Here is a 55,987-nt window from a genome sequence, read left to right on the forward strand (position 1 = left end):
CGTTGTTGTAGGCGACGGTGAGGTTGCCGATCGCGACCGGCGCGGTGCGCAGCGCCTGGTCGAGGCTCTCGCGCTCGGAGCCGATGGTCTTCGCCACCCGGGTCAGTCGCTCCACGCTGCGCACCAGCGCCGTGCGGTTGCCCTTGACGAACTGCTCGACCGTGCCGACGGCACGCGAGACCGACGCCAGTGCCTTCTGCAGCTCCACCCGCTCCGAGACCAGCGACGCGGAGACGCCGGCCAGGTCCTTGATGAACGCCCGCACCAGCTCGTCGTTCTCGGCCAGCACGCTGGTGAACGTCGCGAGCTCGGTCACGGTGTCGAAGAGCGGGCCGCTGCCCTCGCCGAAGGTCTCGGCCGCCTCGGACAGCCGGGTGATCATCTCGTGGCCGCGCTCGCCCTGGCCGCCGAGGCCCTCGGCGCCGGCGCGCAGCAGGTTGTCGAGGGTGCCGTCGGCGTTGACGCCGTTGGGCCCCAGCGCCTCGGAGAGGTCGCGCAGGCTGGCGTAGATGCGGTCGAGCTCGACCGGCACGCCGGTGTCGGGCAGGGCGATGTCGGCGCCGTCGGCCAGCTTCGGCCCGCCGGAGTACGCCGGGGTGAGCTGCACGAAGCGGTCTGCCACCAGCGTCGGGGTGACGATCGCGGCCTTGGCGTCGGCCGGCACGGGGTGCTCGGCGTCGTACTCCATCTCGACGCGCACCGAGTTGCCCTCGGGCACCACCGCGGTCACCCGGCCGACGTTGACGCCGAGGATCCGCACGTCGGTGCCGACGTAGACGCTGACCGCCCGCGGGAAGTGGGCGGTCACCGTGCGGGTCTCGGCCGGCTCGCGGACCACGAAGAACAGCCCGACCAGCAGCGCGACGGCGACCGCGACGACCACGACGCGGGCAGGGACGGTCCGCAGCGCGGTGACGACGGAGGAGGCGGCCACGGCTCAGTCCTCCAGCACGCCGGGCACGAACTCGCCCGTCGGGATCGCGGCCAGGTTGGAGGCGTAGGCGTCGAACCACGGCCCGGTGCCGATGATGTTGCCGAGGATCGATGCGTAGGGACCCATCGCGGCCAGGGTGTCCTTGAGCTCGCGGTCCTTGTCGTTGAGCAGGGTCAGCAGCTCCTCCACCTCGGCCAGCGCCGGGGCCATCTGGGCCTGGTTGTCCTCGGCCACCCCGCGCAGCTCGCGGGCCAGCACCCGCGCGTTGACCAGCAACCGGTGGATCGCCCGCTTGCGCTTGCGGACCTCCTTGAAGACCAGGTCGCTGTTGGCCATCAGCTCGACGATGTCCTTGCTGCGGTCGGCGAGCAGCGTGCTGACCCCGCGCGAGCTGCGCAGCAGGGCCTGGATCTGCTCGTCGCGCGCGGCCACGGTCTGGGAGAGCCGCGCGATCCCCTCGAACCCGGCCTGGATCTCCGGCGCGGCGGCGTCGACGGTCTCGGCCACGGTGCTCAGCGCCTTCTTGAGCCGGTCGGTGTCGATCCGCTCGGTGGTGGTGGTGAGGTCGCCGAAGACCCCGACGATGTCGTACGCCGCGCGGGTGCGCTCCACGGGGATGACGTCGTCGGTGCCCAGCCGGCCCTCGCCGACCGGGGTGAGCTCGAGGTACTTCTCCCCCAGCAGGTTGAGCACCTCGACGGAGGCCTCGCTCTCCTCGCCCAGCTCGACGCCGTGGTCGACCTCGAAGGTGACCCGCACCAGGTCGCCGTCGAGCGCGATGTCCTGCACGCGACCGACCCGGATGCCGCCGACCTGCACCATGTTGCCCTTGCGCAGCCCGCCGGCGTCGGCGAACTCGGCCCGGTAGCTCTCGCCGCCGAAGCCCGGGAACCGCGAGAGGTTGAAGGCCGCGGCCATCACCAACAGCAGCACCACGATCGAGATCGCGCCCAGCCGCAGCACCTGCGCGTCGGTGTAGCGGTTCACCGGGTCTCCTCCGCCCCGTTGCAGCGCGGCGCGGTCGACCGGAACTCCAGCTTGTTGAGCGCCGCGAGCAGCTGCTTGATGCCGGGCACGTTGCTGATCTCCGGCAGCGTGATGCGGCCGGAGAACCCGCAGACGTAGTAGCTGTACCAAGCGCCGTAGGTGCCGGTGCGGGTCTGGTCGGTCATCGACTCCGGCAGCCGGTCGAGGAGCTCGACCACGAGCTTCTTGTTCTCCTTCTCGTTCAGGAGGCCGGCCAGGCGGCGCAGCTCGGCGATGTCGGACTTCAGCAGCGGTCGGCTCTGCCGCAGCAGGTCGGCCACCACGACCGTGAGGTCGGAGATGCTGCTCAGCGAGCCGCCGATGGTGCTGCGGTCGCGGGCCAGGTCGCGCATCCAGTCGCGCAGCTCGACGACCAGGGTGTCGAGCTGGCGGTGCCGGTCGTCGACGGTCTCGAGGGTGCGGCCCAGGTTGGTGACGACCTCCCCTATGAGCTGGTCGCGGTCGGCGAGGGTGTTGGTGAGCGAGGCGGTGTGGGACAGCAGGTCGCGGACGGTGCCGCCCTCGCCCTGGAGCACCTGCACCAGGTTGAGGCTGAGCTCGTTGACCTGCCGGGGGCTGAGCGCCTGGAAGAGCGGCTGGAAGCCGTTGAACAGCGTGGTGAGGTCGAGGGAGGGGCTGGTCTGCGCGATCGGCAGCACGCCGTCGGCGTCCAGCCGCTCGCCCTCGCCCGAGCCCTCCTCGAGCGCCAGGTAGCGGTCGCCGACCAGGTTGAGGAAGCGGATCTCGGCCCGCGACGTCGTGGTCAGCGGCACGTCGGCCTTCACCCGGAAGGTCACCAGCGCCTGGCTGCGCTCGTGGTGCTCGACCTTCTTGACCTCGCCGACGCTGACGCCGGCGACCCGCACGTCGTCGCCCTTCTCGAGCATCGAGGCGCTGCTGAAGACCGCACGGTAGGTCGTGCCGGCCCCGAACCCGATGTTGCCCATGATCGCCGCGAGCAGGCCGGTGACGAGCACCGAGATCACGGTGAAGACCAGGAGCTTGACGCCCGCGGCGATGGTGACGGCGTTGCGGCTGCGGCTCACGACCCGCCACCTCCCCGGACCACGGGGCCGTAGAGCAGCGAGCCCCAGGTGCCGTAGGTGTCGGCCGCCCGGCCGGTGCGGTCGGCCAGCAGCGCGGCGATGATCCGCCGGTCGCCCTCCGTGCCGGCGAACCCGCTGGTGGGGTCGGCGGCCTGCTTGCGGGTGCCGGGCGGGTCGAACAGGCCGAAGTTCGGCAGCGGGCTGGTCGGCGGGTTGTCGTCGAGGTCGGTGCCGTCGTCGAACGACACGGGAGGCACCGGCACCGGCGGGTCTGGCAGACCCAGGCACCAGGGACCGTGGCCCACCTCGCCGTACTCGGGCAGGTCGCGCTCGTCGTAGGCGCGGTACTGCGGGGTGCCGAACTCGATGTACTGCTTGATCCGGTTGCCCTCGAAGGTGCGGGCCAGCCGCGGCGCGTAGCGGGCCGCGCCCTTGATCAGGCACGGCAGCTGCGGCGAGTAGGTCGCGAGCAGCCGGAGCACCGGCTCGGTGACCTCACCGACCCGGATCAGGTTCTGCTCGTTGTCGGTCAGCACCCGGGTCGTCGTGGTGGCGAGGCCGGCGACGTCGGAGAAGAACACGTCGAGCTCGCGCTGCTTGGCGAGGATCGTCTTGCCGGTCACCGTCAGGTTGTCCAGCACGCCCACGAGGTCGGGGGCCGCGAGGTCGTAGGTGTCGGCCACCTCGGCCAGGGCCACGAGGTCCTTGCGCAGGGTGGGGAGGTGGTCGTCGATCTCGTCGAGGTAGCCGTCGAGCCGCTCCAGGGTCTCCCCGAGCTGCTCGCCCCGACCGCCGAGCGCGGTGGCGAGGGCGTTGAGGGTGAGGTTGAGGTCGGCCGGCTGGACGGCGCGCAGCAGCGGGAACAGGTCGGCGAGGATCCGGCTGAGCTCGACGTTGGTCTCCACCCGGTCGGCCGGGATGACGTCGCCGTCGTCGAGTCCGTCACCGGAGCGGGCGCCGTCGTCGGTCACGAACGAGACGAACTTCTGGCCGAACAGGGTGGTCGGCAGGATCTCGACCTCGGTGTCGGCCGGGATCTCGCGGGCGGCGTCGGGCCGGAGCGCCACCCGGATGCTCGCCTGGTCGCCGTCCTGCTCGACGGCGCGCACCTGGCCGACCAGCGCGCCGTGCAGGCGCACGTCCCCGAACTCGGCCAGCTGGAGCCCGGCCCGGTCGGCCTTGATGGTGACCATCGTGACCGACTCGAACTTCTTCTGGTAGATCGCGATCGAGAGGTAGACCAGCAGCGCGATCACCGTCAGGAACGCGACGCCGGCGACCAGCAGCCGGCGGTGCTCCGCCGGGCTGTCGTGGTGGACGTTGACGAGCATCAGCCGGTGATCCTGACCGTGGTCGTCGAGCCCCAGATCGCGAAGCTGAGGAAGAAGTCGGCCACCACGATGGTGACGATGCTGGTGCGGATCGCCCGGCCCACGGCGACGCCCACGCCGGCCGGGCCGCCGGAGGCGGTGTAGCCGTAGTAGCAGTGGATGAGGATCACCGCGGTGGCGAGGAACAGCAGCTTGACGAACGACCACAGCACGTCGATCGGCGGGAGGAACTGCATGAAGTAGTGGTCGTAGGTGCCCGGCGACTGGCCGTAGACCAGGGTCGTGATCAGCCGCGGCGAGAGGTACGACGCGTACAGCGCCACGACGTAGAGCGGGATCACGGCGACGAACGCCGCGACCATCCGGGTGGTGACCAGGAACGGCAGCGACGGGATGCCCATCACCTCGAGCGCGTCGATCTCCTCCGAGATCCGCATCGCCCCGAGGCGTGCGGTGTAGCCGCAGCCGACCGTCGCGGCGAGCGCGATCGAGGAGATCAGCGGCGCCACCTCGCGGGTGTTGAAGTAGGCCGAGATGAAGGCGCTGAACTTCGCCACGCCGATCTGGCTGAGCGAGGCGTAGCCCTGGATGCCGACCTCGGTGCCGGCGAAGAAGGACAGGAAGGCGATGACGCCGACGGTGCCGAGGATCATGCTCAGGCCGCCGGAGCCGAAGGTGACCTCGGCCAGGGTGTTGGTGATCTCGCGCGGGTAGCGCCGGATCGCCCGCGGAGCCCAGGCCAGGGCCTTGATGTAGAAGAGCAGCTGGTCGCCGTAGCCCTCCAGGGACCGGCGCGGTCCCTGGAGCACCGCGCTGCCGATCGCTCCGATGCTCGCCATCACAACCCCGGGGGCGGGACGACCTGGAAGTAGATGGCCGTGATGATCGCGTTGATGAAGAAGAGGAGCATGAACGCGACGATCACCGACTCGTTGACCGCCCGCCCGACGCCGCTGGGGCCGCCGCCGGCATTCAGGCCCTTGTAGGCGCCCACGACCGCCGCCATTCCGCCGAAGACGATCGCCTTGACGACCGCGATGTAGAGGTCGGGCAGGCTGGCCAGGGCCGTGAACGACGCCAGGAACGCGCCGGCGGAGCCGCCCTGCACGATCACCGTGAAGAAGTAGCCGCCGCCGATGCCGGCACCGATCACGATGCCGATGATCATCATCGCCACGAACATCGTCGCCAGGACCCGGGGCGCCACGAGGCGCTCGATCGGGTCGACGCCGAGCACCTCCATCGCGTCGATCTCCTCGCGGATCTTGCGGGCGCCGAGGTCGGAGCAGATCGCCGAGCCGGCGGCCCCGGCGATGATCAGCGCCGCGGCGATCGGCGCCGCCTCGCGCACGACGGCGAGGACCGCCGTGGCACCGGCGAACGACTGTGCACCGAGCTGGCCGGTGAGGTTGCCGACCTGGAGCGAGATCACCGCCCCGAACGGGATCGAGACCAGGATCGTGGGCATCAGCGTCACGCTGGTGATGAACCAGGCCTGCTCGACGAACTCGCGGACCTGGGGCGGCCGGGTGAGGATCCGCTTCGCGACCTCGAGGGTCATCGCCGCGATCTCGCCCGGTCCACGGATGGCCGAGACGACGCTGACGGCCATCAGGACACCTCCCCGCTCCGAGCGACAGCGGGCTCAGAATAGAACGTGTTCTCGTTTGCCACAAACGCCCCCCGGTCGTGGTCGCGGCCCTCTTCCTCGCAACGACCCCGCCGCCGCCGGGTCACGCACGGGTCACGCCACGGGTCACGCCACCGGTCCCCGGCCGACCCCAGGGCCTAGGATCGCGACGTGCCCGACCACCTGCGAGGCCCGTCCGGGCGAGGACCGAACGTGCGACGCTGGTGGGTCGCGGTCCGCGACCACCCGTCGGCGGTGCTGCTCGTCGGCCAGCTGCTGGTCGTGGTGGCGCACCCGTTCCTCGAGCCGTCGGCGGCCGGCCGCGCCGTCCTCGGCGTGGGGCAGATGGCGCTGGTGCTCACCGCGGTCTACGTCGTCCGCCGCACCCCGGCCCTGTCGTGGGTCGCGATCACCCTGGGCCTGCCGTCGATGGTCTTCGCGGTGCTGGAGGCGGTGCGTCCCCACACCGACTGGGTCGTGCTGGTCTCGGCCGCGGTGCACGTGCCGTTCTACTTCTTCGTCTCCTACGCGATGATCCGCTACCTCTTCCACGACGACCGGGTCACCCGGGACGAGCTGTACGCCACCGGCGCCGCGTTCACCGTGGTGGCGTGGGCGTTCGCCTACCTCTACGCGGCCGTGCAGGTCCTCTGGCCGGGCTCGTTCGTGGGTGCCGGGCCGCCCGGTGACCGGCCGTGGTTCGACCTCCTCTTCCTGTCGTTCACCACCCTCACCAGCGTCGGGCTCTCCGACGTGCTGCCGGTCGAGCCGCACGCCCGGTCGTTCGTGATGGTGGAGCAGGTCGCGGGCGTGCTCTACGTGGCCCTCGTGATCGCACGGCTGGTCGGGCTCAACGCACGTCGCCGCGCTGGCTGAACGATGCCCTCCGGGGCATCGCGCCCGGTGTCCACCTCTAGGGGTGGAGCTCCGCGGCCGGGGCTCACCCCTGAGTAGGTATTTGCAGGTCAGCACGTATGTGGCGGGTCGATCGGGGCCATCTCTGTGGCATGGACACGACAGCAGCAGCCCCCTCTCGGGAGGCCGAGCGCGCTGCCCGGGAGCACGAGACCGCGCGACTGTTCGCGGCCGCGAGCCAGTGCCAGGGGTCGGAGCGTGAAGCCCTCCTCCGCCGGATCGTCGAGATCAACACCTGCGTGGCCCACGCCGTGGCCCACCGCTACCGCAACCGGGACGTCGCGATGGAGGACCTCGAGCAGGTCGCCTGCGTCGCCCTGGTTGCGGCTGCCCGCAGGTTCGACCCGGACCGGTCGGAGAACTTCCTGACCTACGCCGTCCCCACGATCGCGGGCGAGGTGCGCCGCTACTTCCGCGACCACGGCTGGGTGGTGCGGCCCCCGCGCTCGCTCCAGGAGGCCCGGGCCCGGGTCAGCGCCGTGCGCGACACCCTCCCGCCGGGGGACGACGGCCGACCCGCCTCGCACGTCGACATCGCCCAGGTCACCGACCTCAGCGAGGCTCAGGTCGCCGAGGCGCTGCGCCTCGACTCGTGCTTCAGCCCGCTCTCGCTCGACCTCCACGGCCAGGACGGCGACGGTGTCGCTCTCGGCTCGATGATCGCCTCCGACGACGACGGCGTCTCCCGCGCGGAGGCGCGGGTGTTGCTCCAGCCGGCCATGGCCACGCTCACCGAGCGGCAGCGCCAGGTCCTCCAGCTCCGGTTCGGCCAGGGCCTGCACCAGCGCGAGATCGGCGAGATCATCGGCGTCAGCCAGGTGCAGGTCTCGCGCCTGCTCAGCCAGGCGCTCGGCACGCTGCGCACTGCGCTCGGGGCGGAGTCCTACGCCGAGGTCGCGTGACCTCGGGCGCTCACGAGCCACCAGCCGTGTCCCACCCGCCGTCGCGCCCCGGACTCACGCAGACCGGCCCCGCGACGGCCCCGCGCGCCCCCGCCCGGCACCGGGCGGGGGCGCTCGCACCTGGTCGCGCGACGGACGGGTGAGCATCCGCAGGACCGGACACCGTGGAGCCATGACTGATCTCACCCTGCAGCTGCTCCGGCACGGCTACGACGCCGTGGCCGTCGATCGCGCGTCCCGGGGCGGCGGCGACCCCTACGTGTCGCGGCTGCTCGGGAGACGAGCCGTCGTGGTGCGCGACCCCGAGGGGGTGCGCACGTTCTACGACGAGGGGGTGGTGCGCCGCAGGGGCGCGGTGCCGCCCCCGCTGGCCTGGCTGCTGTTCGGCCGCGGCGCGGTGCACGGTCTCGACGACGAGGCCCACCGCGACCGCAAGCTGATGTTCCTCGAGGCCCTCTCCCCCGCAGCCATCACACCCCTGGTCGAGCTCGCCGAGACCGAGCTTCGCCGCGCGGTCGCGAGCTGGCCGGACCGCGCCGAGGTGGAGGTGCACGACGAGCTGGTCCGCGCCTACGGTCGAGCGGTCCTGACCTGGGCCGGCCTCGACCTCACCGAGGCCGAGGGCGACCGGGTGGCTCGCTCGCTGTCCGGCATCGTCGACGGCTTCGGCTTCGCCGGCCCGGCGTACCTGAGGGGTTGGCGGGAGCGGGTGCGTCGGGAGCGCTGGGCCACTCGCCTGGTCGCCGACGTGCGCGCCGGAGGAGTCGCGCGCCCCGGCTCGGTGCTGGCCGAGGTCGCGGCCTCCGACCTGCCGACGCGCACGGCCGGCGTGGAGCTGCTCAACGTGCTCCGGCCGACCGTCGCGGTGTCCTGGCTCGGAACGTTCGCCGTCCTGCGCCTGGCCGAGCACCCCGACTGGGCCGATCGCGTCGCCGACGACGCGGCCGGGATGGTGCGCTACGCGTTCGCGCAGGAGGTACGCCGGACCTCGCCGTTCGTCCCCGTGCTCGCCGGACGGGTCCGCCAGGAGGCTCGCTGCGGCGAGGTGCGGCTCGGGCGGGGCGACCTCGTCGTCCTCGACGTCGTGGGGATCCACCGAGATGCCGGGCGCTGGCCCGATCCGGGCGCCTTCCGGCCGGAGCGGTTCGCCGCGGGTGCGGTGCCGGGGGCCTACGACCTGGTGCCGCAGGGGGGTGGGCACCCCTCCGGGCACCGCTGCCCCGGCGAGTCGCTGGCGCTGCGCCTGCTCGAGGTCACCCTGCGTGTCGTGGCGCCGCTGGGGTTGCGTCCCGAGCACGTCGCCGGGGCGGCCGTGGACCGGTCGCGCATGCCCACGCTGCCCCGCCGCGGCCTGCGGCTGGCTACGACCGGTCTCCGGGCGGGCCGGGCGCCCGCCGGCAGGACTGGGGAGCGGTCGGCGTGAGCGGCGGACCGTTCGTCCCGACCTGCCCGGGGTGCGGCCAGACCATGCACCCGGTGCTCGACCAGCGCCCGGCGACCGGGGGCGGACCGCTGCCCGCCGAGGTGCCCATCCACTTCGAGTGCCCCACCTGCGGACCACTTCCCGAGCCGGCGGCGGAGGTGCCCGGGGACTGACAGCCCTGACGTCTCGCGTCCGGACGGTTGGCTGGTCGGGAGCCGGATACCTCACGACTGTGACCAGCCTGACCCACGACCGCGCGCGCGTCGGAGGTTCCGCGGAGCGGGCCGTCGTCGTCGCCTCCGTTCCCTCCAGCCACGTCTACGTCCGCCACCTCGCACCGGAGGACGGCGGCGGTCCGCTGCGGCTCCCGGACCCCCGGCCCGACGACCCCGCCAGGTCGGCGGTGGAGCGGTGGTGGCCGCCCGTCATGCTCGACGCTGGCTGGGCCGCGACCGCCGACTTCGACCTGATGCACCTCCACTTCGGGTTCGACTCGCGCTCCCCCGCGGAGCTCGAGGCGCTGGTCGCGACGCTGCGTCGCCGCGGCAAGCCGCTCGTCTTCACCGTGCACGACCTGCGCAACCCCCACCACGAGTCCTCGGAGCTGCACGACGCCCAGCTCGACGTGCTGGTCCCGGCCGCCGACCAGCTCATCACGCTCACCCCCGGTGCCGCTCGCGAGATCGCGGGACGTTGGGGCCGCGAGGCCGTCGTCCTGCCACACCCGCACGTCGTCGGGCTCGACGACGCCGCCGCCCGGCGCCGCGCGCGGACCGCGCGCGAGCCGAGGTCCGGCAGCACGCCGTCGCCGTTCCGGGTGGGCGTCCACCTCAAGAGCCTGCGCCCGAGCATGGCGCCCCACCAGGTGCTGCCCACGCTCGTCGAGGCCGTCGCCGACCTGCCTGGCGCCGTGCTGCAGGTCAACGCCCACCACGACGTGGTCGACCCCGGTGGTGCGCACCACGACGACCGGCTCGCCGGCTGGCTGCGCGAGCGGGACCGGGACGGCGACCTGGAGCTGGTGGTCCACGACTATTGGGCCGACGCCCGCCACCTCTGGGACTACCTGGCGTCCCTCGACGTCTCGGTGCTGCCCTACCGGTTCGGCACCCACTCGGGCTGGCTCGAGGCCTGCCGCGACCTGGGAACGACGGTGGTGGCGCCCAGCTGCGGCTACTACGCCGAGCAGGGCCCGGTGCTGGGCTACGTGCTGGACGAGCAGGCGTTCGACCCGTCGACGCTGGCTGCGGCGGTGGCCCGGGCCCACCGCGAGCGACCGCGGTGGGGTGCGACGACCGAGGAGCGGCGCGCGCAGCGCCGCGAGGTCGCACGTCGCCACGACCTGCTCTACCGCTCCGTGCTCCGGGCCGGGTGAGCGGTGCGGATCTGCCTCGTCGCCTCCTCGCGCCACCCGATCCGCCAGCCGTTCGCCGGGGGCCTGGAGTCGCTGACCCACCAGCTGTGCCATGAGCTGACCGCCCGCGGTCACGACGTGACCCTGTTCGCCGGGCCGGGCTCGGACCCCGCGCTACCGGTGGAGGTCCTCGACGTGCCGGCGTTCGAGCCGAGCGCCGCGGCGATGGCGGACGTCAACGCGCCCTCGCGCACCTGGCTGGCCGAGCACCACGCCTACCTGGGCCTGATGCTCGCCCTGGGCTCGCGCTGGGCCGATCGCTTCGACGTGGTCCACAACAACAGCCTCCACCACCTCCCGGTCGCGATGGCGGGTTCGGTGCCGATGCAGGTGGTCACGACGCTGCACACCCCTCCGCTGCCGTGGCTGGAGTCGGCCGTGGCCCTGGCACCGGGGTCGAGCACGTTCGCTGCCGTCAGCCGCAGCACCGCCCGCGGCTGGGCGCACGTGGTGCGCAGCGAGGTCGTGCCCAACGGCGTCGACACCGACGTCTTCCGCGCGGGCCCCGGTGGCGGCCCGGCGGTGTGGAGCGGCCGCCTGGTGCCGGAGAAGGCGCCGCACCTGGCCATCGAAGCCTGCCGCCGGGCCGGCGTCCCGCTGGTGCTCGCCGGGCCGGTGAGCGACCCGGCGTACGTCGAGCGGGAGGTGCTGCCTCGGTTGGGACCCGACGTCGAGCTGGCCGGCCACCTCGGCCGCGACGAGCTGGTGGCCCTGCTGGGCCGGGCGTCGGTCGCGGTGGTGACGCCGGCCTGGGAGGAGCCCTACGGCCTGGTGTGCGCCGAGGCCCTCGCCTGCGGGACACCAGTCGCGGCGTTCGACCGCGGGGCGATGCGCGAGATCCTCTCGCCGCGCACCGGGCGCCTGGCCCGCTCGGGTGACGTCGACGCCCTGGCCCGAGCGGTCGCCCGGGCGGCGACCCTCGACCGTGACGAGTGCCGCGTCCACGCCGTGGCCCACTGCTCGGTGGCCCGCATGGTCGACGGCTACGAGCGCCTCTACGAGCGGGCGGGACGGCAGGACCGAGCGGCGTGATCGGCTACTACGTCCACCACCACGGTCTGGGCCACCTGCACCGGGCCCTGCAGGTGGCGGACGCGCTGGGCGAGCCGGTGACGGCGCTGTCGTCGCTGCCGCGCCCCGCGGATTGGACCGGGCCGTGGATCGAGCTCGACCGCGACGACGAGGACCCCACGCAGCTGCGGCCCTCGGCCGGTGACCGGCTGCACTGGGCCCCGCTGGGCAGTCACGGGTTGCGCTCCCGGATGGCCGAGATCGCCTCGTGGATCCGGCACCTCTCCCCTCGCGTGGTCGTCGTGGACGTGTCGGTGGAGGTGCTCCTGCTCGTCCGGCTGCACGGGATCCCGGTGGTCACGGTGGTGCAGCCCGGCGACCGCGGCGACCCCGCCCACCTGCTCGGCTACGACGTCGCCGACGCCCTGGTGGGCTGCTGGCCGGCAAGCGCCCGCGGCCTGCTTCGTGGCGTGCCCGGGCACGTGCTCGACCGGGTCGACTGCGTCGGAGCGATGTCACGGGCCGCGGTGAGCGAGTCGTCCGCCCCGGTCGCTGCCGGGCCGCGTCGCGCCACGCTCCTCTCCGGCATCGGCGGCAGCGCGCTCGACCGGGAGCTCCTCGACCGGATGGTGGCCGGGACCCCCGGGTGGGAGTGGACGGTACTCGACCGGCGGCTCGGCACCTGGGTCGACGACCCCGCCCCCGTGCTGGCGGCCTCGGACGTCGTGGTCACCCACGCCGGGCAGAACGCGCTGGCCGAGGTCGCCGCCGCCCGGTGCCCGGCCGTCGTGGTGCCCCAGGAGCGTCCGCACGGCGAGCAGCGGTGCACCGCGGCGGTGCTGGCCGGCGGTCCGTGGCCGGTCGTGGTGCGCGACTCCTTCGCCGGCGGCGACTGGGCGGCCACCCTCGAGCAGGCGGGCCGCCTCGACGGTCGCGACTGGGCCTCGTGGTGCGACGGCGGGGCCGCGGCCCGGTTCGCCGAGGTGGTGCGGGCCACGGCGCTGAGGTGCGCGTCGTGACCTCCGCCCTGCCCGGCGTGGCCGTGGTGACGATCGCCCACGGCCGGCACGACCACCTCGCGCTCCAGCACCGGTCGCTGGCCGCCGCGACCGCCCGTCCGGCCGACTACGTCGTGGTCGCGATGCACGACCCTGGGCTGGGTCCGGCCACCGTCGACGGGCTCGGCCGCCGGGTGCGGCACCTGCCCCGCCATCCCGAGGGGCTGCCACTGGCCGCCGCCCGCAACCTGGGCGTCACGACCGCGCTCGAGGCCGGCGCGGAGGTGGTCGTGGTGCTCGACGTCGACTGCGCCGCCGGACCCGGCCTGGTCGCGTCGTACGCCGAGGTGGTGCGCGAGCGGCCGGGGCACCTGTGGTGCGGGCCGGTCACCTACCTGCCCCCGCCGCCCTCCGGCGGCTACCGGCTCGACGACCTCGACGACCTCGACGACCCCCACCCCGCGCGACCTGCCCCCGCCCCCGGCGAGGTCGTGCTCGGCGGCGACCCGGACCTGTTCTGGTCGCTGTCCTTCGCCGTGCACCGCGACACCTGGCGACGGGTGGGCGGCTTCCACGAGGGCTACGTCGGCTACGGCGCCGAGGACACCGATCTCGGCCACACCGCCGCGGCGGCCGGCGTCGACCTGGCCTGGGCGGGGGCGGCGCGCGCCTACCACCAGCACCACCCGGTGAGCCGGCCGCCGGTCGAGCACCTCGACGACATCCTGCGCAACGGACGGCGGTTCCGCGACCGCTGGGGGCGGTGGGCGATGACCGGCTGGCTGGAGGAGATGGCGGAGCTGGGCCTGGTCGCCCGGCAGGGCGACGACTGGGTGCGGAGCGGGTCCGGCCCGCACGGATACGCACGCCCGCTCCCGGCAACCGTGCGGCCATGACCGACCACGACGGCTCCCCCGACCACCCGACCGACGGCCGGACCGCCCTGCTGGTGATCGACCTGCAGAAGGACTACGTGCAGGACCCCGAGCTGCGGCGCTGCAGCGACGACGTCGTCAAGCACACCAACGAGCTCATCGAGAAGGCCGAGGCGGCCGGCTGCCCGGTGGTGGAGGTCAGCACCGAACACGACCCCGACGGCAGCACCTGGGCGCTGAACATGCGCCAGGACGACCAGGGCCTGGTGCTCGCCGGCACCGAGGGTGTCGAGCGGCTCGACGGGCTGCGCCCGATCGAGCGGCGGGTCACCAAGACCCGCGACAGCGCGTTCTTCGAGACCGACCTGGTCGCGCTCCTCCAGGAGCTCGGGGTCGACCGGCTGGTGCTGGCCGGCATCTCCACCGAGTCGTGCATCCGGGCGACCGCGATCGACGCCTACGCCCACGACTTCCGGGTCGTGCTGCCCCGGGACGCGACCGCCTCGGTCGACGAGCAGATGCACGACGAGACGCTCAGCGCGCTGTCCGAGCTCTACCGGCAGCCGGTGGAGTGGGCCGCCGACATCACCTTCGACTGACGCCCACCCCGTCCGGTCAGCGCCCGGGCAGCCGGTCGTGGAGCAGCGCCGCCCGGGCGGCGTTGTGCCCCGGCGCGCCGTGCACGCCGCCCCCGGGGTGGGCGGAGGCGGAGGCGAGGTAGAGCCGCGGCACGCCGGTCTCGGCGCGGCCCAGCCCCGGCACCGGCCGGAAGACCAGCTGCTGGTGCAGCTGCGAGCTGCCGCCGCCGACCGCGCCGCCGACGAGGTTGGCGTCGCGGCCCTCCAGCTCGTGGGGGCCGAGGACACGACGGGCCAACACCCGGGAGCCGAACCCGGGCGCGAGCCGCTCGAGGCGGTCCTGCATCCGGTCGGCGAACCGCTCGCACTCGTCGCGGTCCCAGCGCCCCGTGATGCCGTCCGGCCCGGCGTCGCCGGCCACCTCCTGGGGCACGTGGGTGTAGGCCCACAGCGACTCGGTGCCAGCGGGCGAGCGGGTGGGGTCGGACGTGGTCATCTGCCCCACCAGCAGGAACGGCGCCGCCGGCACGAGCCCGGCCGAGACCTGGCCCAGCGCCTCGGCCATCTGCACCTCGTCGTCGGCGACGTGCACGGTGCCGGGCGCCTCGGACGGCGCCGATGCCCACGGCACCGGGCCGGACAAAGCCCAGTCGACCTTGACCGTGCCGGGGTCCATGGTGAAGCCGCGGATGCCCCGCCGGACCCGCTCCGGCAGGTGCTCGGGCGCCACCAGGCCGCCGAGCAGGCGCGAGGCGACCACGTCGGCCACCACGGCGCGTCGGGCCACGACCCGCTCACCGTCGGCCAGGCGGACGCCGACCGCGCGGCCGCCCTCGACGTCGACGCCCACCACCTCGGCGGAGCAGCGCAGGTGGCCCCCGCGCACCTCGAGCCGGTCGACCAGGGCGTCGGTCAGCCGGCCCGCACCCCCGCGCGGCACCGGGAACCCGACCGTCTGCCCGAGCATGGTCATCAGCAGGCCCATCAGGCCCGAGCCGGCGGCGTCGAGGGGGATGTCGGCGTGCCCGGCGTTGCCGGAGAAGAGCAGCCCGGGTCCGGGACCCGCGAACCGGCGTCCCAGCCCGGTGGCCGGCATCAGCAGGGTCTGCACGAACCGGAGCCCGCCGGCCCGGCGCAGCCGCGGCAGCAGGCCGAGAGCCGGGCGGACGGGCGGGAACGGCGCCAGCAGGGCCTCGACGAAGCGGTCGCCCACGGCGTCCCACTCCTGGCAGAGCCGCAGCCAGGCCTCGCCGTCGCCCGGTCGCGCGCGGTCGAAGCCGGCGGCGGTGGTGGTCCGGTCGCGGTGGAGCATCGCCCACTCGCCGTCGGGGGTGGGGTGGCCCAGCACCGCGGGGGCGTGCTCCCACACCAGGCCGTGCTCCTCGAGGTGCAGGCTGCGCAGCACCGGCGAGGCCACGCCGAGGGGGTAGAACGCGCTGGCGGTGTCGTGGACGAAGCCCGGGTGGACGTCGGTGTCGCTGCGCACCGCGCCGCCCGGGGTGGGTTGCGCCTCCAGCACCAGCACCGACCAGCCGCGGTCGACGAGGTGGTTGGCCGCGGTCAGCCCGTTGGGTCCCGCGCCGATCACCACGGCGTCGTAGCCGGCGCGGCCGCCCCGACGAGAGGCGCCGGAGGGAGTCACTGGCGGCGCTCGGCGATGAACGCGAGCCGGCGCAGGGTCTCGACGTTGCGCCAGCCCAGCGGCACGTCGCGCAGCGGCTTCGGCACCAGCAGCCCCGGGCCGCTGGCGACGTCCTCCTCGAGCACCACCGTGCAGCCGTCACCGTGCGGCTGGATCCGGATCGTCACCTGGGCCTCGCCCGCCGGCCAGCCCCGCGCGCGCAGCTTGAGCAGCGAGTGCGGCCGCGACTCCAGCACCTCGGTGGAGTCGTCGATGAGCATCGGCCAGGTGCCGACCGAGTGGTGCAGCTGGCTGCCCTTTGCCGGCCAGCTGTCGTCGACCTCCCTCATCCGGGAGGCGCCCACCACCCACAGCGGGTAGAGCCAGCCGTCGGCCAGTACCTCCCAGAGCTGCTCCGGCGTGGCCTGCATCGTCCTCGTGTTGGTGCTCATGCCGGGCCGGTAACCGTCGGGGCCGCCCCGGATGCAGCGCCGGGCAGCCGGACTGGCCCGGGAGGTGATCGGATACCGGTCGCGGTCCGTCGTGCCACGCCGCCAGGAGGTCCCGTGACCCTGCCCTCGCTCTGGGAGACCCGCCACCCGGGAGCCCCCCGCCCCGCCGCCGAGGTGGGCGGTCACCACGAGGTGGTCGTCGTCGGAGGCGGCATCACCGGACTGGTGGCTGCGGTCGAGCTGGCTCGCACCGGGCACGACGTGGCGCTGCTCGAGGCGCGCACGCTGGGCAGCGGCACCACCGGGCGCAGCACCGCCAAGGTCAGCGTCCTGCAGGGCAGCCGGCTCTCCTCGATCCGGTCGCGGCACCCCGAGGGCGTGGTGCGCTCCTACGTCGCCGCCAACCTCGCCGGGCAGGAGTGGCTGGCGGCGTTCTGCGCCGAGGAGGGCGTCGCCGTGCAGCACCGCACGGCCTACAGCTACGCCCACGGACCCGACGGCGCCGCCACCGCTCGCCGCGAGGCCGAGCTGGCGGCCGCCGCCGGCCTGCCCGCCCGCTGGGTCGACGACCTGCCGCTCCCGCTGCCGACCGCCGGAGCCGCGGCGCTCGACGACCAGTGGCAGCTGGACCCCCTCGAGCTGGTCGGGGCGCTGGCCGGGACCGCACGGCGGCACGGCGCCACCCTCCACGAGGGGGTGCGGGTGCGGCGGGTCACCGGGCACGGCCCGACGCACGTGCAGACGACGACGGGCGAGGTGACCGCCGACCGCGTGGTGGTGGCCACCGGCATGCCGATCCTCGACCGGGGTGGCTACTTCGCCCGGATGTCGCCCTCGCGGTCCTACGGGCTGGCCTACCTCACCCCGGAGCGCGCCGTCGACGGCATGTTCCTCTCGGTCGACCAGCCCTCGCGCTCACTGCGCGACACCCCCGGCCCCGGGCGGCCGGTGCTGCTGGTGGGTGGCAACGGCCACGCCACCGGCCGGCACGGCTCGACCCGGGCCCGGCTCGACGAGCTCGACGCCTGGACCCGGGAGCACTTCCCCGGCGCCGAGCTGACCCACGAGTGGTCGGCGCAGGACCACCTGCCCCACCACGGGCTGCCGTTCGCCGGGCCGCTGCTGCCCGGCCGCGACGACGTGCTGGTCGCCGGCGGGTTCTCCAAGTGGGGCCTGACCAACGGACCGGCCGCCGCCCTGGCGCTGGCCGCCCGGGTCGAGGGCCGGTCGCCCGCCTGGGCGGACGTGCTCGACCCGTTCCGGACCCGCGAGCTGCGGGGGCTCCCCCAGAGCCTGCGCGAGAACGCGGTCATCGGTTTCGAGATGGCCCGCGGCTGGGTGCGGCCGCTGGTGCCCACCGGCGCCGGGTCCGAGCCGCACGTTCGGCCCGGTGTCCCGCCGGTCGCCGACGGGCCCGGGGACCGGGTCTCCGCCGTGTGCACCCACCTGGGCGGCGTCGTGGCGTGGAACGACGCCGAGCGCAGCTGGGACTGCCCGCTCCACGGCTCGCGGTTCGACACCGACGGCTCGGTGCTCGACGGGCCGGCCACCTGCGGCCTCACCCGCCGGGCCGGGTGAAGGATCACCCCGACGGACGAGGGGTCCCGGCTTGGCGCGACGCCGTTCACCGGCTATCCATGGGGTGTGCACTCCAGCCTGGTCCGGGTGGCGGTCGTGACGACCGACGAGATCGTCGCGGCCGGGATCGAGCAGGTGCTCTCGGCCTCGGGGACGCCCATCGAGGTCGTCGCCCTCGACCCAAGCGGTGCCGCAGACGCTCCGGACGTGGTGCTCTACGACGTCAAGGGCCTCCACGACGGCGACGCCGGCGAGCTGGAGCACCTGGTCAAGGAGACGCCGTCGGTGGTCGTCGCCCTGGCCCAGGACCTCCGTCCCGAGCTCGCCCAGCGAGCCCTCGAGCTGGGGGTAGCGGGCTGCATCAGTCTCGCCGCCCAGCACCAGCAGTTGACCGACCTGGTCCGCGCGGCCGCGGCCGGTGAGCTGGCCGGGGAGGCCACCCTCGACACCCCGGGTCTCGACCAGACCTTCGAGCGGGTCGGCGGCGACGCTCGGCTCACCCCGCGCGAGCTCGAGGTCCTGCGGCTGATCACCCGGGGGCTCAGCAACGTCGAGGTCGCCGGCCAGCTGTTCGTGTCGATCAACACCATCAAGTCCTGCATCCGGTCGGCCTACCGCAAGATGGGGGTCACCACCCGCAGCCAGGCGGTCGCCTGGTGCCTCCAGCACGGGGTCGAGCTCACCTCCGACTCCTGACCGCCCCGAGCCCAGAGGGTTGGCATCGTCAGGAGTGGCAACCGTGCCCGTGCTGCTCGCTCGGGTGACACCGCGACACCCGCAGCGAGCAGGGCATGGGGTCCCGGGCGTCCGAGACCGCGCCACGACCCCCGACGCGTCACCGCGCCGGGGGTCGTCACACCTCTCGGGGTGGTTCGGGCCGAGAACCGGCCACCCCTGGGGATGGAAACGTCCGTCAGCCCGTCTGGACCACCCCCGGGCCGGTACCGGTTGTGCATGACCGCACCTGCACCGTGGCGCGCCGAGCGCGCCGTCCGCGAGGAAGAGACCGCGCGCCTGTTCGCCGAGGCCCGGCACGCCGACGACGCCACCCGTGACGAGCTGCTGCGGCGGGTCGCCGAGATCAACACCTGTGTCGCCCATGCCGTCGCCCACCGCTACCGCGGCCGCGACGTCGAGATGGCCGACCTCGAGCAGGTCGCCTGCCTGGCCCTGGTCCGGGCCGCGCAGCGCTTCGACCCCGAGCGCTCGGAGAACTTCCTGACCTACGCCGTCCCGACCATCACCGGCGAGCTGCGGCGCTACTTCCGCGACCACGGCTGGACCGTGCGACCGCCGCGACGGCTCCAGGAGGTGCGCAGCCAGGTGAGCTCGGTGCGCGACACCCTGCCCTCCGACGAGTTCGGCCGCCCGGCCAGCGAGCGCGAGATCGCCAAGGTGCTCGACCTGCCGGTCGGCGACGTCTCGGAGGCGCTGCGCCTCGACACCTGCTTCTCCCCCGACTCCCTCGACGTCGACCCGGCGACCTCGCCGCGCGTCGTCTCGGTCGACGACGGTCACGACGCCCCCGAGGCCAGGGCGATCCTCGAGCCCCTGCTGGGTCGACTCACCGAGCGGCAGCGCCGCCTGGTGCACCTGCGGTTCGTCCGCGACCTCACCCAGAGCGAGATCGGGGCCGAGCTCGGCGTCAGCCAGGTGCAGGTCTCGCGACTGCTCGCCCAGGTCTACGACACCCTGCGCGACGGGCTCGGCGTCCACCAGTTCTCCGACGTCGCCTGACCCGCGCCTGACCGTCGCCACCGTCGCCGACCGTCGTCCGACCGCACGCCGGCCCCGCGGATCCGGGGGCCGGCACCGACCGTCGGCGGCGCCGGCGCCCCGGAGCGGATCAGGGGGTGAAGACCACCTTGATCATGCCGTCCTGCTTCTTCTGGAACTTCGCGTACGCCGACGGCGCCTCCTCCAACGGGAGGTGGTGGGTGGCGAACGTCTCGACGCCCAGCACGTCCTCGTCCTGGCTGATCAGCTCGAGGATGTCGTCGCTCCAGTGGCGCACGTTGGCCTGGCCCATCCGCAGCTGCACTTGCTTGTCGAAGAGCTGGAACATCGGCATGGGGTCGAGCGCACCGCCGTAGACGCCCGACAGCGAGATGGTCCCGCCGCGGCGCACCGACTCGATGGCGGCGTACAGCGCGGTCATCCGGTCGACGCCGGCCTTCATCATCAGCGGCTCGGCGACGGCGTCCGGCAGCAGGCCGACCGCCTTCTGCAGCAGCGAGGTGCCGGGCGACCCGTGCGCCTCCATGCCGACCGCGTCGATGACCGAGTCAGCGCCCCGGCCGCCGGTGAGCTCTCGCACCTGCTCGGCGAGCCCCGCGGTCTTGCCGGCCTCCTCGATGTCGATCACCTCGGCCCCCCGGGCCTGCACCCGGGCCAGCCGCTCCGGCACCAGGTCGGCCACGATCACCCGGTGGCCGCGGTGCATCGCGATCCGGGCGGCCATGTCCCCGATCGGCCCGGCGCCCAGCACCAGCAGCACGCCGTCGGGCGGCAGCTGCGCGTACTCCACCGCCTGCCAGGCCGTGGGCAGCACGTCGCTGAGGAACAGGAAGCGGTCGTCCGGCGGGCCCTCGGGCACCTTGATCGGGCCGAAGTGCGCCTGGGGGACGCGGAGCAGCTCGGCCTGGCCGCCGGGCACCTGGCCGTACAGCTTGCTGTAGCCGAGCAGGCTGGCGCCGGTCCCGTGCTCGCGGTTCTGGGTCGTCTCGCACTGGCTCTGCAGGCCCTGCTCGCACATCCAGCAGCTGCCGCAGCTGACGTTGAACGGGATGACGACCCGGTCGCCGACCTGCAGGTTGGTCACCCCCGAGCCGACCTCCTCCACGATGCCCATCGGTTCGTGGCCCACGATGTCGCCGGGCTCCATGAAGGTGCCGAGCGGCTCGTAGAGGTGCAGGTCGGAGCCGCACAGGCCGGTGCTCGTGACGCGGATGATCGCGTCGGTGGCCTCCTCGACCTGGGGGTCGGGCACCTCGTCGACGCGGATGTCGCGGGTGCCGTGCCAGGTGACTGCCTTCATGTGTTCCTCCTCGGTGGGGACGTGCTGGGTCAGGTGCGGCCGGTGCCGATCCGGCGAGGGCGGCTCACCCGCGCAGGGCGGGGAGCACGTCGCGGCCGTAGCCGGCGATCATGTCCAGGTAGTGCGGGCCCATGTTGGCGACGTAGACCTCGTCGAAGCCCGCGTCGACGTACGACCGCAGCTGGGCGACGTGCCGCTCGACGTCGGGGCCGGCGACGATGCTCTCGGCGGTCGACTCCCGGGTGACGAGCTGGCTGGCCTGCTCGAAGTGCTGGGGGCTCGGCAGCACCTGGGCCAGCTCGCCCGGCAGGCCGGCGTTGGCCCAGAGCCGGTGCGCGTGGTCGACGCCCTCGTCCTCGGTGTCGGCCCAGGCGACCTTGACGCCGCCCTGGGCCGGCTTGCCGCCGGAGAGCTCCTTCCAGCGGGCGACCATCTCGGCGTCGTCGCTGGTGTTGATGAAGCCGTCGCCGATGCGGGCGGCGAGGTCGAGCGCCTTGGGGCCGAACGCCGAGACGTAGATCGGTGGCGGCTCGTGGGGCAGCGTGTAGATGCGTGCGGTGTCGACCTGGTAGTGACGCCCGGCGGTGGTGACGACCTCGCCGGTCCAGAGCCGGCGGATCAGGTCGACGGCCTCCTCCAGCATCTCCAGGCGGACGTCGGCGGAGGGCCACGGGCCGCCCAGGACGTGCTCGTTGAGCGCCTCGCCCGAGCCGACGCCGAGCACGAACCGGCCCTCGAGCAGGCACGCCGAGGTGGCCGCGGCCTGGGCGATGACCAGGGGGTGGGTGCGCACGGTCGGGCAGGTGACCGCGGTGGTCACCGGGAGCGAGCACGCCTGCGAGATCGCCCCGATCACCGACCAGACGAACGGGCTCTGCCCCTGCTCGTCGTTCCACGGGTGGAAGTGGTCGCTGATCCACAGCGCGTCGAAGCCGGCCGCCTCGGCCGCCACCGCCTGCTCGACGAGCTGGGCGGGGGTGTACTCCTCGCAGGACAGGAAGTAGCCGAACCGCATGGGGCCTCCCGGGACGTCGTCGTTCTCTGCTCCACCGCGGCGGTACCCCTCCCGTCCACCACCATCCGGCCCACCCCGCTCCCCCCCGTCCACGGCCCCGGGGGCGGATAGTCCCGGACGAAATGGCCCCCCCGCCCGGCCCGGACCCGACCACTTCGTCAGGGACTACCGCGGCCGGGCGGGGTTAGCGGGAGGACTTTCACCCCTGGGGGTCGTGTCGTCGGGGGCCGGTCCGGGTAACGCTGGAGCAGCCGTCCCTGCCGGGACCGTCCTGAGGAGGCCCCGTGAGCGTCACCGTCCCCGATCAGCGCGCCGGCCGCACCACGACCGCGCCGCCGGAGGAGGTCATCGACTTCGGTGGTCTGATGATCCGCTACGACGAGCGCGTGCTCCGGCCCCGGCCATGGACCAGCGCCCAGTCGCGGTGGGCGGCGGACCTGTGGGCGGCCCGCGGCGGGCGGGCCCTGGAGCTGTGCACGGGCGCCGGCCACATCGGCCTGCTCGCCGCCCACCTCACCGGTCGCCCGCTGGTCGCCGTTGACGTCGACCCGGTGGCCTGCGCCTGGGCCCGGCACAACGCGGCCGTCGCCGGCCTCGACCGGGTCGAGGTCCGCGAGGGCGACATGCGCGAGGCCGTCGCCGCGGGCGAGCAGTTCACGGTGGTCATCGCCGACCCGCCGTGGGTGCTGCACGACGAGGTCGACCGGTTCCCCGAGGACCCGCTGCTCGCCATCGACGGCGGCACCGACGGTCTCGACCTCGCCAGGATGTGCACCGCCGTGATGTCCCGGCACCTCGCGCCGGGCGGCACCGGCGTGCTCCAGCTCGGCGACCGCGACCAGGTCGAGGAGCTCAGCGCCGGTCTCGACGACCTCGCCGTCGTCGAGACCCGCGTGCACCCCCGCGGCGTCCTCGTCCGCCTCGACCGCCGCTGACCCCACGCGCCGGGTCGTCGTTACTCGTCACGAGTAACGACGACCCGGCGCCGTTGGGTCAGGGGCGGAGCTTGCGCGGGAGCAGCTTGTGGGTGCCGTCGCACCAGGGCTTGCTGGCCGACTTGCCGCAGCGGCAGACCGCGCTGACCGGGCGCACGGTCTCGTGGCGGGTGCCGTCCTCGTCCTCGATGACGTGGTGGCCACGCAGCAGCATCGGGCCGCCGGGGCAGAGGACGACGGCGGGCTGCTCGCCGGCCGTGCCCGGGGGCAGCTCCTCGGGCTGGGTGTCACGCAGGGCGCTCACGCCGCGACCTCCCAGACCTCGAGCAGGCGGTGGGCGAGCCGGTCCTCGAGGTCGAGGCAGGTGAACGCGCCGAACCAGATCTCCGGGGCCTGCTCGGGCTCCTCGGCCAGCAGGCTCCCGCAGATGGTCCGGACGGCGAGCTGCTCGTGCACCGCGTCGGCCTCCACGTGCTCGGTGTAGTAGGCGATCATTTCCGGCGCCATGCCGAGCCGCTCCAGGCCCTGCGCCATCCGGCGCGAGGGCAGCGAGCTGGTCGCCTCGAACGCCGCCAGGTGGCCCAGCGCCGCACCCCGCAGCCGCCGGTGCAGGCCGAACATCGACAGCGTGTTGTTCTGCTCCAGCACCTCCAGCGGCGCCTCGTCGACGTAGGCACCCTGCTCGGGGCGCAGCCCGCAGGCCGCGATGCCGCGGGCGAACAGGCCGGTGTGCAGCCGGGCCGGGTCGCCGTTGCCGTACTCGTCGAACTGCAGCTCCATCAGCGCCGCCTGCGCGGCCATCGGCAGCCGGGGCACGACCCACGCGGTGGGGTCGGCCTCCTTGAGGTGGTAGACCGACCGCATCCGCAGCAGGTCGAGGACCTGCTCGGTCGTCGCGGTGGTCTGCACGTGGCGGGCCAGCGAGGGGCCGTCCTGCTCGGCGACCCAGTCGAAGAAGTGCTCGACGACGTCCCGTCCCTGCGGTGCCCCGGGCCAGCGCTGTCGCAGCCGGCTCTCGAGCTCGCGCTCCAGCTCCCGGCGCACGGCGAGCAGGGCCGGCTCCCACTCCGCACCGTCGTCGACGTCGTCGAACCCCCGGTAGGACAGCTCGTGGGAGGCCCACAGCGTGATCGCGGCGTCCTCGGCGCTCTCGGGCGCCACGTCGACGGCCGTGACCGGACCGTCGTCCCACGAGCGGAGAGCCTCGAAGAACGCCGCGCTCAGCTCACCGCGGGGCTTGGGAAGCATCGTCATGGCGCACCAGTACCCCGTTCCCGTCGCCGCCCACCCCACCCTCGTGGGGGATGCGGCAGCCCTGCCTCGACCCTGCCCGACCCTGCCTCTACCCGGTCAGCCCTGGGGGACGACGCCGGCCTCGAGCGCGCGGCGGTCGAAGACCCGCCGGGCCCGGACCCGGTAGCGGACGATCTGGACCAGCCCGACACCCCACACGACGTACTGCACCGACATCGCCCACCGGAAGGCCTCCGCGGGGTACGCCGCGCCCGGCGGGGTCCGCCAGTCGAGGACCAGCCCGATCGCGAGCACGGCGAGCAGCGCGGCGAGGAAGCCCGCGACGTTGATGATGCCGCTCGCGCTGGCCAGCCGCTCGGCGGGGTTGGCCGTGCGGCCGACGTCGAAGCCGATCATCGACGCGGGGCCGCCGATGCCGGTCACCAGCACCAGGACCACGAGCAGCCAGAGCGGGGCGTCACTGGGCCAGACCAGCACCACCGTCCACACCGCCACGATGGAGACCACGATGCCCAGCACCATCGACGACCGGTGCCACGGGTGCCGCCCGACCGCCCAGCCCAGCAGCGGACCGGCCACGACCACCGCGAGGATCATCAGCGAGAGCAGCAGGCTGGCGGTCTGGGACGACCGACCCTCGCCCCGGACCAGGAACGGGTAGCCCCACAGCAGCGACAGGGCGGTGGCGCTGAACGGCGTCGTGAAGTGCACCCAGAAGCCCAGCCGGGTGCCGGGGTGGGCCCACGACGCCGCCAGGCTCGACCGGATCGCGCGCAGCGACATCGCCGGGCCGCGCTGGTGGGGGCCCTCGGGCGAGTCGTGGACGACGACCAGTGTCGCCACCGCCAGGGCCAGGCCGAGACCGGCGGCCGCCAGGTACGACGTCGTCCAGCCCAGCTCGCGCAGTGCCCAGGTCATCGGCACCGCCGCCCCGACGGCGCCGAGCTGGCCGAGGGTGCCGGTGAGCTGGGTGAGGAACGGCACCCGGCGGCCGTCGAACCACCGGTTGACGATGCGCAGCACGCAGATGAAGGTCATCGCGTCACCGATGCCGACGAAGGTGCGGGCGGCCAGCGCGAGCCAGTAGGTCTCGGCGACCGCGAAGACCGCCTGGGACAGCGCCATCACCACGGTGCCGACCAGCATCACGCTGCGCGAGCCGAAGCGGTCGACCAGCAGGCCGACCGGGATCTGCATGGCGGCGTAGACCAGCAGCTGCAGCACGGTGAAGGCCGCGAGCTGGGAGGCGGAGATCCCGAACCGGTCGGTGGCCAGCAGCCCGGCGACCGCGAGCGAGGTGCGGTGGAAGACCGCGACGAGGTAGACCGCGAGAGCCACCGACCACACCACCCAGGGGACGCGGTAGCCGGCTCTCACTCCCCCACTGTAGGAGCGGCGCGGGCGCCGGCCGGAGCCGGCGCGGACGCAGGGCACGGGCGGGTGACGGGGTTCACCTCACCGTGCGGGCGGCACGGGCACCTCGGCCTCCCACCGCTGCCGCCGCTCGGCCTCCGACTGCTCCCACCACGGCGTGCCGCGCTCGCCGAGCGCGACCTTCGCCGCCTGCACGCCGTCGCGGGCGCCGCGCTCCTCGTGGGTGCCCTTGGTGCGCTTCACCTCGCGCCGCCAGGCCATCAGGGCCCGCTGCAGCTCGCCGCGGCGCTCCTCGGGGATCGCGGGGTCGGTGGCCCGCCAGCGGCGGCCGTCGATGACGACGTAGCGACCGTCGGCGGTGGGCTCGGGTTCGGTCACTCCAGGCTCCTCGCTGCCACCGTCGACCCGCCTCAGTCGAGGCAGAACTCGTTGCCCTCGGGGTCCTGCATGTAGATGTGGCCCCCCGCCATCGGCGGGTTCGGCTCGTGCCGCTCGACGCGGGTGGCGCCCAGCGCCAGCAGCCGCTCGCACTCGGCCTCGAGCGCGGCCATCCGCTCCTCGCCCTCGAGCCCGGGGGCGGCGCGGACGTCGAGGTGGACGCGGTTCTTGGCCGCCTTGCCCTCGGGGACCCGCTGGAAGAACAGTCGCGGCCCGGTGCCGCCCGGGTCGACGCACGCCGACGCGGAGTTGCGCTGCTCGGGCGGGAGCGACTCCGAGAACGCGTCCCACGACTCGAAGCCCGGCGGGGGCGGGGGCAGCTCGTAGCCGAGCACGTCGACCCAGAACAGCGACAGCGCTCGTGGGTCGGCGCAGTCGAAGGTGACCTGGACCTCGCGCACCGGGGTCCCGCGGTCCGGGGCGCTCATCGGGTTGCCTCGATCATCTGGCGCAGCTCCTTCTTCAGCTCGCTGATCTCGTCACGCAGCCGGGCCGCCACCTCGAACTGCAGCTCGGCGGCGGCGTTCTTCATCTGGTCGGTCAGCTCCTGGATGAGCTGGGCGAGGTCGGAGCTCGGCATCCCGGCCAGGTCGGCCGCGTGCTGGCCGGCGGCGGCCTTGCTGAGGCCGGGCACCGGCTGCTTGGCGCGGACGCCGCCCGCGCGGCCCTTGGCCTCGGTGCCGGCCCAGGTCTCCAGGAGCGCCTGGGTGTTCTCGTCCTCGCGGGCGAGCATGTCGGTGATGTCGGCGATCTTCTTGCGCAGCGGCGTGGGGTCGATGCCGTGCTCGGTGTTGTAGGCGACCTGCTTGGCGCGGCGGCGGTTGGTCTCGTCGATGGCCGACTCCATCGAGGGGGTGATCCGGTCGGCGTACATGTGCACCTCGCCGGAGACGTTGCGCGCCGCGCGGCCGATGGTCTGGATCAGCGACTTGTCGGAGCGCAGGAAGCCCTCCTTGTCGGCGTCGAGGATCGCCACCAGCGACACCTCGGGCAGGTCGAGGCCCTCGCGGAGGAGGTTGATGCCGACGAGCACGTCGTACTCCCCCAGCCGCAGGTCGCGCAGCAGCTCGATCCGCTTGAGGGTGTCGACCTCGGAGTGCAGGTAGCGGGTGCGGATGCCGGCGTCGAGGAGGTAGTCGGTGAGGTCCTCGGACATCTTCTTGGTCAGCGTCGTGACCAGCACCCGCTCCGACTTGTCGGTGCGCAGCCGGATCTCGTGGATGAGGTCGTCGATCTGGCCCTTGGTCGGCTTGACCACGACCTCGGGGTCGACCAGGCCCGTGGGCCGGATGATCTGCTCGACGACGTCGCCGCCGACCTTGTCGAGCTCGTAGTTGCCGGGGGTCGCGGAGAGGTAGACGGTCTGGCCGATCCGCTCCAGGAACTCCTCCCACTTCAGCGGCCGGTTGTCCATGGCGCTCGGCAGCCGGAAGCCGTGGTCGACCAGGTTGCGCTTGCGCGACATGTCGCCCTCGTACATGCCGCCGACCTGGGGCACGGTGACGTGGGACTCGTCGATCACGAGCACGAAGTCCTCGGGGAAGTAGTCGAGCAGGCAGTTGGGCGCCGAGCCCCGGCTCCGGCCGTCGATGTGCATCGAGTAGTTCTCGATGCCCGAGCACGACCCGACCTGGCGCATCATCTCGACGTCGTAGGTCGTGCGCATCCGCAGCCGCTGCGCCTCGAGCAGCTTGCCCTGCTTCTCGAAGAGCTGGAGCTGCTCCTCGAGCTCGGCCTCGATGCCGGCGATCGCCCGCTCCATCCGCTGCGGGCCGGCGACGTAGTGGGTGGCCGGGAAGACGTAGAGCTCGGTGTCCTCGGTGAGGACCTCGCCGGTCACCGCGTGCAGCGTCATCAGCCGCTCGATCTCGTCGCCGAAGAACTCGATGCGGACCGCGTGCTCCTCGTAGACCGGGAAGATCTCGAGGGTGTCGCCGCGCACCCGGAAGGTGCCGCGGGTGAAGCTCATGTCGTTGCGGGTGTACTGGATCTCGACGAGCCGGCGCAGGATCGAGTCGCGGTCGTGCTCCTCGCCGACGCGCAGCCGCAGCATCCGGTCGACGTACTCCTGCGGCGTGCCGAGGCCGTAGATGCACGACACCGTCGACACCACGATGACGTCGCGCCGGGTGAGCAGGGAGTTGGTCGCCGAGTGGCGCAGCCGCTCCACCTCCTCGTTGATCGAGGAGTCCTTCTCGATGTAGGTGTCGGTCTGGGGGACGTAGGCCTCGGGCTGGTAGTAGTCGTAGTAGGAGACGAAGTACTCGATCGCGTTGTCCGGGAAGAGCTGGCGCAGCTCGTTGGCGAACTGGGCGGCGAGGGTCTTGTTGGGCTGGAGCACGAGCAGCGGGCGCTGCACCTCCTCGGCCACCCAGGCCACGGTCGCCGTCTTGCCGGTGCCGGTGGCGCCGAGCAGCACGACGTCGTCCTGGCCGGCACGGAGCCGCTTGCTGATCTCGGCGATCGCGGCCGGCTGGTCGCCGGACGGCTGGTAGTCGGAGACCACGTGGAACGGGGCCACGCGGCGCTCGAGATCGGTGACGGGGCGCATGCCTCGAGCGTACGGCGGACCGCCGACAGCCGCCTCCCGGAGCGGCTCGGGGCGACTGCCCACCGGTCCCCGACGCTCCCCACTAGATTGTGCGGCGTGACGACCGCGCGGCTCGACCAGGCCCTCCGGCTGGTGCGGCGCGTGCTGCTGGCGACGTTCGGGGTGCCGATCCTGATCGGCATCGCGATGAGCGTGGTCGACTCCTACCGGCGCCGGGGCAAGAGGCCGAAGCCGTTCCCGGTCACCGACCCGCGCACCGTCTCGGTCGGCGACGGCGAGATCACGACGTACACCTACGGGCGCGACCTCTACGCCGACATGCTCGCCGCGATCGAGGGGGCCCAGCGGCAGGTGCTCTTCGAGACCTACATCTGGAAGGGCGACCGGGTCGGCGAGCGGTTCAAGTCGGCGCTCGCGGCGGCCGCCGACCGGGGCGTGGAGGTCTACTGCATCTACGACGGGTTCGCGAACCTCGTCGTCTCGCCCCGGTTCAAGCGGTTCCCGGCCGGCATGAAGGTGCTGCGCTACCCCGTCTACGGCGCCGGCTGGCGGTTCTTCGACATCCGCCGCTACGGGCGCGACCACCGCAAGATCCTGGTCGTCGACGACACCGTGGGGTTCGTGGGTGGCTACAACATCGGCTCCGCCTACGAGACCGAGTGGCGCGACACCCACGTCCGGATCACCGGACCGGCGGTGTGGGACCTCAAGCGCGCGTTCGCCGACTTCTGGAACCTCAACCGCCGCCGCCGGTTCGGCACCAGCGAGCGTCCGCTGCTGCTCGAGACCGCCTCGACCTGGGAGCCCCGGATCCGGGTGCAGCGCAACGTGCCGCGGCTGTGGATGTTCCCCATCCGGGGCATGTACATCGAGGCGATCAACCGGGCCAGCCGGAACGTCTGGCTGACCACCGCCTACTTCATCCCCGACCAGGACTTCGTCGACGCGATCCGGTCGGCGGCCCGGCGGGGCGTCGACGTCCGGCTGCTGGTGCCGCTGAAGTCGAACCACATCGTGGCCGACTGGATCTCGCGCGGCTACGTCGCCCAGCTGCTCGAGGCAGGCGTGCGGATCTTCCGCTACAAGGACGCGATGGTGCACGCCAAGACCTCGACGGTCGACGGCACCTGGTCGACGGTCGGCACGGCGAACATCGACCGGCTCAGCCTCCAGGGCAACTACGAGATCAACGTCGAGGTTATCGACGAGTCGCTGGCCAAGGCGCTCGAGGAGGTCTGGCACGTCGACGAGTCCCACTCGATCGAGCTCGGCCGGGGCGAGTGGGAGGCCCGCGACCTGCACCGTCGGTTCACCGAGCTGGTGCTGCGGCCGCTGCGACCCCTGCTCTGAGCTCCGGTCGCGCCGGCGGCCCGGCGGCGGACCGAGGCCGGACCGATGAGTCCGGCCGGTCCGGCCGGTCGGCACCACCATGGGCGACGAGCGGGAGATCCGGGACCTGGTGCTGGGCTGGGCGGCCACCATCGACGCGGCCGGGCCGCTGGAGCAGGTGCTGGCCGACCACACCGACGACATCGTGATGTTCGACGTCCCGCCGCCCCACGACGGCGCGCGCGGCCTCGCGGCGTACGCCGACACCTGGCCGCCGTTCCTGGAGTACCAGCGCTCCGGTGCGGTCTTCGAGGTGGTCGAGCTCGACGTGACCGCGGGTGACGACGTCGCCTGGGCGTGGGCGCTGCTGCGCTGCGGGCTCCCCGACGAGCTGGAGCGCCACCCCGACCGTCGGCTCCGGCTGACGCTCGGCCTGCGGCGGCAGGGGGCAAGGTGGCAGGTGGCCCACGAGCACCACTCGTTCGCCGACGTCTCGGGCCCGTAGCACCGGGCCCCACCCCGGCGCGCGGTCACCTCCGCGGCGGGCGCCGGCTGCCCGGCGTGGGTCCCGGCAGGTGGGTGCGCGGCGCCATCCGGGCGCCGTGCCGCGGCCGGCGCAGCCCCGCGGCGGCGAGCAGGGCCGGCACCCGGCCGCGCTGGGGGCGCCACGGCTCGAGGAACTCCTCGAGCTCGACGTCGTCGAACTCCCGCCCGGCCAGGGCCCAGCCGACGTCCTTGGCGACGTGGTAGTCGCCGAACGAGACGGCGTCGGGGTCGCCGAGGGCCCGCTGGCGCACCTCGGCGCTGGTCCAGACCCCGATGCCCGGCAGCGACCGGAGCCGGACGTCGGCCTCGGCCGGCGGCAGCCGCACCAGCCGCTCGAGGCTGTCGGCGACCCGGGCCGCGGTGACCACGGCCCGGGACCGGGCGGGGTCGACGTGGAGGCGCAGCCACTCCCACGAGGGGATGGTGCGCAGCCGCTCGGGGGTGGGCTGCACCCACAGCCCGCGGGCCCGGCCTGCGCCCGGCGCTCGCTCGCCGTGCCGGTGCACCAGCATCCGGAAGCCGCCGAAGGCCTCCTGCCCGGTGACCTTCTGCTCGATGATCGAGGGCACCAGCGCCTCCATCAGCAGGCCGCTGCGCCCCAGCCGGACGTGGGGGTGGTGGCGCCGGGCCTCGGCCAGCACGGGGTGGCGAGGCTCGAAGCCGCTCCAGTCGTCGTGGGCACCGAGCAGCCCCGGCACCGAGGCCAGCGCCCACTCCGCCCCCGGGCCCCAGGCGGCCGCGACCACCCGGCCGTCGCGGTCGAGGGAGCGCACCCGCAGCGTGGCCGGGCCCTCCGGGGTGCGGATCCCGCGCCAGACGGTGCCGTCGTCGTCGTGCTTGAACGTCGGGTCGCCCCGGCCGCGGCGGTGCTGGAGGAGCGCGCCGGTGCGGCACGGCCAGTCGGGTCGCCAGACCCGCTCGGCGGCGCGCTCCTCGGCCCGGTCGACGTCCACAGCCCCGAGGCTAACCGGCCGCCCGGACACTGGAACACGTTCTACTCGAGGCCGCTACGCTGCGGCGCATGGTGCTGCAGATCGCCGACGACGCCAGGGTCCGGACCCTGACCCTCGACCGGCCCGAGGCGCTCAACGCCTTCAACGAGGAGCTCTACGACGCCACCGCCGACGCGCTGCTCGCGGCCGCCGAGGACCCGGGGGTCGCGGTGGTGCTGCTCACCGGCAGCGGCCGGGGGTTCAGCGCCGGCACCGACCTGCTCGAGATGCACCGGATCGCCACCGACCCCGACTTCGTGCGCGGCCGCCACGGGTTCGTGGGCCTGGTCGACGCGCTGGCGGCGTTCCCCAAACCGCTCGTGGTCGCGGTCAACGGGGTGGGCCTCGGTATCGGCTGCACCGTGCTCGGCTTCGCCGACCTGGCGCTGATGGCGAGCACCGCCCGGCTGAAGTGCCCGTTCACGTCGCTGGGGGTCGCCCCCGAGGCGGCGTCGTCGTACCTGCTGCCGCTGCTCGTGGGTCGGCAGAACGCCGCGTGGCTGCTGCAGTCGTCGGAGTGGGTGGGCGCCGAGGAGGCGGCGGCGATGGGCCTGGTGCGCACGGTGTGCGAGCCCGACGACCTGCTGGCCGAGGCGCACCGGCAGGCCGCCGTACTGGCCGCGCAGCCGATCTCGAGCCTGGTCGCGGTCAAGCGGACCATGACCGAGCCGCTGCGCGAGGGCATCGCCGCCGCCCGCGAGCGCGAGAACGCCGCGTTCGCCGAGCTGATGGGCGGGCCGGCGAACCTCGAGGCGCTCACGGCCTTCGCCGAGGGTCGTGCCCCCGACTTCACCGGGCTGCCGCCCGGCTGGTGACCGGTGCGAGGGACGGGTCGTCAGGCTTCCCTACGCTGCTGCCATGGCCCTCCTGCACCAGGCGACCCTGACCCCCACCAAGCGCGACCTGCTCGACGCGTGGCTGCCCCGCCAGTCGTGGTGGGACGGCGGCACCGACCGCGACCCGGTCGCGTCGTTCCGGCTCGACGACCCCGCCGGCGAGGTGGGCATCGAGCTGTTCCTGCTCGGCTCCTCCGGCGGGTCGACGCTGTTCGTGCCGCTCGCCTACCGCGCGGTGCCGCTCGACGGGGCCGAGGCGCACCTGGTGGGCGTCACGGAGCACTCGGTGCTCGGCACCCGCCACGTCTACGACGGGTGCGCCGACCCGGTGGTGGTGGCGGCGCTGGCCACCACCGTGCTCAGCGGCGGCACCGAGGCGCTCGAGGAGGTCGAGGGCCCCGACGGCCGGGTCCTTCGGGAACCGGCCGTGCGCGCCCGCGGCACCGGCTCGGCGCAGGCCGAGGTCGCGCCCGATGAATCGGTCACGGCTCGCGACGAGGGCGACCTGACCGTGGTCGGGATGGCCGGGCACGAGGTCGTGGTCGCCCGCCGCGTCGGCGCGGAGGTGGTGGCCGCCGAGACCCTGCGGGTCACCGGCGCCGGCCTCAGCGACGCGGTGGTCGCGGGGGTCCGGCCGATCTGAGCCGCGCCGACCCGGTCACTGCAGGTCGTGGTCCATCTCGAGGGGGGCCAGCGAGCCGAGGGACTCGGCGACCACCACGAGGTCGTCCCCCTGGGCGAGCCGGAAGTCCTCGGGCGGGTTGACGTGCGCGGTGCCGCCGCGGCTGACCGAGAGCAGGGTGGCCCGGTGGTCGGCGCGCAGCCGGGCCGAGAGCTGGTCGACGCTGAGCCCGACGTACTCGTCGGGCAGTGAGACGCGGTAGAGCTCGGAGCCGTCGCCGCCGGAGACGATGTCGGTGACCAGGTTGGCCAGCCCCGGGTAGAGCGAGGAACGCGCCATCAGCCGCGAGACGATCGTGGAGCTGACCACGATCTCGTCGGCGTCGGCGCGCTGGAAGTGCTCGACGTGGGCGGGGTTGTTGGCCTCGACGACCGTGCGCACGTGGGGTGCGAGCGACTCGATGGCGAGCACGCACAGGATCGACTTCATGTCCGCCTCGTTGCTGCCGTCGGCCGGGCAGATCACCGCGGCCATCGCGTCCTCGATGCCGGCCCGGTGGAGGTCGTCGGCCGAGGTGATGTCGCCGCTGACGAAGTAGACGCCGTCGCCGGCGGGGTTCTTCTCGACGTCGTGGAGCACCACGATCCTGGTCGTGTACTCGTCGGTGCGCAGCTCGGCGATCAGCTCGCGGGCGGTGGCGTTCCAGCCGCACACGACGATGTGGTCGCGGTATCCAGAGGCGCCCATGCCCTGACCTTCCTTGAGGATGTAGTCGATGAGGAAGCCGACCAGGGCACCGGTGATCGACGCGACGATCGCGACGCCGAAGAGCACCAGCAACCAGCTGACGACGTAGCCCACGGGCTCCTGGACGAACGAGGAGTCCCCCGACCCCATCACGGTCGTCACCGCCCAGTAGAAGCTGCTGCCCAGCGCGTCGAGGAACGCACCGACGGAGTCGAAGCGCCCCGGTGCCCCCTCGGTGAGGGTGACCAGCAGCGCGGCCAGGAGCAGGAACCCGAGCAGCCAGAGCGTGACCTTGAGGAAGAAATGGCTGTCCATGCCGCCGGTCATCCGCCGGAAGTGGTACGCCGCGCGCCGCAGCACGGGCACGTTCACGAGCGTCACGATGCGCGTGACGGCACGGCGGGGCAGGGGGATCCTCATGGTGCTTCCTGGCTCGGGGTCGCCGCATCATCCCATCGCCCGGGGCCCGGCGGGCATGACCCGTGCGGGCCATCCGGGTCCCGGCGACCGGGGCGTCAGTCCTCGGTCGTCCGGGCTCCCCCGCGTGCCTCGGCGTCCTCGGCGTCCTCGGCCGTCCTCGCCGCTTTCGCCGCCCTCGCGATCGTGTCCTCGACGACCTGGTTGAGGCGGGCGCCGTGGGGCCAACCGGCGTAGTGGCACAGGAAGATCACGATCTCGCGCAGCGCGCGGTCGTCGAGCTCGCCGTTGGCGTGGGCGGCCGGGACCTGGATGCCGAGCACGTCGGCGCCGCCGGTGCCGGTCAGCAGGCCGATGAGCAGCAGCCGACGGTCGCGGTCGCTGAGCCCGGGCCGCTCCCAGATGTCGGCGAAGAGGTGGTCGGCGGTGTAGCGGAAGAAGTCGCCGGTGCCGTCGGTCATGTCGAAGCCGTAGACCTCCTCCATCCGCTCCAGGCCGCGGCGTCGGGTCTCGGGCAGGTCGCTGAAGTCACCCATCGGTGCGCTCCTCGGAGGTGGTGGCGGGCAGCCCCAGGCCGGGGCCGAGGCGGTCGAGCGCGAGCCGGGCCAGCGGGGTGTCGACGCCCAGCTGGTCGGCGAGGCGGGTGGCGTAGGCGAGGTCCTTCTCCCCCAGCGCGCGGACGTGGTCGAGGACGCCGTACCAGAAGTCGTCCTCGGCCAGCGGCGCGGTGGTCTCGCGGTGCATGATCGCCCCCGGTCCGCCGGTGACGGCGTCGGTGTGGCGCACGACGTCGCCCAGGACCCGCAGGTCGAGCCCCGCGGCCTCGGCCAGCCGCTGCGCCTCGGTGGCTGCAGTGAAGGCGACGAAGTGCATCAGGTTGCGGGCCAGCTTGAGGCGGGTGCCCGACCCGATCGGGCCGGCGTGCACGACCTTCGACCCCATCACCTCCAGGGCCGGGCGCGCCGCGGCGAAGGCGTCGTCGGAGCCGCCCACGAGGATCGCCAGGCTGCCCTCGGCCGCTCCCATCGGCCCGCCGGAGACGGGAGCATCGAGGAGCCGCACGCCGTGGCGGCCCGCGGTGTCGGCCAGCTCGGCCGGCGTGTCGGGCGCGACGGTGGAGTGGATGACGACCGTCTGCCGGTCGCCGGCGACCCCCAGCACCGCGCCCAGCACGTCGCGGACCTGGTCGTCGTCACGCACCATCACGCAGACGACGTCGCAGTCGGCCGCGAGCTCGGCGACGCTGCCCGCCGCCGTCGCGCCGGCTGCGACGAGCTCGGCCACCGGCTCGGGTGCGAGGTCGTGGACGCGGGTGGTCAGCTCGCTGGCGGCGAGCCGCAGCGCCATCGGCCGCCCGATGTTGCCGAGCCCGACGAAGCCGACCGTGGTCACGAGCGGAAGACCTGGCCGCCGTCGACGGCCAGGATCTGGCCGGTCACCCACGACGCCTCGTCGGAGAGCAGGAACAGGCAGGCGCCCACCATGTCGTCGACCTGCCCCATCCGCTTGATGGCGAGGCTGGTGCGCACGATGTCGTGGGCGGCGTCGCCGGCCTGGGTGCGGGTGGCCTGGGTGTCGGTGGGGCCCGGGGCGATGGCGTTGACCCGGATGCCCATGCCGCCGAGCTCGTGGGCGAGCTGCTGGGTGAGCCCGTTGACGCCCACCTTGGCCAGCCCGTAGAAGCCGGAGTAGAGCCAGGCCGCGGTCGAGCTCTGGTTGACGATGGCGCCGCCGCCGCGCTTCTGCATCTCGGCGTGGACCGCCCGGGTCATCACCAGTGCGCCGTCCATGTTCACCGACATGAACTTCCGGTAGTAGTCCCAGTCGACGGAGATCAGCAGGTCGAACTGCATGTCGCCGTAGATCGCGGCGTTGTTGACCAGCAGGTCGACGCCGCCGTACGCCGCGACCGCCGCCTCGACGCAGGCCGCCGCCGACTCCGCCGACGACACGTCGGTGCGGACGAAGAGCCCGCCGACGTCGGCCGCGACCTTCTCGCCGGCCTCGACGTTGAGGTCGGCCACCACGACCGACGCCCCCTCGGCGGCCAGCGCCCGGGCGTAGGCCTCGCCGATGCCCTGGGCGGCCCCGGTGACGACGGCGACCTTGCCGGTGAACCTGGTCATGTGCTCCTGCTTCCTGGGTGGGTGTTCCGGTGGTTTCTCAGCGGGTGGTACCTCTGAACCTGCGCTTTCCGGTCGGCTCACTGGGTCTCGACACGCCGTCGCGACCTCGTTCCTCGGTCGCGGGCTTGCTCGACCCGGTCGCTCTCTTCCCGGCGTTCACAAGTTCACGCCGGGAAGGCGACCGTCTTCGTCTCGAGGTACTCCTCGAAGCCGGCGACGCCCATCTCCCGGCCGAGGCCGGACTGCTTGTAGCCGCCGAACGGCGCGTCGGGGCTGAACCAGACGCCGCCGTTGACGGCGAGGGTGCCGGTGCGGATCCGGGCGGCGACCGACCTGGCCCGCTCCAGCGACCCGGAGTCGACCGAGCCGGAGAGGCCGTAGGGAGAGTCGTTGGCGATCCGGACGGCGTCGTCGTCGCCGTCGTGGGGGATCACGACGAGCACCGGCCCGAAGATCTCCTCCTGGGCCAGCCGGCTGGAGTTGTCGAGGCCGGCGACCACGGTAGGCTCGACCCAGAAGCCGTCGCGCTCGATGACCGAGCCACCGGTGGCGAAGGTGCCGCCCTCCTTGACGGCCACCCGCAGGTAGTCGGCGACCCGGTCGCGCTGCGCCTGCGAGATCACCGGCCCGCAGACGGCGCCGGGGTCGGCGGGGTCCTGGGCGCCGATGGACTCCATGGTGGCCGCGGCGACCTGCACCGCCTCGTCGTAGCGGTCGCGCGGCACCACCAGCCGGGTGGTGATCGCGCAGCCCTGGCCGGCGTGGATGCAGGCGGTGAACGCCGTGGCACCGGCCACCGCGGCGATGTCGGCGTCGTCGAGCGCGATCGCCGCGGACTTGCCGCCGAGCTCCAGGAAGACCCGCTTGAGCGTGGGCGCCGCGGCGGCCATGATCGCGCGACCGGTCGCCGTGGAGCCGGTGAAGGAGACCATGTCGACCCGGGGGTCGGTGGTGAGCTGCGCGGCGACCTCGTTGGAGCGGGGCGTGATGACGTTGAGGACACCGGCCGGGATATCGGTGTGCTCGGCGACCAGCCGTCCGAGCTCGGCGGCGAGCCAGGGGGTGTCGGGCGCCGGCTTGAGCACGACGGTGCAGCCGGCGGCGAGCGCCGGGCCGACCTTGGCGAGGTTGATCTGGGTGGGCACGTTCCACGGCGTGATGGCTGCTACGACACCGACCGGCTCGCGCCGCACCGTGCGCCGGCTGGGGATGCCCATGGGGCTGGCGACGCCGAGGTCGGTCTCGAAGGCGTACGACTCGGCGAGGTCGGTCACCCACCGGAGCCCCTCGACCGGCACGTCGAACCCGGCGGCACCCATCATGAAGCTCGGCATCCCGACCTCGGCGGTGGTGAGCGCGCGCAGGTCGTCGGCGCAGTCGAGCAGCGCGCGGTGGAGCTGGCGCAAACAGCGCACCCGCAGGTCGACGTCGGTGGCCCAGCCGGACTCGTCGAAGGCGCGCCGCGCGGCCGCGATCGCGGCGTCGACGTCGGCGGCGGTCGAGTCGGGCGCCCGGCCGATCTCCCGCCCGGTGGCGGGGTTGAGGATCGGGTACGTCGCGCCGTCGCCGGCCGGACCGAGCCGCCCGTCGACGTACTGCCGGGCGGGCGGGCTGGCGAGCGTGGTCACGGGGTGGCGGCCTCGGGCTGGGTGAGGTGCTCCCCGGCCTCGACCGGGGGCGGCCAGACCGGCGAGGGGATCTCGTCGAGGTGGTAGTGGCCCGGGACGTCGTGGCCGGTGACGGCCATCCGCGCGAGCAGGGTCTCGGAGGCCTTGCCGGCCTTGAGGATCTCCATGAAGGTGTGGGCCGTCGAGGGCATGTCGAACCAGTCGCGCTGCCAGGCGAACTTGAGCAGGCCGTCGTCGGCGCCGCCGACCTGGCGCTCGACGCCGAACCAGGAGCCGCCGATGCCGAGCACCTCGTACTCGCGGCCGGTGGCGTCGTCGACGATGCCGGACCTCTGCTTCCAGAAGCCGACGACCATGCCCTTGGCCTCGTCGATCATCGTGCACTGGTAGTCGTAGTGCCAGCCGTCGAAGCCGTCCATCTCGATGCCGATGGCCCAGTCGCGGATCTGGTCGCGGCCCACGGCCATGAAGTGCTCGTCGGGGCTGTACATCCAGCCGTAGCTGGCGTCCTCGGCGTACCAGTCGGCCATGATCCGCCAGTCGCCGATCCGCTCGGCCTCCCGGTTGACCTCGAGCCAGGTCTCCCAGAACTCCTCGATCTCCGCACGGGCGATCGCCGCCATGTCAGTCCTCCTCCATCGGGTCGTCCACGACGGCGAGCGCCATCGCGGGGCAGTAGGTCACGGCCGCCTGCACCTGGGGGCGCAGCGACTCGTCGGGTCGGGGCTGCACGACGACCACCCGGTCGGCGGCGTCGTCGAAGGCGAAGACGTCGGGCGCCTCGCCGGTGCACATCTGGTGGCCCTGGCAGAGGTCGAGGTCGGCGACGACCCGCATCGCGGTCACGACCGCCTCCGGCGGTAGCGGACCCGGCACGGCTGCTGGAGCTGGATGACCATCTTGGAGACGTCGTCGCGGTAGTCCTCGGACGGCTGCGTCATCTCGAACTCGTAGTCGCGCAGGATGACGGAGAAGATCGCCTTGAGCTGCATCATCGCGAAGGCGTTGCCCACGCAGCGGTGCCTTCCGGCGCCGAAGGGGATCCAGGTCCAGCGGTTCTGGAGGTCCTCCTGACGCGGGTCGAGGTAGCGCCCCGGGTCGAACCGCTCGGGGTCGGGGAAGTCGTCGGCGATCCGGTTGGAGACCCGCGGCGACGCGGCGACCATGGTGCCGGGCGGGATGCGGTGGCCGGCGAGCTCGATCTCCTCCTGCACGACGCGCAGCAGGATGATCAGCGGCGGGTGCAGCCGGAGAGTCTCCTTGAGGGCCGCCTCCAGCCGCGGGATCGAGCGCAGCGCCTGGAAGGAGATCTCCACGGGTCCGTCCGGGCCGTCGGCGTAGAGGTCGTCGAGCTCGGCGACGACGTCCTTCATCACCTCGGGGTGGCGCATCAGCTCGATCAGCGCCCAGGCCGCCGTACCTGACGAGGTGTGGTGGCCGGCGAACATCATGGAGATGAAGATCCCGGTGATGTGGTCGGCGGTCATGTCGATGGAGATCAGGACGTCGAGCAGGTCGCGGTCGTCGCGGGGCACCGGCCCGCGCTGCTTGCGGCGGTCGATGATGTCCTGCACCAGCGCGACGAGCTGCTCACGAGCGGCGTCGCGGACCCGGAAGGACTCGATGTCCAGGTAGGGGTCGACGTAGGCCAGGGCGTCGGTGCCGCGCTCGAGGTCGTGGTAGTGGTGGGCGAAGCGGGCGTCGAGCTCCTCGCGGAACGGCTTGCCGATGAGGCAGCTGCTGGTGGTGTAGATGGTGAGCTCGGCGAACCAGTCGAGGAGGTCGATCTCGCCCTCCTCGCCCCACTCCCCCACCATCCGGTTGATCTCGGCCTCGATGGTGGCGGCGTGGCCGCGCATCATGTCGCCGCGCAGGGCCTGGTTCTTGAGCATCTGCTGACGCTCCGCGGGCGAGGCGTCGAAGACGACGCCCTTGCCGAAGATCGGGGTCATGAAGGGGTACGCCGCGGCCTGGTCGAGGGTGGAGTCGGGTGCCCGGAAGAACTGCTCGTTGGCCTCGGCCCCGCTGACCAGCACGACGTCGCGGTCGACGAGCCGGAACCGGCCGATGTCGCCGCACTCGGCGCGGACCCGCTCGAAGAGGCCGATCGGGTCGACCCGCATCTCGGCCAGGTGCCCCCAGTCGGCACCGGCGTCCTGGGCGGGGTCGTCGGCCGAGTCGTGGGCAGGGTCGTGGGCAGGGTCGTGGGCAGGGTCGTGGGCAGGGTCGTGGGCAGGGTCGTGGGCAGGGTCGTGGGCAGGGTCGTCCTCGGGGACGACGTAGGAGACCTCGGGGATCGAGGTGACGTCGCTCATGCGTCCTCCGCAGGGTCGTCGATCGGGGCCTCCGGGGAGACCTCGACGAGGTTGATGTGGACGCCGCGCGGGGCCGCGACGACGGTGGCGATCGCGTCGGCGATCGCCTGGGGCTTCATGAAGTGGCCGTGCCGGGCCAGGCCGAACCGCACCCAGGCGTTGAGGACGGCGGCCGCCTCGTCGACGTCCCAGTCGCTGCCCATCTCGCTCCAGGTGGGGCCGGGGCGGACGATGCTGGCCCGGACGCCGGTGCCCTCGAGCTCCATCTGCATGGCGTGCGCCATCCCCTCCAGGCCCCACTTGCCGGCGGCGTAGGAGGACATGAACGGCCGGGCCCGCACCGCGACGTCGCTGGAGACGAAGACGACGTCGCCGCGGCGCCGGGCGACCATGGCGGGCACGAACTCCCGCACCAGGCGGTGGGCGCCGGTGATGTTGAGGTCGAGCTCGCGGGCGAACCGGTCGGAGTCGACCTCGTGGACGGTGCCGGGGGCGACCGCGCCGGCGTTGGAGACCACGACCTCGATGTCGCCGAGGGCGGCGGTGACGCTGGCGCCGAAGGCCTGCACGGAGTCGGGTCGGTCGGGCTCGGCCTGGGTCACGTCGAGCGGGGCGACGGCCACCTCGCCACCCTCCTCGCGGATCCGGGCGGCCAGCTCGTCGAGCTTCTCGACCCGTCTGGCCCCCAGCGCCACGGGGTGGCCGGCGGCGGCCAGGGCCAGCGCGGTCGCCGCGCCGATGCCCGACGACGCGCCGGTGACGACGGCCGGGCGCCGGGTGGGGCGCGCGTACTTCCCCCGTCCCATCAGCGCGGCACCACCGAGGTGACCGGCACCGAGGAGAAGCCGCGGACGCTGACCGAGTGGACCCTCCGGCAGTCGTCGTGGGCCACCTCGACGTGCTGAACGCGTCGGACCAGCTCGTCGAGGGCGATCCGCGCCTCGAGCCGGGCGAGGTTGGCGCCGAGGCAGAAGTGCCGGCCGCCGCCGAAGCTGACGAGCTGGGCGACCTCGTCCTTGTCGCGGTGGATGTCGTAGCGGTCGGGGTCGCTGAAGACGGACTCGTCGCGGTTGGCCGAGCCGATGACGAGCAGCAACTTGGCGCCCCGCGGCGCCGTCCGGCCGTGGAGGGTGACGTCGTCGAGGAGGTGTCGGGCGAGGATCTGGCTGGAGGTGTCGTAGCGCAGGGTCTCCTCGATCCAGGGCGCCACCAGCGCGGTGTCGCCCCCGTCGCCGCCGCCGAAGACCTGCCGCAGCTGGTCGGGATGGCGGGTGAGGTGGAAGAGCGCGTGGCCGAGCAGCTTGGTGGTGGTCTCGTTGCCGGCCACGACCATGAGGAAGAGGAAGGCGATGATCTCCTCGTCGGTGAGCCGGTCGCCGCCGCCGTCGGGGTCGTCGAGGCGGGCGCCGAGGAGCGCGCTGGTGAGGTCGTCGGTGGGTCGCCGCTTGCGCTGCTCGACCATGGCGGCGTAGTAGCCGACGAGCTCGAGCGAGGCGTGCATGCCGGCGACCGGGACGTCCTGGACGCCGTCCTCGCGGTGGACGACGAGGTCGGCCAGCCGGCGGACCTCGTCGCGGTCGGCGGCGGGCACGCCCATCATCTCGGAGATGACGTCCATGGGGAGCTTGCCGGCGAAGTCGGCGATCCAGTCGAAGGCCTCCCCGGCCGCGGCCCGCTCGAGGCAGCCGCCGAGGTAGTGGTCGGTGAGCTGCTGGATGCGCGGCGCGAGCTCGGTGACCCGGCGCGGGGTGAAGCCCTTGGAGACGAGCTTGCGCAGCCGCTGCTGGCGGGGCGGGTCCATGCCGAGGAACGACATCACCTTGTGGGCGTCGGGGCCCCACGCGGACTTCTCGAGCGAGACGCCCATGGCGTTGGAGTAGACGCCGTCGCTGCGGAAGGCGGCCTGGACGTCGGCGTGCCGGCTGAGCACCCAGAAGTCGTGGTGGTCGTTGTGGTGGAGGGGGTCCTCGGCGCGCAGCCGCGCGTAGACGGGGTAGGGGTCCTCCTGGAAGGCGTAGTCGAAGGGGTCGAAGACGATCGGCTCGCTGGTGACGGTCATGCGGGTCCCTCCAGGATCGTCGCGACGACGGCGTCGAGGCGGTCGGCCATCTCGGCGTACGTGGTGAGCCCCATGCCGGCCTGGAGCAGGGCCCCGGACCAGACGAGGGTCAGCGCCTCGACGAGGACGTCGCCGGGCCCCTCGCCGTGCGCGGAGCGGAACCGCTCGACGAACTCGGCGCCGATGCGCAGCCGGAGCCGCTCGACCTCGGGGTCGGTGCCGAGCAGGGCGAGGTTGGCACCGGCCGCGACCTCGGGGCTGGCCTCGAGGACGCCGGCGAGGTGGCGGGTCAGGTCCTGGATCCGCTCTCGCGGGGTCGCCCCGGCCGGCACGTGGCCGCGCTCGCGGCGCAGCAGCCGCCAGAAAAGCTCGGCGAAGAGGTGGTTGCGGGAGGCGAAGTAGGTGTAGGCGGTGGCGGCCGAGACGCCGGCCCGGGTGGCCACCGAGCGCATCGTGAGCCCCTCGACGCCCACCGCGCGGAGCTCGTCGCCGGCCGCCGCGACCAACCGCTCGACCGTCTCGGCCTGCTTGGGGTTGAGGCCCTGGCGTGGCGCGGTGGTTGCGGTGGACACCTGACTGGACACCTGTCCAACCTAGAACGTGTTCTCGTCGGATGGCAAGGGTGTCCGCGGGAGCGGCCACAATGGGCGGGTGCTGGTGGCAGAGCTGGTGTCGACGTCGGAGGCAGTGGCCGCGACGCGCTCGCGCAAGGCGAAGGTGGCGGCGCTCGCGGCCTGCCTCACCGCAGCACCGGCGGCGGAGGTGCCGGTGGTGACCTCCTACCTCGCCGGTGCGCTGCTGCAGCGCCGCACCGGACTGGGCTGGCGCAGCCTGGCCGACCTGCCCTCCCCCGCGGCCGAGCCCACGCTGGAGGTGCTGGAGGTCGACGCCGCGTTCGCCGCGCTCGCCGCGCTGTCGGGAGCAGGCTCGCAGGCCGCCCGCTCGGCCGCGGTGACAGACCTGTTCGCCCGCGCCACCGCCGCCGAGCAGGCCTGGTTGCGGGGCCTGGTGACCGGCGAGCTGCGCCAGGGTGCGCTGGACTCGCTGGTGCAGGAGGCGCTGGCGGTGGCCGCCGGGGTGCCGGTGGCGTCGGTGCGCCGAGCCGCGATGCTGGCCGGCTCGACGGTGGCGATCGCGCCTGCCGCGCTGGCCGGCGGCGAGGAGGCGCTGGCGGCCTACGGGTTGGAGGTCGGGCGCCCGGTGCTGCCGATGCTGGCCTCCAGCGCGACCGACGTCGCGGCCGCGGTGGCGAAGGTGACCGGCGCTGCCGGGCCCGTGGGCGCGGCGTTCGCGGTGGACGTGAAGCTCGACGGGATCCGGATCCAGGTGCACCGCTCCGGTGACGAGGTGGTGATCGCGACCCGCACGCTGGAGGACATCACCGCCCGGCTGCCCGAGGTGGTCGAGGTGGTGCGGTCGCTCCCCGTGGCGTCGGTGGTGCTCGACGGCGAGGCGCTGGCGCTCGGGGAGGACGGTCGGCCGCGACCGTTCCAGGAGACGGCGTCGCGGACCGCGCAGGCGACCGGGACGCTGGTGACGCCGTACTTCTTCGACGTGCTGCACCTCGACGGCCAGGACCTGCTCGACGCCCCGGGTTCCGAGCGCGCCTCGGCCTTGGCCGGGGTGGTGCCGGAGGAGCACCGGGTGGCGCGGCTGGAGACGTCGTCGGTCGACGAGGCGGAGTCGTTCGCGCGAGACGCGCTGGCGGCGGGCCACGAAGGGGTCGTGGTGAAGTCGCTCGACGCCGCCTACGACGCGGGTCGTCGGGGGGCGTCGTGGGTGAAGGTGAAGCCGGTGCACACCCTCGACCTGGTCGTGCTCGGCGTCGAGTGGGGCTCCGGGCGGCGGCAGGGCTGGCTGTCGAACATCCACCTCGGCGCGCGCGACCCCGCGTCGGGTGGCTTCGTGATGCTGGGCAAGACGTTCAAGGGGATGACCGACGAGATCCTGGCGTGGCAGACCGAGCGCTTCCTGGAGCTCGAGACGTCGCGGTCCGGGCACGTCGTCCACGTGCGGCCCGAGCAGGTCGTCGAGATCGCGTTCGACGGCATCCAGCGGTCGACGCGCTACCCCGGCGGGATGGCGCTGAGGTTCGCTCGGGTGGTGCGGTACCGGGACGACAAGACCGCCGCGGACGCCGACACGGTGGAGACGGTGCGGGCGTTCCTCTGAGTCGCGAGTAACGGCGTTCGCCGGCCCGATCCCCGATCGATGAGCGCAGCAGCGCGGTCAGCGGGTGCGGTAGTGGGCATAGACCAGACCGCTGGCGAAGGACCGCGCCTCGACGAGGTCTAGGTCGAGGCGGACGCCGTCCGGGAAGAACCGGGTGCCGCCGCCAACGACGCTGGTGGTGATGAACAGGTGGTAGTCGTCGACCAGCCCGGCGGCGATCGTCTGGGCCGCCAGCGTCGGGCCGTCGACGGTGAGGTCACGGTCGGCCTCGGCCTTGAGCCGGCGCACGGTGTCGGGGTCGAAGGTCCGTTCGATCCTGGTCCTGGCGCTGGGCACTGACTCCAGCGTCGTGGAGTAGACGACCTTCTCGGCCGCCTGCCAGTCGCGGGCGTACTGCACGATGTGCGGCGGTTGGTCGGGAACGGTGTGCGCTGTCTCCCAGTAGACCATCGTCTCGTACATGCACCGGCCATAGAGGTAGGTGCCGACCGGGCGGAACAGGTCGTTGACGAAGGTGTGCACCTGCTGGTCGTCCGCGCCCTTGCCGAGGTCGCCCTCGGCTGCCACGGCGTAGCCGTCCAGCGAGGTGATCATCGAGTAGATGAGGCGGCCCATGGTGCTCCTCCGGTCCGGTGCGCGTCGGGGTGCTTGACGTTCCCAGGAGGTCTGACCGCTGCGGGTGCTGGCACTCATCGACGGCCCTTGTGGGACCAACTGACGTGCACACGCGGGCTCCCGGGAGGGGCCGTCCACAGGCCGGGCCCGGCGTGCCTCGGGGGGTCGGCGGTCGTGGTGGGCTGGTGGACATGGCAGCAGCCTCGGTCCTCGCGCTCCCGGCACCCCTCGGTGCCGTGGCCGAGGCTGCTGCCGGCGTGCAGGCGCTGCCCGGACTCGACTGGGAGGGTGTCGACGACGACGCGCTGGTCGAGGCGGCGCAGCACGTGGTGACGCTGCGGGCCGGGGTGCGGGCGGTGGAGGCGCGACTGCTGGCCCAGGTGGAGCGGCGCGACCTCGCCCGAACGCTGGGCTGGGGCTCCACGGCGGACTGGTGGGGCCACACCGCGGGCCTGCGGCACGGCGCCGCGAAGCAGGCGGTCGAGCACGCGGTGGAGCTGGTCGGGTCGCGTCCCGAGACGCTGTCGGCGCTGGTGGCGGGCACGGTCAGCCCCGAGCAGTCGGACGTGGTGCTCGACGCTGTGGACCGGCTGCCCGGGGACGACGAGGTCCGCGGCCTGGCGGAACGGGTGCTGCTCGACCAGGCAGCCGTCCTCACCGCCACCGACCTGGCCCGCACCGCCGAGCGGGTGGCCGAGGTGGTCGACCCGGACGGCAGCGCCCGGGCGGCCGAGGCTCGCCTGGCGCGGCTGGACCGGGTGGCCCACCACCGTCGGCACCTGACGATCTCCGAGGACGGCGCGGGCGGCGTACGGATCAAGGGGCGGGGCACGGTCGAGGACGCGGGCGTGCTTCGCGCGGCGTTGCTGCCGCTGACGACGCCGCAACCGGAGGTGGACCTCACCACTGGAGAGGTGCTGCCCGACCCTCGCGACTTCGGGGTGCGGATGTGGGACGCGCTCGTGCGGGTCGCCCAGCACTCGCTCGACACCGACCTGGCTCCCGAGGCGCACGGCGCCCGGCCACGGGTGGTGGTGACCACGGAGCTGGCCGGGTTGCGCGGCGAGGCGGGCCGGCTGCCCGTGCTCGACGACGGCAGCCGGCTGTCGGCCGCGGCCGTGCGCCGGATCGCCTGCGACTGCGACGTCATCCCCGCGGTGCTGGGCACGGAGGGCGAGGTGCTCGACGTGGGTCGGCGACGGCGGCTGGTGACCACCCCGATCTGGCAGGCGCTGGTGCTGCGCGACCACCACTGCGCGTTCCCAGGCTGCTCGCGGCCGCCGATCATGTGCCACGCCCATCACATCGTCGAGTGGGCGGCGGGTGGCGGGACCAGGCTGAGCAACCTGGTGATGCTGTGCACCCACCACCACCGGGTGCTCCACGACACGACCTGGCAGGTGCGGATCGACGCGGACTCGGGGCGACCGGAGTTCCTGCCACCTGGCCGGGACCCGGACGCCGATTGGATCCGGCACCGGCCCCGCCGGGAGTGAGCGCGACGGTTCCGTCACACTCGTGCAACTGGGAGTTGCACGCGGTTTACGATGCCGACATGGCGACCAGGGCTCCCGAGACCGACGGCCGGCGTTCGGCCGCTGCTGCGCGCCGTCGGGTGCGGGAGGGGCAGATCATCGCGGCCACGCGCGCGCTGTTCGACCAGCGCGGGGTGCGTGACGCCCAGATCGAGGACATCGCGAAGGCGGTGGGGATCAACCGCGCGATCGTCTACCGGCACTTCACCGGCAAGGAGGAGCTGTTCGCACTGACGCTGGTGGGCTACCTCGATGAGCTGCACGAGGAGCTGCAGGCAGCGTTCGCGGTCCATGCCGACGCCCGGGAGCGGCTGGCCGCCCTGGTCGGCGCGTTCGCCGACTACGGCGTGGCCCACCCGGCGTTCGTCGACTGCGCCCAGGCCTTGATGCGTCGAAGCGGACCCGAGCTGCTCGACGAGGTCTCCGAGAGCGCGATGTTCCGGCTCGGCCGGGCGATCACCACCTGCCTCACCGTGCTGACCACCGCTCTCGAGGAGGGCGCTGCGTCCGGCGAGTTCGCGGTGAAGGACCCGTCGCTGCTGGCCAACACCCTCTACGCCAGCGGACTGGGCGCGCTGCAGCTCGCCCGCGTCGGCCTCCTGGTCCGCGAGGCCGCGCCGGGCATCCCCGACGTCGCCAGCATCAGCCCCTCGCAGGTGCGCGAGTACATGGTCGACAGCGCGTTGGCGCTCGTCACCCCTCGCTGAGGCAGCAGTCGCCCCCAACGCAGAGCGCCCGGGCCGGCCGTTGCAGACCGACCCGGGCGAACCGTGGCCTGATCAGAGGCTGAGCCCCCCAGAGTCCAGACCGGGCGCCGGAGGGTCAGGCCTCTGAGCGGATCAGGGCCGCTCGAGGATGGCCGTCACACCCTGGCCGCCCGCCGCACACACCGAGATGACCCCGCGACCCGAGCCCTTCTCCGCGAGCAGCTTCGCCAGCACGTTGACGATCCGCCCACCGGTGGCGGCGAACGGGTGACCCGCGGCCAGCGACGACCCGTTGACGTTCAGCTTGCTCCGGTCGATGGCGCCCAGCGGCGCGTCGAGGCCCAGGCGCTCCTTGCAGAACACCGGGTCCTCCCACGCCTTCAGCGTCGCGAGCACCTGCGAGGCGAACGCCTCGTGGATCTCGTAGAAGTCGAAGTCCTGCAGCCCGAGCCCCTCGCGCTCCAGCATCCGCGCCATGGCGTACGCCGGGGCCATGAGCAGCCCCTCGCCGCCGTGCACGTAGTCGACGGCGGCGGTCTCGTAGGCCGTCAAGTAGGCCAGCACCGGCAGCCCGTGCTCCTCGGCCCACTCCTCCGAGGCCAACAGCACCACCGAGGCGCCGTCGGTCAGCGGCGTGGAGTTGCCGGCCGTCATCGTCGCGGCCTCGCCCTTGCCGAAGACCGGCTTGAGCTTGCCGAGCTTCTCGGCCGTCGAGTCGGGGCGCAGGTTCTGGTCGCGCTCCAGGCCGCGGAACGGCGTCACCTGGTCGTCGAGGAAGCCGCGCTCGTACGCCGCCGCGAGGTGCTGGTGCGACAGGGCCGCCAGCTCGTCCTGCTCCTCGCGGCCGACCTGCCACTCCAGCGCCGTCAGCGCCGCGTGGTCGCCCATCGACAGGCCGGTGCGCGGTTCGCCGTTCTTGGGGATGTCGAGGCCGATGTCGCCGGGTCGGATCGCGGCGAGCGCGGCCAGCCGCGACTTGGTGTCGCGTGCGGCGTTGACCTTCATCAGCTTCTTGCGCAGCTTGTCGCTGATCGCGACGGGCGCGTCGGACGTGGTGTCGGTGCCACCGGCGATACCGACCTCGATCTGGCCGAGCGCGATCTTGTTCGCGACCTGGATCGCCGCCTGCAGCCCGGTGCCGCACGCCTGCTGGATGTCGGTGGCGGGCGTCTCCGGCGACAGCTTCGAGCCGAGCACCGCCTCCCGGGCCAAGTTGAAGTCGCGGCTGTGCTTGAGCACCGCACCGGCCACGACCTCACCGACCCGCTCGCCCTCGAGCCCGAACCGGGTGACCAGGCCGTCGATGGCCGCGGTCAGCATCTCCTGGTTGGAGGCGCTCGAGTAGACCGTGTTGGACCGGGCGAACGGGATGCGGTTGCCGCCGAGAACGGCGACGCGACGGGTGGTCTTGTTCATGGTCCAATAGTCCCTCGGCTACCCACGAGTAGCAAAGCAATGAGGGGCACGTCACGAAATGTGGACGGCCAGTTACACAGGTAGTTACATGACCTGGTCGGGCGCGGACGCCGCCGCGAACCGCTCGACCCCCGGACCACGCACCGCCCGCCGCACCGATGGAGGAACCACCGCGCCATGAGTGACCGCTACCAGGGCTTCGTCTCGACCCCGATCGGCAAGCTGCTGGTCAAGAACCTCGGCCTGCCCGCCCCCGTCCGGCTCGAGCGCTACACCGCCGGCGCGCCGCTCGTCGCCGGCACCGTCGTGGTGGGCGGACGCGGCCGGCTCGCCGAGTCGCTGCCCGGCCTCCTCGACACCCTCGGCATCGCCTCCACCACCGCCACCGCCGACGGCGAGAAGTACAAGGGCCTGGTCTTCGACGCCACCGGCCTGGAGTCCTCCACCGACCTCGTCGCCCTCCGCGACTTCTTCACCCCCCTGATGCGCAGCCTCGACTCGTGCCCCCGCGTCGTCGTGATCGGCACGCCGCCCGAGCAGCTCGAGGGTCCCGCCCGGGTCGCCCAGCGCGCCCTCGAGGGCTTCACCCGCAGCCTCGGCAAGGAGATCGGCCGCGGCGGCACGGTCCAGCTGGTCTACGTCGCCGACGGCGCCGAGGCTGCCACCGCCTCCACCCTCGGTTTCCTGCTCTCCCCCAAGTCCGCCTACGTCTCCGGCCAGGTCGTCCGCATCGGCGCCACCGGCACCGACGTCCCCGAGGTCGCCGACTGGCAGCAGCCGCTCGCAGGCAAGGTCGCGCTGGTCACCGGCGCCTCCCGCGGCATCGGCGAGCAGATCGCCCGGGTGCTCCACCGCGACGGCGCCACCGTCGTGGGCGTCGACGTGCCGCAGGCCGCGAGCGAGCTGCAGACCCTGATGAAGGAGCTCGACGGCGACTGGCTCACCCTCGACATCACCGCCAAGGACGCCCCGCAGCGGATCGCCCACCACCTCAAGGAGAAGCACGGCGGGGTCGACGCGGTCGTCCACAACGCCGGCATCACCCGCGACAAGAAGCTCGCCAACATGGCCGAGGACCGCTGGGAGTCGGTGATCGCCGTCAACCTCACCGCGCCCGAGAAGATCACCCGCGAGCTCCTCGACCAGGGCCTCGTCAACGCCCACGGCAGCATCGTCGGGGTCGCCTCGATCGCCGGCATCGCCGGCAACGTCGGCCAGACCAACTACGCCGCCTCGAAGGCCGGCGTCATCGGCCTCGTCGACGCCTTCGCCGGCGAGCTCGACAACGGCATCACCATCAACGCCGTCGCGCCCGGCTTCATCATCACCCAGATGACCGCGGCGGTGCCGTTCGCGACCCGCGAGGTCGGCCAGCGGCTCAACGCCATGGCCCAGGGCGGCCTGCCCGTCGACGTCGCCGAGACCATCGCCTGGTACGTCAACCCCGCCTCCAGCGCCGTCAACGGCAACGTCGTGCGGGTCTGCGGCCAGATGATGCTGGGGGCCTGACGTGGCCGCCGCCCACGGATCGCCCGGATCGAACGCACCGAGCAAGACCCTCGACGGGCAGCCCGGCGGCGTCACCACGCTGCTGCGGGCCGCGCTGCCCTCGATCCCGGTGGTCAACCAGCTGCCCGGCGTGCGCAAGTCCGGCGGCAAGGACTTCGGCGGCCTGTCGTTCAGCCGGCCGCCCGTGACCGTCGACCGCGCGCACGTCGAGCGCTACGCCGAGGTCTGCGGCTTCCCGGCCAAGGACACCGTCCCGTTCACCTACCCCCACATGCTGGCCTTCCCGCTGCACATGGCGATCATGAGCGACCCGGCCTTCCCGGCGCCCGCGATCGGCACCGTGCACGTCGAGAACACGATCACCCGTCACCACGAGGTGCGACCCGGCGACGCCGTCGCGGTCTCCACCAGCGTCGGCGCGGCTCGCACCCACCCCAAGGGTCGGGTCTTCGACTTCGTCACCGAGGCCCGCGTCGACGGCGAGCTGGTCTGGGAGAGCACGTCGTCCTACCTCCGTCGCGGCAAGGGGGACGACGCCGCGCCCGCGGGCGCCACCTTCCCCGACGCCCCGGCAGGCGGCATCACCTGGCGCCTCCCCGGTGACCTGGGCCGTCGCTACGCCGCCGTCAGCGGTGACCACAACCCGATCCACCTCTACCCGCTCACCGCCAAGGCCCTCGGCTTCCCGCGCCAGATCGCGCACGGCATGTGGACCCTGGCCCGGTGCGTCGCCGCGCTCGAGAACCGGCTCCCCGAGCACTCCCGCGTCGACGTCGCCTTCAAGAAGCCGGTCGTGCTGCCGACCACGGTCGCGTTCGGGTCGAAGCCGCTCGACGACGGCTACGCGTTCTCGCTGACCAACCCCAGGAGCGGCGCGCCGCACCTCGCGGGTCGCACCACCGACCTCTGAGGACCGACGCAGCACGAGTCTCGCTGAGGGTCAGCGGCGCTTGCCGAACCGCACCGTCGTCGTGGTCGCCCGGGCCGCCATCGGCGAGGCCGCCCGGCGTTGGGTGAACGTCGCCGTCGCGGGGGTCCAGCTGCCGAGGTCGGTGCGGCCGTTGCCGTCCCAGTCGCCCGCGACCGGCAGATCACCGGGCTTGCCGAACCGCACGGACGCGGTCCACGCCAGGCCGTCGGCGTCGACCCGGCGCAGCGTGAACGTCGCGCTCGCCTGGTCGTAGACGCCGAGGTCGGTGCGCCCGTCGCCGTCCCAGTCGCCGGTCACCGGCAGGTCGTTGCCGTCGCCGAGCACGACCGTGCTGATCGCGCCGCTGGCCAGCCGCAGCCGGAAGTACGACGTGCCGGCCTGGCGGATGCCGACCTCCCACTTCCGGTCGCCGTCCCAGTTGCCGGCGATCGGCAGGTCGGGGGCGGTGCCGAGCACGATCGACGTGACGCTGGACCCCTTCTTGAGGCGGAACGTCTTCGTCGCCGGGGTGCGGACCCCGGGGTTGACCCGGCCGTCGCCGTCCCAGTCACCGAGCACCGGCTGGTCGGTGGGGCCGCCGAACGTCACGACCTTGGGACTCTGGCCGGGCACCAGGAAGCGGAACGTCGAGGCCGCCGAGCGCCGGAACACCGCCACCTCGGCCGCCCGGCTGCCGACGTACTGGCCGGCGAGCGGCACGTCCACGCAGTTCTGCGAGGCCTGGGTGCGGGGCATCGTGAAGCGGACGCCGTGGAACCAGCTGTCGATCACCGACCTCCCGCGCACGGTCTCGAAGTGCAGGTGCGGTCCGCTGGAGTTGCCGGTGCTGCCGACGTTGCCGAGCTGGGCGCCTTGGTCGACGCGCTGTCCGGCCGCCACCGACACCTTCGACAGGTGGGCGTAGAGCGTCGACTCGGTGCTGCTGTGCTGCACCACGACGTACTTGCCGTAGCCGCTGCCCACCTTCTTGACCGCCGTGGTCACCGTTCCGGCGGCCGCGGCGACCACCGGGTCTCCGTCGTCGTCGGTGCGGTTGAAGTCGATCGCCCGCTGGCTCGGGCTGTGGTTGCCGCGGGTGCGACCGGTCCACGACTGGCCGCACGGGAACGGCATCTCGGTCGGCGTCACCGGGGGCGCGGTGGGGGCCAGCGCCCGCATCGGCCGGGCCGGGCCGCGCTCGCCGTCCCAGGCGGCGCCGGGGGCGGCCAGGGCGCCGAGGGTGACGGCGACCAGAGCGGCCGCCACGCTCGCGCGGACGATGGTGGAGCGGTTCGCTCGGGGGGACCGGCGGGTCATCGCAGGGCACCTTCGGGGTCGGGGACGAGCCGCCTCGACGCTAGGGGGCCACGACCCCGGTGTCAGCCGAACCACCCGGTCCTGACCGTTCGTACTAGTCCCGTGACCCGAGGTGACTAGAGGGGCCCGTGGGTCAGGAGGGACGCCGCTGACGGATCATGCCCTCCTGGGCCACGGTGGCGGCCAGGGTGCCGTCGCGGGTGAACACCCGGCCGATCGAGAGCCCGCGACCGGCGTGCGCCGAGGGCGACCACTGGTCGTAGAGCCACCACTCGTCGGCCCGGAACGGCCGGTGGAACCAGATCGTGTGGTCGAGCGAGGCCATCAGCGTCTCGCTCGGGCTCACCTCGTGGGCGGCCAGCGAGACGCCGAGCAGGCTGACGTCGCTGGCGTACGTGAACGCCGCCTGGTGGATCAGCGGGTCGTCGCCGAGCCCCTCCTTGAGGCGGATCCACATCCGCGCCTCGGCCGGTCTGCTCGGGTCGGGCTCGAGGCCGAACCGGGAGTTGCCCAGCCAGCTGACCTCGATCGCGGCCCACTCCTTGCCGAGCTCGTCGGCCTCCTTGTTGCCACCCGAGCGCATCAGCTCGACCAGGTCAGCGCCCTCGGTGGGGTCCGCCACGGACGGGATCGCGTCCTGGTGCTCGAAGCCCTCCTCGGGCCGCTGGAAGTTCACCGTCTGGTAGTAGATCGGCCGGCCGTGCTGGCGGGCCTCGACCCGACGGGTCAGGAACGACCGCCCGTCGCGGATCCGCTCCACGTCGTAGATGATCGGGACGCTGTAGTCGCCCGGCAGCAGGAAGTAGGAGTGCAGCGAGTGCACCGCGAACTCCGGGTCGACGCTGCGGGTCGCGGCCACCAGCGACTGCGCCGCGACCTGCCCTCCGTAGACCCGCGGACGGGCGGAGTCGGGCTGGCGGCCCCGGTAGAGGTCGACGTCGAGGTCCTCGAGGTCGAGCAGGGCCACCAGGTCGCGTACGGCGTCGGTCACGTCCTCACCCTAGTGTCCGGGCCGGTGGCGCCGGTCCGCTCGCACCGTGGGTTGTGGCCCCAGCCACACGCCGGCTCCGACCCCGCGCCGCCACTTCTCGGCCAGAACCTCGACTTCTCGGCCGGAGTTCCGGCCGAGAGGTCACGGTTTCCCCGGTTCACCGGGGAAACCACCACCCCCGCACCACGCCCCGCCCCCTCAGGGCGTCTCGCCGTCGCCGCCCTCGTTGGCCTCCAGGCCGGCCAGGAACTGCTCGAACTGCTCGCCGATCTCCTCGCCCGTCGGCAGCGGCTCGTCGCGCGCCAGCAGGCTGGTGCCCGACTCCTCGGCCCGCTCGAAAGCGTCGTACTGGCGCTCCAGTGCCTCCACCACGTCGCGGACCTCGTCGTTGCTGGCCAGGTAGCGCTCGACCTCGTCCTCGCGGGCGTCGGCGTCGGCACGGAGCGCCGTGAGGTCGATGATCAGCCGGCCGACGATCTCGACCTGCTCCAGCAGCGCCACCGAGGCCCGCGGGTAGTCGAGCTGGGCGAGGTAGTGCGGGATGTGGGCGACGAAGCCGGCCATGTCGTGGCCCCACTCCCCCAGCCGCACCTCCAGCAGCGCCTGGGCGCTGCTCGGCACCCGCAGCTCGCCGCGCCACGGGCTGTCGCCGGTCAGCAGCGCCGGGTTGTTGGCGTGGTGGGTGATCGCGATCGGCCGGGTGTGCGGCACCGCCATCGGCACCGAGCCCAGCCCCACCACCCGGGTCACGCCGAGCCGCTCCACCACGGTGCGCACCGCGCCGGCGAACGCCTCCCACCGGTTGTCGGGCTCCGGCCCGCTCATCAGCAGGAACGGCGTCCCGCCGGTGTCGCGCAGCGCCCGCACCACCAGCCGTGGCGCGTCGTAGCTCTCGTAGTGGTCGCGCACGAACGAGATCGGCGGCCGCCGGGCGCGGTAGTCGTGGAAGGCGTCGACGTCGAACGTCGCCACCACCGGGCCCCCGCCGTCGTTGAGCTCGGCGAGGTGGTTGATCGCGTGGGCGGAGGCGTTGCCGGCGTCGAGGAAACCGTCCAGCGCCACCACCATCGTCAGCTCGTCGACGCCCTCGAGCTCGGGGACGTCGTCGACAATGTGGACGAGGCCGGGTTCTGGCGCCACGGGCTGCCTCTCGCTGGGTCGCGGGCGGACGGGGTCGGATGGAGATGGATGTCGGGAAGCCGCTGGGTCGGGCTTGGGGAGCGTCCCCGCCACCCACGATATTCCCCACGCCGACCCCGCTGGGTCAGGGGGCGACCGGCTCCTCGGGCGGCAGCGCGCTCGGGTCGGTGCTGCCCGGGACGCCGGGAGTCGGCGGGGTGGCGCCGTCGGTCGGGGTCGCGTTCGCGCTGGGCGCCGGCGGCGGGTCGGGCTCGAGCGCGTCGGGGTCGAACGTCACCAGCAGCAGCTTGCCTGCCTTCCGGGCGAGCTGGCGGGTGTTGAGCCCCACCAGGTCCTGGAGCGCAGCTCCCACCTCGACGCCGTCGCGGTTGAGCTCGTCGAGGAGCGCCCAGAGGTTCTGCTCGCCGTAGCTGGCCGCGAGGTACTCGCAGGCCCACCACGCCAGCCCGTAGTTGGCCGCCGAGTCGGCGTCGTTGAAGCCGTCGTCGTCGGGCATGTCGGTGAACCCGTCCCGGGCCGCGGTCACAGCCCGGGCGGGGATCAGCCGCTGCTCGGGAGCCAGCGGCCGCACCGAGACGAACTCCGCCAGCCCCTCGCTCAGCCAGATCGGCACGTCGTCGTCGCGGGTGCCGAGCGCGACGTGGGTCAGCTCGTGGCGGATCAGTCGGTCTCGGCCCAGCCCGGGCTTGTCGAGCATCCGCGGGTGCAGCGCGAACCGGGTGGCCGCCAGCGCGTCGCCGTCGGGCCGGCTCTTCACCGGGAACGCCACCCCGTCGAGCAGCTCGGGGTCGCCGCCGGGCAGGTCGTCGATCGTGTCGAGGTAGTCCGACGTCGACAGTGCGTAGACCACCACGCTCCGCGACCACGTGTACGGCACCCAGCCCGAGACGTCCGCGATCCCCCGCTCCACCGAGCGCACCAGCCGGTCGGCGGCCCGCACGCTGTCGTCGTCGAAGATGCCGAGCACGCCCGAGCCGGTGCGCACCCGGATCGGGCCCTCGTCCCACGGCTCGCCGTGCACGCCGTTCTCGGCCTCCCACTCCGCGTCGGTCACCGACGCGAGCAGGTAGTGCCCGCTGCGCCCCGCCGGGCGGAACAGGAACCGGTCGGGCGAGCGCACCGGCTCCTCGTCGTAGCCCGCCAGCTGGAGGGTCTGGTCGACGACGACCCAGTAGTCGTCGCCGCGGCGCAGGAGCTCCTCGGGTCGCAGCGCGTAGGAGAACGCCGCCAGCGGCAGCTGCTGGAGGTTGTCGAAGTAGACGTCCTGCTGGCGGCGGAACTCGGGGCGGCCTCGCACCAGGGTGGCGCGGAAAGCCCGCCGGTCACCCTCGAGCAGCGCCTGCTGCCGCAGCCGCAGCGCCTCCTGGAGGTCGGCGACCACGTCGTTGGGCACGTCGTACGTCGTGGCCGGGTCCTCGCTCGGTTGGTCGTCGTCGCCGAACAGCCCGCAGCCGGTCAGCGCCGGGCCGGCGGCGAGGGCCAGCACCACGGCCAGGGCCGGCAGGGCCCGACGGGACCGGCGGGAACGGCGCCGGTCAGCGCGACTGGTCGGCATCGACGGGCGCCCGGCCCTCCGAGAGGGCGGTGACGTCCTCGACGATGCCGCGCGCGAGCGCCTGTGCCGTCAGGCCGATGCGCTCGAGGATCTTGGCCCGCTTGGCGTGGGAGAGGAACTCCTGCGGGATGCCGTGCAGGCGGAACGGCGTCGTGACCCCGGCGT

Annotated in this window: 56 protein-coding genes (2 of these 56 running past the window's edge); 21 read left to right on the forward strand and 35 right to left on the reverse strand. The window is 73.3% G+C overall.

Features of this window, described 5'->3' with window-relative positions:
• The 6 genes in view from JT721_RS08305 to JT721_RS08330 are tightly spaced (at most 3 nt apart) and all read right to left on the reverse strand, a layout consistent with a single transcriptional unit that may run on beyond the window.
• Positions 1-934: the 5' portion of an MCE family protein gene (locus tag JT721_RS08305; protein WP_205472476.1), read on the reverse strand. It extends 335 nt beyond the left edge of the window; only the first 934 of its 1,269 coding nucleotides appear in the window; the start codon lies at positions 932-934; its stop codon lies off the left edge, out of view.
• Positions 935-937: 3 nt separating this feature from the next.
• Positions 938-1,921 (reverse strand): MCE family protein, encoded by a 984-nt coding sequence (locus tag JT721_RS08310; protein WP_205472477.1) that lies wholly within the window; start codon positions 1,919-1,921, stop codon positions 938-940.
• Positions 1,918-3,006, reverse strand: coding sequence for an MCE family protein (locus JT721_RS08315; protein WP_205472478.1), 1,089 nt, complete (start codon positions 3,004-3,006; stop codon positions 1,918-1,920). The genes JT721_RS08310 and JT721_RS08315 overlap by 4 nt, the downstream gene beginning before the upstream one ends.
• Positions 3,003-4,337 carry an MCE family protein gene (locus JT721_RS08320; RefSeq protein ID WP_205472479.1) on the reverse strand — a complete coding sequence of 445 codons (1,335 nt, stop codon included), beginning with the start codon at positions 4,335-4,337 and terminating at the stop codon, positions 3,003-3,005. The genes JT721_RS08315 and JT721_RS08320 overlap by 4 nt, the downstream gene beginning before the upstream one ends.
• Positions 4,337-5,176, reverse strand: a complete 840-nt coding sequence (locus tag JT721_RS08325; RefSeq protein WP_205472480.1) for an ABC transporter permease — start codon at positions 5,174-5,176, stop codon at positions 4,337-4,339. Before JT721_RS08325 ends, JT721_RS08320 begins: the two co-directional genes overlap by 1 nt.
• Complete coding sequence (locus JT721_RS08330; RefSeq protein WP_205472481.1) at positions 5,176-5,949, reverse strand: ABC transporter permease; 774 nt, start codon at positions 5,947-5,949, stop codon at positions 5,176-5,178. The genes JT721_RS08325 and JT721_RS08330 overlap by 1 nt, the downstream gene beginning before the upstream one ends.
• 231 nt (positions 5,950-6,180) lie before the next feature.
• Here JT721_RS08330 and JT721_RS08335 point away from each other — a divergent pair, with 231 nt between their 5' ends.
• The 8 genes from JT721_RS08335 to JT721_RS08370 all read left to right on the forward strand — a co-directional run bounded on the left by JT721_RS08335 (position 6,181) and on the right by JT721_RS08370 (position 14,104).
• On the forward strand, positions 6,181-6,843 hold the full coding sequence (locus tag JT721_RS08335) for a potassium channel family protein (protein ID WP_205472482.1): 663 nt from the start codon (positions 6,181-6,183) through the stop codon (positions 6,841-6,843).
• Positions 6,844-6,974: 131 nt separating this feature from the next.
• Positions 6,975-7,784: a sigma-70 family RNA polymerase sigma factor gene (locus tag JT721_RS08340; protein WP_205472483.1), complete on the forward strand. Its 810-nt coding sequence runs from the start codon at positions 6,975-6,977 to the stop codon at positions 7,782-7,784.
• A 172-nt stretch (positions 7,785-7,956) separates the two neighbouring features.
• Positions 7,957-9,207 (forward strand): cytochrome P450, encoded by a 1,251-nt coding sequence (locus JT721_RS08345; protein WP_205472484.1) that lies wholly within the window; start codon positions 7,957-7,959, stop codon positions 9,205-9,207.
• 232 nt (positions 9,208-9,439) lie between these two features.
• The gene (locus JT721_RS08350) at positions 9,440-10,582 is read left to right on the forward strand and encodes a glycosyltransferase (protein ID WP_205472485.1); all 1,143 of its coding nucleotides are present in this window, start codon (positions 9,440-9,442) and stop codon (positions 10,580-10,582) included.
• 3 nt (positions 10,583-10,585) lie between these two features.
• Positions 10,586-11,653: a glycosyltransferase gene (locus JT721_RS08355; protein WP_205472486.1), complete on the forward strand. Its 1,068-nt coding sequence runs from the start codon at positions 10,586-10,588 to the stop codon at positions 11,651-11,653.
• Positions 11,650-12,651: a glycosyltransferase gene (locus JT721_RS21675; protein ID WP_205472487.1), complete on the forward strand. Its 1,002-nt coding sequence runs from the start codon at positions 11,650-11,652 to the stop codon at positions 12,649-12,651. The genes JT721_RS08355 and JT721_RS21675 overlap by 4 nt, the downstream gene beginning before the upstream one ends.
• Positions 12,648-13,526: a glycosyltransferase family 2 protein gene (locus tag JT721_RS08365; protein WP_205472488.1), complete on the forward strand. Its 879-nt coding sequence runs from the start codon at positions 12,648-12,650 to the stop codon at positions 13,524-13,526. The genes JT721_RS21675 and JT721_RS08365 overlap by 4 nt, the downstream gene beginning before the upstream one ends.
• The gene (locus JT721_RS08370; protein ID WP_205472489.1) at positions 13,523-14,104 is read left to right on the forward strand and encodes a cysteine hydrolase family protein; all 582 of its coding nucleotides are present in this window, start codon (positions 13,523-13,525) and stop codon (positions 14,102-14,104) included. The genes JT721_RS08365 and JT721_RS08370 overlap by 4 nt, the downstream gene beginning before the upstream one ends.
• Before the next feature lie 16 nt (positions 14,105-14,120).
• Here the strand turns inward: JT721_RS08370 and JT721_RS08375 are convergent, their stop codons facing one another.
• Positions 14,121-15,725, reverse strand: a complete 1,605-nt coding sequence (locus JT721_RS08375) for an NAD(P)/FAD-dependent oxidoreductase (protein WP_205472490.1) — start codon at positions 15,723-15,725, stop codon at positions 14,121-14,123.
• The gene (locus JT721_RS08380) at positions 15,722-16,156 is read right to left on the reverse strand and encodes an SRPBCC family protein (protein ID WP_205472491.1); all 435 of its coding nucleotides are present in this window, start codon (positions 16,154-16,156) and stop codon (positions 15,722-15,724) included. Before JT721_RS08380 ends, JT721_RS08375 begins: the two co-directional genes overlap by 4 nt.
• Before the next feature lie 114 nt (positions 16,157-16,270).
• On the opposite strand from JT721_RS08380, the gene JT721_RS08385 reads away from it, so the two are divergent.
• From JT721_RS08385 to JT721_RS08395, 3 genes are all read left to right on the forward strand, one after another.
• Complete coding sequence (locus JT721_RS08385) at positions 16,271-17,734, forward strand: FAD-dependent oxidoreductase (protein ID WP_205472492.1); 1,464 nt, start codon at positions 16,271-16,273, stop codon at positions 17,732-17,734.
• A 66-nt stretch (positions 17,735-17,800) separates the two neighbouring features.
• Positions 17,801-18,430 (forward strand): response regulator transcription factor, encoded by a 630-nt coding sequence (locus JT721_RS21680; protein ID WP_205472493.1) that lies wholly within the window; start codon positions 17,801-17,803, stop codon positions 18,428-18,430.
• Between the two features lie 258 nt (positions 18,431-18,688).
• The gene (locus tag JT721_RS08395; RefSeq protein WP_205472494.1) at positions 18,689-19,471 is read left to right on the forward strand and encodes a sigma-70 family RNA polymerase sigma factor; all 783 of its coding nucleotides are present in this window, start codon (positions 18,689-18,691) and stop codon (positions 19,469-19,471) included.
• A 109-nt stretch (positions 19,472-19,580) separates the two neighbouring features.
• On the opposite strand, the gene JT721_RS08400 is transcribed toward JT721_RS08395, so the two are convergent.
• Positions 19,581-20,771, reverse strand: a complete 1,191-nt coding sequence (locus JT721_RS08400; RefSeq protein ID WP_205472495.1) for a zinc-dependent alcohol dehydrogenase — start codon at positions 20,769-20,771, stop codon at positions 19,581-19,583.
• Positions 20,772-20,835: 64 nt separating this feature from the next.
• On the reverse strand, positions 20,836-21,786 hold the full coding sequence (locus JT721_RS08405) for a TIGR03557 family F420-dependent LLM class oxidoreductase (RefSeq protein WP_205472496.1): 951 nt from the start codon (positions 21,784-21,786) through the stop codon (positions 20,836-20,838).
• 284 nt (positions 21,787-22,070) lie between these two features.
• On the opposite strand from JT721_RS08405, the gene JT721_RS08410 reads away from it, so the two are divergent.
• The gene (locus JT721_RS08410) at positions 22,071-22,721 is read left to right on the forward strand and encodes a methyltransferase domain-containing protein (protein WP_307827951.1); all 651 of its coding nucleotides are present in this window, start codon (positions 22,071-22,073) and stop codon (positions 22,719-22,721) included.
• A gap of 58 nt (positions 22,722-22,779) precedes the next feature.
• On the opposite strand, the gene JT721_RS08415 is transcribed toward JT721_RS08410, so the two are convergent.
• The 6 genes from JT721_RS08415 to uvrB all read right to left on the reverse strand — a co-directional run bounded on the left by JT721_RS08415 (position 22,780) and on the right by uvrB (position 28,338).
• The gene (locus JT721_RS08415; protein WP_307827952.1) at positions 22,780-23,025 is read right to left on the reverse strand and encodes a CDGSH iron-sulfur domain-containing protein; all 246 of its coding nucleotides are present in this window, start codon (positions 23,023-23,025) and stop codon (positions 22,780-22,782) included.
• Positions 23,022-23,975 (reverse strand): iron-containing redox enzyme family protein, encoded by a 954-nt coding sequence (locus JT721_RS08420; RefSeq protein ID WP_205472497.1) that lies wholly within the window; start codon positions 23,973-23,975, stop codon positions 23,022-23,024. Before JT721_RS08420 ends, JT721_RS08415 begins: the two co-directional genes overlap by 4 nt.
• A 96-nt stretch (positions 23,976-24,071) precedes the next feature.
• On the reverse strand, positions 24,072-25,352 hold the full coding sequence (locus JT721_RS08425; RefSeq protein WP_307827953.1) for an MFS transporter: 1,281 nt from the start codon (positions 25,350-25,352) through the stop codon (positions 24,072-24,074).
• 78 nt (positions 25,353-25,430) lie between these two features.
• Positions 25,431-25,727 (reverse strand): hypothetical protein, encoded by a 297-nt coding sequence (locus JT721_RS08430; RefSeq protein WP_205472498.1) that lies wholly within the window; start codon positions 25,725-25,727, stop codon positions 25,431-25,433.
• Between the two features lie 32 nt (positions 25,728-25,759).
• A complete protein-coding gene (locus tag JT721_RS08435; RefSeq protein ID WP_205472499.1) occupies positions 25,760-26,215 on the reverse strand; it encodes a VOC family protein in 456 nt (151 codons plus the stop codon).
• Positions 26,212-28,338, reverse strand: coding sequence for an excinuclease ABC subunit UvrB (gene uvrB / locus JT721_RS08440; protein WP_205472500.1), 2,127 nt, complete (start codon positions 28,336-28,338; stop codon positions 26,212-26,214). The genes JT721_RS08435 and uvrB overlap by 4 nt, the downstream gene beginning before the upstream one ends.
• Positions 28,339-28,434: 96 nt before the next feature.
• Between uvrB and JT721_RS08445 the strand changes: the two genes are divergently transcribed.
• On the forward strand, positions 28,435-29,688 hold the full coding sequence (locus JT721_RS08445) for a phospholipase D-like domain-containing protein (protein WP_307827954.1): 1,254 nt from the start codon (positions 28,435-28,437) through the stop codon (positions 29,686-29,688).
• 79 nt (positions 29,689-29,767) lie between these two features.
• Positions 29,768-30,172 (forward strand): nuclear transport factor 2 family protein, encoded by a 405-nt coding sequence (locus JT721_RS08450; protein WP_205472501.1) that lies wholly within the window; start codon positions 29,768-29,770, stop codon positions 30,170-30,172.
• Between the two features lie 25 nt (positions 30,173-30,197).
• Here the strand turns inward: JT721_RS08450 and JT721_RS08455 are convergent, their stop codons facing one another.
• Positions 30,198-31,166 (reverse strand): DNA-3-methyladenine glycosylase, encoded by a 969-nt coding sequence (locus JT721_RS08455; protein ID WP_205472502.1) that lies wholly within the window; start codon positions 31,164-31,166, stop codon positions 30,198-30,200.
• 68 nt (positions 31,167-31,234) lie between these two features.
• On the opposite strand from JT721_RS08455, the gene JT721_RS08460 reads away from it, so the two are divergent.
• The gene (locus JT721_RS08460) at positions 31,235-32,020 is read left to right on the forward strand and encodes an enoyl-CoA hydratase/isomerase family protein (RefSeq protein ID WP_205472504.1); all 786 of its coding nucleotides are present in this window, start codon (positions 31,235-31,237) and stop codon (positions 32,018-32,020) included.
• 43 nt (positions 32,021-32,063) lie between these two features.
• Entirely contained in the window at positions 32,064-32,684 is a 621-nt protein-coding gene (locus JT721_RS08465; protein ID WP_205472506.1) for a hypothetical protein, read from the forward strand.
• Positions 32,685-32,699: 15 nt separating this feature from the next.
• On the opposite strand, the gene JT721_RS08470 is transcribed toward JT721_RS08465, so the two are convergent.
• The 11 genes from JT721_RS08470 to JT721_RS08520 all read right to left on the reverse strand — a co-directional run bounded on the left by JT721_RS08470 (position 32,700) and on the right by JT721_RS08520 (position 42,539).
• Positions 32,700-33,830: a TrkA family potassium uptake protein gene (locus JT721_RS08470; RefSeq protein ID WP_205472508.1), complete on the reverse strand. Its 1,131-nt coding sequence runs from the start codon at positions 33,828-33,830 to the stop codon at positions 32,700-32,702.
• Positions 33,831-33,925: 95 nt separating this feature from the next.
• Positions 33,926-34,363 (reverse strand): carboxymuconolactone decarboxylase family protein, encoded by a 438-nt coding sequence (locus JT721_RS08475; RefSeq protein WP_205472509.1) that lies wholly within the window; start codon positions 34,361-34,363, stop codon positions 33,926-33,928.
• Positions 34,356-35,219, reverse strand: a complete 864-nt coding sequence (locus JT721_RS08480; protein ID WP_307827955.1) for an NAD(P)-dependent oxidoreductase — start codon at positions 35,217-35,219, stop codon at positions 34,356-34,358. Before JT721_RS08480 ends, JT721_RS08475 begins: the two co-directional genes overlap by 8 nt.
• Positions 35,216-35,953: an SDR family oxidoreductase gene (locus tag JT721_RS08485; RefSeq protein WP_205472510.1), complete on the reverse strand. Its 738-nt coding sequence runs from the start codon at positions 35,951-35,953 to the stop codon at positions 35,216-35,218. The genes JT721_RS08480 and JT721_RS08485 overlap by 4 nt, the downstream gene beginning before the upstream one ends.
• A 164-nt stretch (positions 35,954-36,117) precedes the next feature.
• Positions 36,118-37,581, reverse strand: coding sequence for an aldehyde dehydrogenase (locus tag JT721_RS08490; RefSeq protein WP_205472511.1), 1,464 nt, complete (start codon positions 37,579-37,581; stop codon positions 36,118-36,120).
• Positions 37,578-38,204 carry a nuclear transport factor 2 family protein gene (locus JT721_RS08495; protein ID WP_205472512.1) on the reverse strand — a complete coding sequence of 209 codons (627 nt, stop codon included), beginning with the start codon at positions 38,202-38,204 and terminating at the stop codon, positions 37,578-37,580. The genes JT721_RS08490 and JT721_RS08495 overlap by 4 nt, the downstream gene beginning before the upstream one ends.
• Position 38,205: 1 nt before the next feature.
• Positions 38,206-38,418: a ferredoxin gene (locus JT721_RS08500; RefSeq protein WP_240340405.1), complete on the reverse strand. Its 213-nt coding sequence runs from the start codon at positions 38,416-38,418 to the stop codon at positions 38,206-38,208.
• A gap of 5 nt (positions 38,419-38,423) precedes the next feature.
• A complete protein-coding gene (locus JT721_RS08505) occupies positions 38,424-39,896 on the reverse strand; it encodes a cytochrome P450 (RefSeq protein WP_240340320.1) in 1,473 nt (490 codons plus the stop codon).
• Entirely contained in the window at positions 39,893-40,702 is an 810-nt protein-coding gene (locus JT721_RS08510) for an SDR family oxidoreductase (RefSeq protein ID WP_205472514.1), read from the reverse strand. The genes JT721_RS08505 and JT721_RS08510 overlap by 4 nt, the downstream gene beginning before the upstream one ends.
• Complete coding sequence (locus tag JT721_RS08515) at positions 40,702-41,955, reverse strand: cytochrome P450 (RefSeq protein ID WP_205472516.1); 1,254 nt, start codon at positions 41,953-41,955, stop codon at positions 40,702-40,704. Before JT721_RS08515 ends, JT721_RS08510 begins: the two co-directional genes overlap by 1 nt.
• On the reverse strand, positions 41,952-42,539 hold the full coding sequence (locus tag JT721_RS08520) for a TetR/AcrR family transcriptional regulator (protein WP_205472517.1): 588 nt from the start codon (positions 42,537-42,539) through the stop codon (positions 41,952-41,954). The genes JT721_RS08515 and JT721_RS08520 overlap by 4 nt, the downstream gene beginning before the upstream one ends.
• 67 nt (positions 42,540-42,606) lie before the next feature.
• Between JT721_RS08520 and JT721_RS08525 the strand changes: the two genes are divergently transcribed.
• Positions 42,607-44,127 carry an ATP-dependent DNA ligase gene (locus JT721_RS08525; RefSeq protein WP_205472518.1) on the forward strand — a complete coding sequence of 507 codons (1,521 nt, stop codon included), beginning with the start codon at positions 42,607-42,609 and terminating at the stop codon, positions 44,125-44,127.
• A 57-nt stretch (positions 44,128-44,184) separates the two neighbouring features.
• Here the strand turns inward: JT721_RS08525 and JT721_RS08530 are convergent, their stop codons facing one another.
• Positions 44,185-44,742, reverse strand: coding sequence for a dihydrofolate reductase family protein (locus JT721_RS08530; protein ID WP_205472519.1), 558 nt, complete (start codon positions 44,740-44,742; stop codon positions 44,185-44,187).
• A 191-nt stretch (positions 44,743-44,933) separates the two neighbouring features.
• Between JT721_RS08530 and JT721_RS08535 the strand changes: the two genes are divergently transcribed.
• Together JT721_RS08535 and JT721_RS08540 are read left to right on the forward strand one after the other, a co-directional pair.
• Complete coding sequence (locus tag JT721_RS08535; RefSeq protein ID WP_205472520.1) at positions 44,934-46,238, forward strand: HNH endonuclease signature motif containing protein; 1,305 nt, start codon at positions 44,934-44,936, stop codon at positions 46,236-46,238.
• A gap of 59 nt (positions 46,239-46,297) precedes the next feature.
• Positions 46,298-46,984 (forward strand): TetR/AcrR family transcriptional regulator, encoded by a 687-nt coding sequence (locus JT721_RS08540; RefSeq protein WP_205472526.1) that lies wholly within the window; start codon positions 46,298-46,300, stop codon positions 46,982-46,984.
• A gap of 132 nt (positions 46,985-47,116) precedes the next feature.
• On the opposite strand, the gene JT721_RS08545 is transcribed toward JT721_RS08540, so the two are convergent.
• Positions 47,117-48,400: an acetyl-CoA C-acetyltransferase gene (locus JT721_RS08545; protein WP_205472527.1), complete on the reverse strand. Its 1,284-nt coding sequence runs from the start codon at positions 48,398-48,400 to the stop codon at positions 47,117-47,119.
• A 177-nt stretch (positions 48,401-48,577) separates the two neighbouring features.
• On the opposite strand from JT721_RS08545, the gene JT721_RS08550 reads away from it, so the two are divergent.
• Positions 48,578-49,909: a 3-oxoacyl-ACP reductase gene (locus JT721_RS08550; RefSeq protein ID WP_205472528.1), complete on the forward strand. Its 1,332-nt coding sequence runs from the start codon at positions 48,578-48,580 to the stop codon at positions 49,907-49,909.
• A gap of 1 nt (position 49,910) precedes the next feature.
• The gene (locus JT721_RS08555) at positions 49,911-50,819 is read left to right on the forward strand and encodes a MaoC/PaaZ C-terminal domain-containing protein (protein ID WP_307827956.1); all 909 of its coding nucleotides are present in this window, start codon (positions 49,911-49,913) and stop codon (positions 50,817-50,819) included.
• 30 nt (positions 50,820-50,849) lie between these two features.
• On the opposite strand, the gene JT721_RS08560 is transcribed toward JT721_RS08555, so the two are convergent.
• The 5 genes from JT721_RS08560 to dxs all read right to left on the reverse strand — a co-directional run.
• Positions 50,850-52,136, reverse strand: a complete 1,287-nt coding sequence (locus JT721_RS08560) for a VCBS repeat domain-containing M23 family metallopeptidase (protein ID WP_205472530.1) — start codon at positions 52,134-52,136, stop codon at positions 50,850-50,852.
• A gap of 133 nt (positions 52,137-52,269) precedes the next feature.
• Complete coding sequence (locus JT721_RS08565; RefSeq protein ID WP_205472531.1) at positions 52,270-53,127, reverse strand: acyl-CoA thioesterase II; 858 nt, start codon at positions 53,125-53,127, stop codon at positions 52,270-52,272.
• Positions 53,128-53,325: 198 nt separating this feature from the next.
• The gene (locus JT721_RS08570; RefSeq protein WP_307827957.1) at positions 53,326-54,267 is read right to left on the reverse strand and encodes a PAC2 family protein; all 942 of its coding nucleotides are present in this window, start codon (positions 54,265-54,267) and stop codon (positions 53,326-53,328) included.
• 124 nt (positions 54,268-54,391) lie between these two features.
• The gene (locus tag JT721_RS08575; RefSeq protein ID WP_205472533.1) at positions 54,392-55,822 is read right to left on the reverse strand and encodes a hypothetical protein; all 1,431 of its coding nucleotides are present in this window, start codon (positions 55,820-55,822) and stop codon (positions 54,392-54,394) included.
• On the reverse strand, positions 55,803-55,987 hold the 3' portion of the coding sequence (gene dxs / locus JT721_RS08580; RefSeq protein WP_205472606.1) for a 1-deoxy-D-xylulose-5-phosphate synthase. Its footprint extends 1,720 nt past the window's final position; 185 of the gene's 1,905 nt are visible here — the last part of the coding sequence; its start codon lies off the right edge, out of view; the stop codon is at positions 55,803-55,805. Before dxs ends, JT721_RS08575 begins: the two co-directional genes overlap by 20 nt.

Source organism: Nocardioides sp. SYSU D00038 (genome assembly GCF_016924665.1).
Classification (GTDB): Bacteria; Actinomycetota; Actinomycetes; order Propionibacteriales; family Nocardioidaceae; genus Nocardioides.

What these genes read in the sequence shown, in the direction of transcription:
- JT721_RS08465 (WP_205472506.1), top strand. Translation starts at nt 32,064, where the DNA reads ATGGCCCTCCTGCACCAGGCGACCCTGACCCCCACCAAGCGCGACCTG.
- JT721_RS08395 (WP_205472494.1), top strand. Translation starts at nt 18,689, where the DNA reads ATGACCGCACCTGCACCGTGGCGCGCCGAGCGCGCCGTCCGCGAGGAA.
- JT721_RS08470 (WP_205472508.1), bottom strand. Translation starts at nt 33,830, where the DNA reads ATGAGGATCCCCCTGCCCCGCCGTGCCGTCACGCGCATCGTGACGCTC.
- JT721_RS08485 (WP_205472510.1), bottom strand. Translation starts at nt 35,953, where the DNA reads ATGACCAGGTTCACCGGCAAGGTCGCCGTCGTCACCGGGGCCGCCCAG.
- JT721_RS08450 (WP_205472501.1), top strand. Translation starts at nt 29,768, where the DNA reads ATGGGCGACGAGCGGGAGATCCGGGACCTGGTGCTGGGCTGGGCGGCC.
- JT721_RS08575 (WP_205472533.1), bottom strand. Translation starts at nt 55,822, where the DNA reads ATGCCGACCAGTCGCGCTGACCGGCGCCGTTCCCGCCGGTCCCGTCGG.
- JT721_RS08330 (WP_205472481.1), bottom strand. Translation starts at nt 5,949, where the DNA reads ATGGCCGTCAGCGTCGTCTCGGCCATCCGTGGACCGGGCGAGATCGCG.
- JT721_RS08530 (WP_205472519.1), bottom strand. Translation starts at nt 44,742, where the DNA reads ATGGGCCGCCTCATCTACTCGATGATCACCTCGCTGGACGGCTACGCC.
- JT721_RS08540 (WP_205472526.1), top strand. Translation starts at nt 46,298, where the DNA reads ATGGCGACCAGGGCTCCCGAGACCGACGGCCGGCGTTCGGCCGCTGCT.
- JT721_RS08345 (WP_205472484.1), top strand. Translation starts at nt 7,957, where the DNA reads ATGACTGATCTCACCCTGCAGCTGCTCCGGCACGGCTACGACGCCGTG.
- JT721_RS08340 (WP_205472483.1), top strand. Translation starts at nt 6,975, where the DNA reads ATGGACACGACAGCAGCAGCCCCCTCTCGGGAGGCCGAGCGCGCTGCC.
- JT721_RS08550 (WP_205472528.1), top strand. Translation starts at nt 48,578, where the DNA reads ATGAGTGACCGCTACCAGGGCTTCGTCTCGACCCCGATCGGCAAGCTG.
- JT721_RS08420 (WP_205472497.1), bottom strand. Translation starts at nt 23,975, where the DNA reads ATGACGATGCTTCCCAAGCCCCGCGGTGAGCTGAGCGCGGCGTTCTTC.
- JT721_RS08495 (WP_205472512.1), bottom strand. Translation starts at nt 38,204, where the DNA reads ATGGCGGCGATCGCCCGTGCGGAGATCGAGGAGTTCTGGGAGACCTGG.
- JT721_RS08475 (WP_205472509.1), bottom strand. Translation starts at nt 34,363, where the DNA reads ATGGGTGACTTCAGCGACCTGCCCGAGACCCGACGCCGCGGCCTGGAG.
- JT721_RS08380 (WP_205472491.1), bottom strand. Translation starts at nt 16,156, where the DNA reads ATGAGCACCAACACGAGGACGATGCAGGCCACGCCGGAGCAGCTCTGG.
- JT721_RS08320 (WP_205472479.1), bottom strand. Translation starts at nt 4,337, where the DNA reads ATGCTCGTCAACGTCCACCACGACAGCCCGGCGGAGCACCGCCGGCTG.
- JT721_RS08460 (WP_205472504.1), top strand. Translation starts at nt 31,235, where the DNA reads ATGGTGCTGCAGATCGCCGACGACGCCAGGGTCCGGACCCTGACCCTC.
- JT721_RS08405 (WP_205472496.1), bottom strand. Translation starts at nt 21,786, where the DNA reads ATGCGGTTCGGCTACTTCCTGTCCTGCGAGGAGTACACCCCCGCCCAG.
- JT721_RS08435 (WP_205472499.1), bottom strand. Translation starts at nt 26,215, where the DNA reads ATGAGCGCCCCGGACCGCGGGACCCCGGTGCGCGAGGTCCAGGTCACC.
- JT721_RS08515 (WP_205472516.1), bottom strand. Translation starts at nt 41,955, where the DNA reads ATGACCGTCACCAGCGAGCCGATCGTCTTCGACCCCTTCGACTACGCC.
- JT721_RS08370 (WP_205472489.1), top strand. Translation starts at nt 13,523, where the DNA reads ATGACCGACCACGACGGCTCCCCCGACCACCCGACCGACGGCCGGACC.
- JT721_RS08535 (WP_205472520.1), top strand. Translation starts at nt 44,934, where the DNA reads ATGGCAGCAGCCTCGGTCCTCGCGCTCCCGGCACCCCTCGGTGCCGTG.
- JT721_RS08500 (WP_240340405.1), bottom strand. Translation starts at nt 38,418, where the DNA reads ATGCGGGTCGTCGCCGACCTCGACCTCTGCCAGGGCCACCAGATGTGC.
- JT721_RS08510 (WP_205472514.1), bottom strand. Translation starts at nt 40,702, where the DNA reads ATGGGACGGGGGAAGTACGCGCGCCCCACCCGGCGCCCGGCCGTCGTC.
- JT721_RS08545 (WP_205472527.1), bottom strand. Translation starts at nt 48,400, where the DNA reads ATGAACAAGACCACCCGTCGCGTCGCCGTTCTCGGCGGCAACCGCATC.
- JT721_RS08325 (WP_205472480.1), bottom strand. Translation starts at nt 5,176, where the DNA reads ATGGCGAGCATCGGAGCGATCGGCAGCGCGGTGCTCCAGGGACCGCGC.
- JT721_RS08400 (WP_205472495.1), bottom strand. Translation starts at nt 20,771, where the DNA reads ATGAAGGCAGTCACCTGGCACGGCACCCGCGACATCCGCGTCGACGAG.
- JT721_RS08560 (WP_205472530.1), bottom strand. Translation starts at nt 52,136, where the DNA reads ATGACCCGCCGGTCCCCCCGAGCGAACCGCTCCACCATCGTCCGCGCG.
- JT721_RS08505 (WP_240340320.1), bottom strand. Translation starts at nt 39,896, where the DNA reads ATGAGCGACGTCACCTCGATCCCCGAGGTCTCCTACGTCGTCCCCGAG.
- uvrB (WP_205472500.1), bottom strand. Translation starts at nt 28,338, where the DNA reads ATGCGCCCCGTCACCGATCTCGAGCGCCGCGTGGCCCCGTTCCACGTG.